Genomic DNA, 56729 nt, shown 5'->3' with positions numbered 1-56729 from the left:
GGGTGATCTGTAAGCCCGGATCGTTTCGGAGGCCACCTCGATCCTTCGAGGCTCCGCCCGACGGGCTACGCTCCTCAGGATGAGGTGGAGCAAGTATCGTTGTTGGCGCAAAGGGTTAGCCCTCATGGTGAGGTGCGGAAGCCCATAAGGGCTGGAGCCTCGAACCACTAGGGCGGGTGGCTGGATCGCTACATTTCCATCGTTAGCTAATCCGCAGCCTTGGTGACGACCTCGATACGGTGTCCATCCGGATCGATAACAAAGGCTGCGAAATAGTTCGGCCCGTAATGAAGCCGAAGACCAGGCGGCCCGTTGTCCTTGCCGCCATGAGCGAGCGCCGCTTTGTGAAATGAGACGACGGCATCACGGCTTGGCGCGCCAAAGGCGAGGTGAAAGCCCGAGCCAGGAGCGCAAGCCTCCTTGCCCCGCAATTTGATGGCGAACTTATCGCCATCGCCGGGCGGCCCATATCCGATCGCCTGGTCGGGATCGCCGGGGTTCAAGTCTTCCCAAACCCTGACATAGCCGAGCGGCGCGAAGGCGGCGTCGTAGAACGCGGCGGCCTTCTCGATATCCGAGACGCCGAATGAAATATGATGCAGCAATTGTTCCTCGCATGACTCTGAATTTATCGATCAGTCTCTTCTCCAAATGCCGCAAGTCAACTCGAGCTGCATGCTTAGGCGTTTTACAGGGATACACTAGGCAACAACCGCTGCTTCAGTTGGAACGATCCTAGTCGCCGTATTAGCCCCTCATCCGGCCTCCTGAGCTTGTCGAAGGGCGGCCACCTTCTCCCCGCTTGCGGGGAGAAGGGGATAGAGACACCTGCAGCCTCCCTTCCATCATCGAGCTCAGCGACAGCCCGAGGTCGTCCCCTCGCCCCGCTTGCGGGGAGAGGGTGAGGGTGAGGGGCAGAGCCGCAATTGGGGCCTTACTTATCCGGCTCACAAACCCTGAGACGATGGCCATCCGGATCGAGCACGACGAAGGTTGGGCCGAAATCCATTGTCGTCAATTCCTGCGCGATTGGCAGGCCACGGGATTTCCAGTCCTTATAATGCTCCGCGACCGCACCATCGCCCTCGACCATGAAGGCGAGTTCGCCGCGGTTGCCGATAGCTGACGGTTGCGGTTCGACATTGCTGCGGCGCCAGAGGCCGAGGGTGAAGCCATTGTCGAGCGGGAAGGCAGCGAAATTCGGCGCGGCAACGGCCGGCTCGCGGCCGAGCAGGTCGCGATAGAAAGGCACGCTTTCGGCCGGATCCTTGACGTAGAAAATGATGAGATTCGGGCTGGTCATTTGGATATTCCTCTTGGTTTAGGGGATATAAGGGCATGAAGGATGCGGTCCGGCAGACAGGGCAGAGCCTGCCGGGGATGGCTTTGTCAGCGGATGGTCGGATGAAGATGCGTCTTTAACGCATCCGGTTTTCCTCACGGTACGGGGCATGACCGTCCAGAAAGCCCAGATCGCGCTTCATTGAATCCGGCACGCCCTCGATATCGAGTCGATCTCGGCCATGGGCGAAATAGCCAAGCGCAACCCGCAGAAGGCGGACCGGCCATGCCGGCATAGAAAGATCTTTGCCTTTGCGCGCCTCGATGATGCCGCGATGCGTTTGTTTCGTGACGATGAAAGCGTTGCTTGCCATGATCGGTCCTCCTTCCTGCTTGGGATGGTGCCCATCATAGTCCTGCCTACTGACAGTTTCTGGCAGTAGTGTTATCGGTGAAAATCAATCGTGAACCATGCCCTCCCGGGCATGCCATTCCCTGGCAAGGGTAATACGACGTCGTGGATAGCGCGCTTCCAGCACCGCGAAATCGACGATGCGGTCGGCGCGGAAATGGCGAAAATCCTGGCGCAGCTCGCACCAGGCCATGATGATGCGCGCATTGTCGAAATAACCGAGCGCGAAGGGCCAGATACGGCGGGTCGAAATGGCGCCGTTCACGTCGCCATAGGTCAATTGCACCATGCGCTCCGTGCGGATCGCCTTGCGCATGAGGGAAAGATCGGCCTTGTCCTCGGTGATACGCCGCGTCGCCACGACCACTGCCGCCTGGTCGACCGCCTCGCGCATTTCGGCCGGCAGCACGGCGGCGATCTTGGCAAGAGCGTCAGCTCCGGCTGCTGCCAATCGCGAATCGGTTGCGCGGGCGACCCATCTCGATCCCAGCACCAGCGCTTCAATCTCATCCTGCGAAAACATCATCGGCGGCAGCATGAAGCCTGGCTTCAGGACATAGCCGATGCCCGGTTCGCCTTCGATCATGGCGCCTTGCGTCTGGAGGCTGGCGATATCACGATAGAGCGTGCGCAGGCTGACGCCGGTCTCCTCGGCAAGCGTCGCGCCGCTGACAGGCCGTCGGTAGCGCCTGAGCGTCTGCAGCAGGGTTAGCAGCCGTTCCGAGCGCGCCATGACAAGCGCCTATCGCTTCCACTCCACCCAGTCGCGCATCAGGCGATGGGCGATGGCGCCCTTGGGTGGAGAGGTGTTGCCGGAGGCCGAGACACGATCGAGCATGGCGAGCGTCTCTTCCGGCGTGAACCAGCGGCAATCGTCAAGCTCGTTCGCATCGATATGGATCTCCCTCGACTTTGCCTCGGCATAGCAGCCGATCATCAGGGAATGTGGCATCGGCCAGGGCTGCGAGGCATGGTAGCGAACGCGGCCGATGTGGATGCCGGACTCCTCGTGCGTCTCGCGGCGCACGGCATTTTCGATGGTTTCGCCCGGTTCGACGAAACCGGCCAGACAGGAATACATGCCGGGCGCGAAATGATGGCTGCGGCCGAGCAAGCAGAGATTTTTCTCCTCGTCGATCGTCAGCATGATGACGACCGGATCGGTGCGCGGGAAGATCATGTGTTCGCAGGCCGTGCAGACGCGCTTATAGCCGCCGATGCGGAGCTCCATGACCGAGCCGCACCGGCCGCAGAAGCGGTTGTCGCCGTTCCAGCGGATAAGGCTCATGCCTTGCGCCGCTTCGCCAAGGATTTCGCCTTCGAGCAGGTGATCGCGCCAGAGCGCGCGCATGTCGGCGGGCTTGTAATGGCTGGCGAGTTCGTCGGCATTGATGCGCACCGGAACGGCCAGCCGCGGCTCGCCGGTCCTGCGGTAGCCAAGCAACACCGCCGCTTCCCAGTCCGGATCAAGCTCCTGCAGCTCGTAGCGGGCAAACAGCGGATCGAGCACCTGCCCATCATGCTTCAAAACAAGCCGATCCTGGGCAAATGCCAGGATATGCGTGCCTTCCTTGGCGAGCGCGTGCTTGATCGATTCCTCGTCGCGGTGCTCGGCATCCCGATTAAGCTGATTTTCCGCAAAGGCGGTAAGGCTGCTGGCTTCCGGGTGGGGGGCATCCGTAGAGAATATGGAATGGTTCATTGTGAAAGCGTGTCCCGCAACTTGGCTATGAAGCTGTTCATGTCTGCGTCCGCATAGGGTTCCGCCTTGCCATAGCCCCAGATCGGGCCGGGCCAGTTCGCATCCCCTTCGAACCGCGCAATGACATGAACATGAAGCTGACGGACGATATTTCCAAGGGCCCCGATGTTGATTTTTGTCGCTCCCGTTACCGTCTTCAAGGCAGCACCGACCTTGTTGGTCTCGAAGGTTAGCAGAACCTGATCGAGCGGCGTCAGCTCGAATATTTCCGATATGCCGGGCCGCCGGGGGATTAACACAAGCCATGGCCAGCGGCGATCCTTCATCAGCCGCACGTCGCAAAGGCCGGTAACAGCGACGGAAACGCTGTCATTCGCCAGACGATCGTCGAGCGCAAAATCCTGCAATGGGTCTTCCTCCGATGTTTTATCAAATGTTTAGCAGTTTTTTTTGAGCTTGGCTTGCTTTTGATGCCGATATTGCCGATATGTGCATCCGGGAGGTTGGTGGTGGACGAGCCACTCGCCAACCGGGTCAGGTCCGGAAGGAAGCAGCCCTAACGAGCCCGGCACGGGTCATCGTGCCAGCCTCCCACCCTTTCCGAAAGCAAGGCCCGGCTTTCAGCGGGCAATAAGCAGGGCAATGAGCGACACCGAGCGACAAGCAAAAGATGCCGCTTCGACCGGCACCGGTTACCGGGTGTTGGCCCGCAAATACCGGCCCAAGGATTTTACCGACCTGATGGTCGGGCAAGAGCCGATGGTTCGGACGCTGACCAATGCGTTCGAGACCGGCCGTATTGCCCAGGCCTATATGCTGACCGGCGTGCGCGGTGTCGGCAAGACAACGACGGCCCGCATCCTTGCGCGCGCCCTCAACTACAAGACCGCCGAAATCGACCGTCCGACCATCGACCTGCGTGAGCCCGGCCTGCATTGCCAGGCGATCATGGAAGGCCGGCATGTCGATGTCATCGAGATGGACGCTGCCTCGCATACCGGCATCGACGACATCAGAGAGATCATCGAGCAGGTGCGCTATCGCCCGGTTTCGGCGCGCTACAAGGTCTATATCATCGACGAAGTGCACATGCTGTCGACGGCCGCCTTCAACGGGTTGCTGAAGACGCTGGAAGAGCCGCCCGAGCATGTGAAATTCATCTTCGCCACCACCGAAATCCGCAAGGTGCCGATCACGGTGCTCTCGCGCTGCCAGCGCTTCGACCTGCGCCGCATCAGCGCTTCCGATCTCGTCGGCTTGTTCACCACCATCGCCGCCAAGGAAGGCATCGAGGCTGAGCCGGAAGCGCTCGCCATGATCGCCCGGGCCGCCGAAGGCTCGGCCCGCGATGGGTTGTCACTGCTCGATCAGGCCATCGCCCATGGCAGCGGTGTGGTTGCGGCGGATGCCGTCCGCTCGATGCTGGGGCTTGCCGATCGTGCGCGCATCGTCGATCTCTTCCACCATATCATCAAGGGCGATGTCGCCGCCGCACTGGCGGAATTCAACAGCCAGTATGAAGCCGGCGCCAATCCTGTCGTCGTGCTGACCGACCTTGCCGATTTCACCCATCTCGTCACCCGCCTGAAATATGTGCCCGATGCTGCCGACGATCCGTCGCTGAGCGAGGTCGAGCGCACGAAGGCAGTCGAATTCGCGCAAGGTGTCGCGGTTACGACGCTGTCGCGTTTCTGGCAGATGCTGCTGAAGGGCATTCCGGAGACTGAAACTGCTGCCCGCACGGCCGGCGCCGCTGAAATGGTGCTGATCCGCCTGGCCCATGCCGCCCATCTGCCGGCGCCGGAAGACGCAGCGCGGCGACTTGCCGAATTTTCGGATGGCAATAGCGGCGGAACGCGTCCTTCGCCCATTTCGTCGGCTGGCAACGGCATGGGAACACCGGTCTCCTATCAGGGCAATGTCATGGCGCGTGCGGTCGAAACCGCACCATCGCGGCCCGCCCCGTCGCCGGCAGCACCGGTCGCCATGCTGCGCTCGGTTCCGAATACGCAGCCGCAAGCGAGCCCTGTTATCGGCCGAATCGAGCCGAAACCCGCCGAAGCGCCGAAGCCGCTCGTCCCCGTCAATTCGATGGCCGATATCGCGGAACTTGCCGGCCAGAAGCGCGATCCGAAAGTGAAGGCGCTGGTGCGCAGCTTCGTTCGCCCGGTGCGGCTGGAGCCAGGCCGGCTCGACGTCAGCTTGGCGCCGGGTGCGCCGACAACGCTGCTGAACGAGCTTGCCGTCAAGCTGAAGGAATGGACCGGCATCCATTGGATCGTCAGCCTCAGCCGCGAGGAAGGCGAGCCGACGCTTGTGGAGGCCGAGGCGAACGCGCAGCAGCAGCGGGTCGCCGATGCCCGCCAGGACCCTGATGTCGCCGCAATCCTATCGCAATTTCCGGGCGCAAAGATCATCGACGTTCGCGTGCGGGCGCCCGATCCGGAAGAAGAGGAACAAGTGGCCGCTCCGGCGACTGCCGAATCCGTCGACGGCGATATCCTGCCGGGCGATGATATCGAATTCTAAGGGTATGATATCAAATCGAAGAGCCGTACTATAAAACGGAAAGCGGTTTTCGACCTGGATTGTAACCCAAAATAACAAGACAAAGACGAGAAAAAAGGACCAGCAACGATGCGCGACATCATGGGCATGATGGGCAAAGTGAAGGAAATGCAGGCCAAGATGGAAAAGATGCAGGCGGAAATCGCCGACATCCGGGCCGAAGGCAAAGCCGGCGGCGGCCTCGTTACCGTCACTGTGAACGGCAAGAGCCAGATGCTGTCCCTCAAGATCGATCCGTCGCTCTTCAAGGAAGACGATGTCGAAATCCTCGAGGACCTGATCGTCGCTGCCAATAAGGACGCCCAGGAAAAGGCCGAAGCACTGGCCGCCGAAAAGACCCGCGAACTGACCGCCGGCCTGCCGATCCCGCCCGGTTTCAAGCTGCCTTTCTGAGAAGCGCTCCGTTCAACGCACCATCGTCTTGCGGATGAGCTCGCGGCCGATCGGTTTCGCCGGCTCGTTCCGCAGCACCAGCGACGTGGTCACCGCGCCGTAGCGAGCGATGGAATCGACGATGGTTTCAAGGTCTGATGGTGTCGGCACCAGCACCTTGAGTAGGAAACAATCCTCGCCGGTCAGCCGCAGGACCTCGATAATCTGCGGCATCTCCGAAAATTGTTTCAGGCAGGGGCGTATATGCTCATGGGTCGTCCGCAGCCGGACGATCGCCATCATGCCGAGGCCGACGGCAGCGGGATCGACGACGGCGCGGTAGCCGGCAATGATGCCGCGCTCCTCAAGGCGCTTGAGACGTTCGGACGCGGCGGGCTGCGAAAGCCCGACCCGGCGGCCGAGTTCCGATACGGAAATCCGCCCATCACCTTGCAAAATCTCGATCATCGACAGATCGGTCGGGTCCAGGTCCTTCTCGAAGCTTTCCATCTCGCACCTTGAATTCATCGGCTGGCGCAAGTTTTATCCGATGGTTTGTGATGTCAACCGGCGATGCAGCGTGTCAATTTCCCTCCGTCAACACAGTGCGAGAGGAAAGACATGAGGGATATCATCGTCCTGCCCGGCCTTGGCGGTTCGGGGGAAGGTCACTGGCAAACCCTGTGGGAGCGGCAGAATCCCGAGATGCGCCGCTTTCAGCCGGCGAGTTGGGACAGGCCGGAATTGACGGATTGGCTCGCCGCGCTCGACCGGGAGATCAGCCGTTCCAGGACGCTGCCTATCCTTGTCGTCCACAGCCTCGCCTGCCAGTTGGTCGCGCACTGGGCGGCCTCCGCATCGGCAAAAATCCTCGGTGCTTTCCTCGTCTCCGCGCCAGATCCCACGGGCGACGTCTATCTGACGGAGGCCCCGAGCTTCGCCAATCCGCCGCGCCAACGATTGCCGTTTCCCTCGCTTCTCATCGCAAGCACCAACGATCCCTTCGGCTCGTTCGACTATGCGACGGAAAGTGCTGCTGTCTGGGGCAGCGAATTGATCGATGCCGGCGCGCTCGGCCACATCAATGCGAATTCCGGTATCGGCGATTGGCCGGAAGGGCAGGCGCTATTCGAACGGTTTTACACCGGGCTTGCTTAGGGATTGTCATCGAGAAGCGCTCTGAGCTTGTAATGAATAGGCGCGGAGAGATAACGCACCCGATCCTCCGGGGACAAACGTCTGCCGAAGGTCGCCATCAATTCCGGCATGGTGACCTTGGCGCCGGCATAGGGACTATAGGTCACCGGCATTCCGGCGGCAGCCGTGCCGTTTTTGATGACGCGGCAATAGATGCCGGGACGGCCGGCTTGCATATAGCGCTTGGCGAATTTCGGATCGCCCATCTTCGCCGCGAAGGTCGCACAGGGGATGCGGGCGGAGGTCACCTCCAGAACTAGATCGTCTGCTATGAATCTGTCACCCACCGCGACCTCGCGGTTATCGAGCCCCTCGATGACGATATTTTCGCCGAACGTACCGTATTCCAGCCGGCGCCCCAATTCGTTCGACCACCAATCCAGCGTCAGCGAACCCTCGACATAGACGGCCTGATCGGGTCCGCCGTGATGTTCGCCATTGCAGATAGCGTCGCCGATGATACCCTCGGCGTCGATCATGACCGCACCGCCGACCGCATGCTTATAGATGCCGGTCCTGTAGCTCTTGCCGGGAAGTTTTTCGGCGGCGCCGATGCAGACGGCCAGAATTTTCATAGGGCGATCATCCCTTCCGCGATTCCGTTCCGTCAGCATATGAGCTAAAAGCCTCCCATGGCAAAGCGAGTCACCGGCCCCGAAATCGAAAAACTCATCCAGCTCCTGGCAAAAGTGCCGGGCCTCGGCCCACGCTCGGCGCGACGCGCGGCATTGCACCTGATCAAGAAGAAGGATCAGTTGCTTGGCCCTCTTTCCCATGCCATGGGCGACGCCTACGACAAGGTGAAGATCTGCTCGCACTGCGGCAATGTCGATACCGTCGATCCCTGCACCGTCTGCACCGACGACCGGCGCGATCAGTCCGTCATCATCGTTGTCGAGGATGTCGCCGACCTCTGGGCGCTGGAACGCGCCGGCGCGATGAACGCCGCCTATCACGTACTTGGCGGCGTGCTGTCGCCGCTCGACGGCATCGGCCCTGATGATCTCAACATCCGCGGCCTGATCGAACGGGTCGGCGAGGGCGGTGTCCGCGAGATCATCATCGCCGTCAATGCGACGGTCGAAGGGCAAACCACAGCACACTATATAACCGACCAACTCGCCGGCCTGGAGGTAAAAATCACTCGCCTCGCCCATGGCGTACCAGTCGGTGGCGAACTCGACTATCTCGACGAAGGCACCCTGACGGCGGCGCTGCGGGCGCGAACGGCGATTTGAAGGAGGAAAACGGATTGGCGCAAGGACATTGCCTTTCGCTCGCGCTCAAGGCGCTCGTCGCCAGTGCTCCTCGCAACCCCCCTCTGCCCTTTCAGGCATCTCCCCCACAAGGGGGGAGATCGATAGCCTGTGGCACCGCTCTACCTCAAATCGCGATTGTCTCCGAAGAGACTAAAGCATATCGGGTTCGCGAAAGGCGCGGCAAACTCCCAACGATCTCCCCCCTTGTGGGGGAGATGTCCCGAAAGGGACAGAGGGGGGTATCAGTGGTGCGGCAGATTCTTTGCTTCCTTTCGCTCCTTTGCATCCTCCTCCCTCTCCCCGCCCTCGCCGCCTCAAAAGCCGATGTCGAAGCGCAGTTCCAAAGCTGGGTGCAACAGAACCTCTGGCCGGAAGCGCAGAAGGACGGCATTTCTGAAAAGACCTTCAAGGCCGCTTTTTCCGGCATAACGCTGAATTGGGATCTGCCGGATCTCGTGCCGCCGGGTTTTCCAAAGCCGAAGGAACAGCCGCAGACGCAGGCGGAATTCTCCTCGCCCGCCCCCTATTTCAACGAGGCGCGGCTGCAGAAGCTGGCGGCGACCGGGCGTAGCTTCGCTTCACAATATGGTCCGACGCTGAAAAGGATCGAGAAGGTCTACGGCGTGCCTGGGCCGATCGTGCTGGCGATCTGGGGTCGCGAGACCGGCTTCGGAGCGGCGAAACTGCCGAATTCGGCGATCCAGGTGCTGGCGACCAAGGCCTTCATGTCGACGCGCAAGGAGATGTTCCGCACCGAACTCATCGCAGCGCTCAGCATTCTTGAGCATGGCGACGTCACGCCCGATCAGTTCATGGGCTCCTGGGCCGGCGCGCTCGGCCAGCCGCAGTTCATGCCGACCAGCTATCTGAAATATGCTGTTGATTTCGACGGCGACGGCCATCGCAATATCTGGACGTCGGTGCCGGATACGCTCGCTTCCATAGCCAACTATTTAGTTCAGAAGGGCTGGCAGCGCGGCCGCGGTTGGGGCTACGAAGTGACGATCCCGGAAAATGTTTCCTGCGCGCAGGAGGGGCCGGATCTCGCCAAGCCGATTTCGCATTGGACCTCGCTCGGTATCGCCAGGATTTCCGGCAAGACTTTTCCGTCCGATGAGCTACGCGCGAATGGCATGATGCTCGTGCCGGCCGGCCGCGACGGGCCGGAATTCATCGTCACGCCGAATTTCTACGTCATCAAGGAATACAATAATTCCGATCTCTACGGCCTCTACATCGGCAATCTCGCCGACCGCATCGCCTATGGCTCCGGCGCCTTCCAGGGCCAATGGGGCGATGTCGGCAAGATGCTGCGCTCCGACGTCGCCGGCATGCAGGTGACCTTGGAGCACAAGGGATACGATGTCGGCGGCACCGACGGATTGCCGGGCTACAAGACCCGCCGATCGATCGGCCAATGGCAGGAAAAGAGCGGCCGCAAGCCCACCTGCTATCCCGACAGCTCGATGCTCGGCGTGCTGAAATAAGCGGAATTTGGCGGCTTTCGGCCCGAAGCAGACTAGCGTCTTGGCGTGAGCACCTTCAAGGATGCGTTGTTGCCGCTGCAGACTTCTCGCCAAGTCTCTTCATGAAGCGATCCATCTCAATGATGGCGCGTCGGTGCGTTCCCTCTCCGATGACACCGGCATCGTCGCGGCAGGTTACCTTGAACAGGAGCGACCTTCCCTCGATCTCGATCAACTCTATTTCGGCCGTGACGGTCATCCCGACAGGTGTTGCGGCGACGTGACTGACATCGACATGAGTGCCAACTGTGCGTTGCCCCGAGCTGAGGAAAGGCCGCAGGGCCTGCACGCATGTTTGCTCGATGAAGGCGATCATCATTGCCGTCGCCAGCACTGGCGGCATGTCACGGAAGCCAGGCCAAGATTCGTCGATCTCAGGCACAGTGTGAATTGGAGCAACGGAAAGGCGTTCCGTATGACGCAGTCCGACAGAGAGCAGAGGTAATGTGTTGGACTGGCTCATAGTTTCCCCAATCGCATGTTGATCGGCCAGGAAATCGGCAGCTTGCTTGTGGGGCTGCCCCAGATCGCCGAGATATCGCGGAAGAAGTTTTCTAGGATGTCGCCCCGCCCAGCCTCATTTACGCGCCGGACGGCGGACCAAGTCGACAGATAACCCAGCAATTCTCCGAGTTCCCAGACACGATCTATGGTCATTTCGGGATACGATATCTCCTCGAACGGAAACTCGATGTCGGAATATCCAGAGTCCACAAGCCTGCGCTCCGGCGGCCAGTAGGGGCCGATTTCATCGTGGTAGAAGCTATTGAACCGATCCTGAAGGTCAGAAGGCGCGAGCCGCATGACGTCGTAGCTGATCAACGCGATGACCGCGCCGTCATCTGCTACACGCCGTGCCTCCTCGTAGAATCGCGGGCGGTCGAACCAATGGGCCGCCTGTGCCGCGGTTATCAAACTCGCGCTTCCGTTAGGCAGCGGAAGTTGTTCCGCAGGTGCGCAGAGATACGCCACGTTGGCGTGCCGGTGCGCGTTGGCGATCTGGTCTTCGCTGGGATCGATGCCGATCACCCTCTTGAATTGGTCCGCGAGCTGTCGCGTCAGTTGCCCGTTTCCGCATCCGACATCGACAGCGCAACCCCGCCCGCCGACGGTCTGCGCCAGGAACGTCGAAAGTCCCGCGGGATATTCGGGTCTGAACAACGCGTAGGCGCTGCCCCCCTTGTCGAACCAGTTTTTGGCGGTTGTGATCTCGGCGTTCCCAGTCATGAATCTCTCCCGCACTTTTCGGCGTCCGCCAATCGATCCGCAAAGCCCTGTCTTTCCAAGGCAGTCGCGAGGTTTCCCAGAACTTTCAGGACCGGAAACCCGATCTCCGCCTCAAGCTCGCGGATGGCACGGAACGTCGTTTCCCAATGAGGTTCCAGCCTCTTCAGAAGTTCGGAGCCGCGCTTGGTCAGCTTGAGGCCGCTCTTCCGCCCGTCATCCAATGCATGCCGAACGACCAATCCGTCCTTCAGCATCAGGCTAACGGTTTGGCTAATCGCCCCTTGGGTGAGGCTGCTGGCGCTCGTAATGTCGGTCACGGTAACGGCTCCGGCGCTGAGGGCGCGCAACACGGGTGTGTAGCGGGGGCGATAGTCGATATCGAGTGCCCGATACCGCTCGGCCGCGCCTTGGTCGACAAGTTCGCTGACATAACGGAGGAGTTCGCCCAAACCGGGCCTGTCTTTGTTATTCATGATAAGCAAATTACATTAGCGCTAATGTAATTTCAAGTGAGCATCGTCTTCGCGCCCGTCGTCGGCAAAAAAATAGCGATGACCGCTATCGGCGCAAAGTTGCCGTCCATGACGCCCGGAAAACTTAACGGCACCTGCTACAGAATTCCGGAAATAATCCGCAAAGCCGGCTTTGCGTGCGAAGACCTTGCAATTTGACGGGAACGGGCTTATATCGGCATCAAATTCTTGATCGTGTGATGAAGAGTGGGCCGCAAGGACCCGCTCTTTTTTATTAGCTCGATCTCCAAATGCATGCACAATGCAGGAGTGAACGCTTGTCGGAAGAGACAAACGCAGACAATGCCAATGAACCGCGGCTGATCGTCGAAACCGGCCTCGACCAGCGGATTGCCGCCATCATCGAGCCTGTGCTTGTGGGCATGGGCTTCCGTCTGGTGCGCGCGCGCCTTCTCAATCAGAACGGCCTGACATTGCAGATCATGACCGAGCGCAACGACGGCACAATGACCGTCGAGGATTGCGAAGAGGTCTCGACGGCGATTTCGCCGGTGCTGGATGTGGAAGATCCGATCGATAAAGCGTATCATCTGGAAGTGTCTTCGCCCGGCATTGATCGCCCGATGGTGCGCAAGTCGGATTTCAGCCGCTGGATCGGTCATCTCATCAAGTGCGAGACCTCGATCCTGGTGGATAACCGCAAGCGGTTCCGTGGCAAGATCGCCGATGTCAGCGCCGATGGTTTTACGATCGAGCGCGACCAGGTTGCCTACGGCGAAGAGCCGAAGGTGACCATTCCGTTCAGCACGCTGGCCGATGCCAAGCTGATCCTGACGGACGACCTCATCCGCGATGCACTGCGCGCCGACAAGCTGGCGAAAGCCGAGGCTGCGAACCAGAACGAAGCGGACGAAGAAGAATAACCGATCAACGAACCGCCGTACGGGACGGGAACCCCCACGGCAGGAAGACGGAGACTAAAGACAATGGCAGTCAGTGCGAACCGGCTAGAACTTCTGCAGATCGCAGATGCAGTGGCGCGCGAAAAGGTCATCGACCGCGAGATCGTGCTTGCCGCTATGGCGGACGCGATCCAGAAGGCCGCGCGCTCGCGTTACGGCACGGAGTCGAACATCCGCGCCGACATCAATCCGAAGACCGGCGAAATCCGTCTGCAGCGCCTGCTCGAAGTCGTCGAAAAGGCCGAGGACTATTCCACGCAGATCCCGCTGGAACTGGCTCGCGACCGCAACCCCGACGCCGCCCTCGGCGATTTCATTGCCGATCCGCTGCCGCCGATGGATTTCGGCCGTATTGCCGCCCAGTCGGCCAAGCAGGTCATCGTGCAGAAGGTGCGCGAAGCCGAGCGTGACCGCCAGTTCGACGAGTTCAAGGATCGCGTCGGCGAAATCGTCAACGGCACGGTCAAGCGCGTCGAATACGGCAATGTCATCGTCGACCTCGGCCGCGGCGAAGGCATCATCCGCCGCGACGAGATGATCCCGCGTGAAAACTTCCGCTACGGCGACCGCGTTCGCGCTTACGTCTACGACGTGCGCCGCGAACAGCGCGGCCCGCAGATCTTCCTGTCGCGCACGCATCCGCAGTTCATGGTCAAGCTCTTCACCATGGAAGTGCCGGAAATCTACGATGGCATCATCCAGGTGAAGTCGGTTGCCCGCGATCCGGGCTCGCGCGCCAAGATCGCCGTCATTTCGAACGACTCGTCGATCGATCCGGTCGGCGCCTGCGTCGGTATGCGCGGTTCGCGCGTTCAGGCCGTCGTCGGCGAGCTGCAGGGCGAAAAGATCGACATCATTCCGTGGTCCAACGAACCGGCGAACTTCGTCGTCAACGCGCTGCAGCCGGCGGAAGTCGCCAAGGTCGTTCTCGATGAGGATGCAGAGCGCATCGAAGTCGTGGTTCCGGACGAGCAGCTCTCGCTGGCCATCGGCCGCCGCGGCCAGAACGTCCGTCTCGCCTCGCAGTTGACCGGCTGGGACATCGACATCATGACGGAGGCCGAGGAATCGGAACGCCGTCAGAAGGAATTCAACGAGCGTACCAACCTGTTCATGGATGCGCTCGACGTCGACGAAATGGTCGGCCAGGTTCTGGCCTCCGAAGGCTTTGCCGCCGTCGAAGAACTGGCCTATGTCGATCTTGACGAAATTTCGTCTATCGACGGTTTCGACGAAGAGACCGCCCAGGAAATCCAGGATCGCGCCCGCGAATATCTGGAGCGCCTGGAAGCCGAAATGGACGAGAAGCGCAAGACGCTCGGCGTTTCCGACGAGCTGCGCCAGATCAACGGCATGACCGCACAGATGATGGTCGCCCTCGGCGAGGACGGCATCAAGACGATCGAGGACTTTGCGGGCTGCGCCGCCGACGATCTCGTCGGCTGGACCGAACGCAAGAACGGCGAAACGAAGAAGTTCGAAGGCCTGTTCTCGAAGCTCGAAGTGTCGCGCGTCGAGGCCGAGCAGATGGTCGTGCAGGCCCGCCTGCTGGCCGGCTGGATCACCGAAGCCGATCTCGCCTCCGAGGCGGAAGAGGCAACGGAGGATGAGGCCGAGCAGGAAGCATGATGAGCACCGGGGGACCGGACGCATCGCCTGAAGACGACGATCTCAGCGGTGGCGACCTGAACGGCCGTATGTGCATCGTAACACGCGAAAGCGGATCACCGGATGAGCTGATCCGCTTCGTAGCCGCTCCGGACGGGACCGTGGTTCCCGATCTGAAGCGGCAACTGCCGGGACGCGGCTGCTGGGTCAAACTCGACCGGACGCTGGTGGACAAGGCAGTGGCGAAGAAACTGTTTTCTCGCGCCCTGAAGGCGGAGGTGACGGCACCGAGCGATCTCGGCGCCACCGTCGACCGCCTTCTTGCAGCGCAACTCGCCGGGATGATGAACATGGCGCGCAAGGCGGGCCAGTTCGTCAGCGGCTCGTCGAAGGTCGATGGCGCCGTTCGCAACGGCTCGGCACTTGCCGTGTTCCATGCGATGGATGCTGCCGCCGACGGCGTTCGCAAGATCGACCAGGCACGCAAGGCCTGGCATCTTGGTATGGAGACTGAAAAGGAAATACCGTCATTCCGTGTCTTCACGGAGGCGGAAATGGAAGAACTGATGGGCCAGAACGCTTTTATCCATGCCGCAGCGCTTGCAGGGCAGGCAGGAGAGGGTGTAGTGAAGCGCGCAAACCTGCTCGAACGGTACCGCAACGGCGGTCAGTCCCGGGCAACGGGCGGCGCTGGCCGGCGAAAACAATGACGCGGTCACCGGTCGATACCGGACGCCTCATTAAGGTACATGCATTGAACGACAGGGTCTGACGGACGATTCCGTACCCTGTCCGAAGGAACGGGAACGGAATGACCGATAGTAAAGACGACAAGACGCTGAGTGTTTCGGGTAAGAAGACCCTCACCCTGAAGCCCTCAGGCGTGAACCAGGGCACTGTGCGCCAGGACATAGGCCGCGGTCGCACCAAGGCGGTCGTGGTCGAAACTCGTAAGCGCCGCCCGCTACGCCCCGAAGACGAAAAGCCGATGATCACCCCGACGACAACGACGGCTGCCGCGACGGCATCCGTAACGCGCGTCGCGGAACCGACACCGCAGCCGCCGCGCCCGCCGCAGCCGGCTCCGCGCATTCATCAGCCGGGTGGCCAGCAGCAGCGGCCGCAGCAATCCAACCAGAACAACCAGCAGCGTCTGCAGCAAGACCGCTCGTCGCGACCGGTGGTTCTCAACCATCTGTCGGCCGGCGAAATGGATGCGCGACGCCGCGCACTTGCCGAAGCCCAGGCACGCGATGCCGCCGATGCGGTCCGCCGCGCCGAGGAAGAGGCTCGCCGCCAGCAGGAAGAAGAAGCACGCCGCATCGCTGAACAGGCCGAAGCTGCCCACCGCGCCGCCGAAGAGGCTGCCCGCGCCGCAGAAGCCAAGGTCGAGGCGCCCGCACCGGTCGAAGCCAAGGTGGAAGCACCGAAGCCCACGGTTCAGCCGGCCGCAGCGCCCGTCGTTGCCCGTCGCCCGGATGCGGCTCCCCAGGCTGCACGCCCCGGCGCTCCCGCCGCGGAAGCGCCCGCCAACCGCCGCCGGCTCAACCAAGAAGACGACGATCGCGGCCCGCCGCGTGGTGGCCCTGCTCGCGGCAAGGTCGTCCGCCCCGAACCGGCAAAGCCGGTCACCACGCGTCCGAAGACGGACGAGGAACGCCGCCGCGGCAAGCTGACAGTGACGACGGCCGACGTCGACGAAGACGGCAGCGCCCGCGGCCGTTCGCTTTCGGCCATGCGCCGCCGTCAGGAAAAGTTCCGCCGCAGCCAGATGCAGGAAACGCGCGAGAAGATTTCGCGCGAAGTCGTGCTGCCCGAAACCATCACCATTCAGGAACTGTCCCAGCGCATGTCCGAACGCGCCGTCGACGTCATCAAGTTCCTGATGAAGGAAGGCCAGATGATGAAGCCGGGCGACGTCATCGACGCCGATCTGGCCGAGCTCATCGCCGGCGAATTCGGCCATACCGTCAAGCGCGTTTCGGAATCGGATATCGAACAAGGCATCTTCAACGTTGTCGACGAAGACGGCGAAATGATTTCCCGTCCGCCCGTCGTCACCATCATGGGTCACGTCGACCACGGCAAGACCTCGTTGCTCGACGCCATCCGCCACGCCAACGTGGTGGCCGGCGAAGCCGGTGGCATCACCCAGCATATCGGCGCCTATCAGGTCGAGCAGAACGGTCAGAAGATCACCTTCATCGACACTCCCGGTCACGCCGCCTTCACGGCAATGCGTGCCCGCGGCGCTCAAGCGACCGACATCGCCATCCTGGTGGTTGCGGCTGACGACAGCGTGATGCCGCAGACGATCGAATCGATCAACCACGCCAAGGCGGCCGGTGTTCCGATCATCGTTGCGATCAACAAGATCGACAAGCATGAAGCCAATCCGCAGAAGGTCCGCACGGAACTGCTGCAGTACGAGGTCTTCGTCGAATCCATGGGCGGTGAAGTGCTCGACGTGGAAGTTTCCGCGAAGAACCGCACCAACCTCGACAAGCTGCTCGAAGCCATCCTGTTGCAGTCGGAAATCCTTGATCTCAAGGCCAATCCGAACCGCACGGCAGAAGGCACCGTCATCGAAGCCCAGCTCGATCGTGGCCGTGGCTCCGTTGCCACCGTCCTCGTTCAGAAGGGCACGTTGCGTCCGGGTCAGATCGTCGTTGCCGGCGACCAGTGGGGCCGTGTGCGCGCACTGATCAACGACAAGGGCGAGCATGTGAAGGAAGCGACGCCGGCGACGCCGGTCGAGGTTCTCGGTCTGTCGGGCACGCCGGCGGCGGGCGACAAGTTCGCTGTCGTCGAAAGCGAAAGCCGCGCTCGCGAGATTTCCGAATATCGTCAGCGTCTGGCCCGCGACAAGGCCGCTGCCCGTCAGTCCGGCCAGCGCGGTTCGCTTGAACAGATGATGACCCAGCTACAGAGCGTCGGCGTGAAGGAATTCCCGCTGGTGATCAAGGGCGACGTGCAGGGCTCGATCGAAGCCATTGCCGGCGCGCTCGACAAGCTCGGCACCGACGAAGTTCGTGCCCGCATCGTCCATTCGGGCGCAGGCGGCATCACCGAGTCCGACGTGTCGCTGGCCGAAGCCTCCAATGCGGCCATCATCGGCTTCAACGTCCGCGCCAACGCTCAGGCACGTCAGTTCGCCGAGCGCGAAGGCATCGAAATCCGCTACTACAACATCATCTACGATCTCGTCGATGACGTGAAGGCGGCGATGTCGGGCCTGCTGTCTCCGGAACGTCGCGAGACCTTCCTCGGCAACGCCGAAATCCTCGAGGTGTTCAACATCACGAAGGTCGGCAAGGTCGCGGGTTGCCGCGTCACCGAAGGCAAGGTCGAGCGCGGCGTCGGTGTTCGTCTGGTACGCGACAACGTCGTCATCCACGAAGGCAAGCTCAAGACGCTCAAGCGCTTCAAGGACGAAGTCTCCGAAGTCAATGTCGGCCAGGAATGCGGTATGGCCTTCGAGAACTACGAAGACATTCGCGCCGGCGACACGATCGAGTGCTTCCGCGTCGAGCACATCACCCGTACGCTGTAAGGCAGGATAGATTGAAATATTGGGACGGGCGCCGGAACATCCAGTCCGGCGCCCGAACCTTTTGGGACCAAGACAAATGGCAACAAGACCAACTTCTTCCGCGCCCTCGCAGCGCATGCTTCGCGTCGGCGAGCAGGTGCGCGCCGCGATCACTCAGGTTCTGCAGCGCGGCGAAGTGCGCGACGACCTGATCGAGCGCACCGTGATCTCCATTTCCGAAGTGCGCATGTCGCCGGATCTGAAGATCGCCACCGCCTATGTGACACCGCTCGGCGTCGCCGATCATCAGATCGTCATCGAAACGCTCAATCGCCATGCGAAATTCATCCGTGGCCGTCTCGGGCCGCAGCTTCGGCAGATGAAATACATGCCTGAAGTCCGTTTCCGCGACGATACCAGCTTCGACAACTACCAGAAGATCGACGCGCTGCTGCGCTCGCCGGAGGTCCAACGCGACCTCGAAGACGGCAATACCGACACCGACGAAGATCGATAACAGAGACAGAGAATGTCCAAACCACGCAAGCCCAAAGGCCGTCCGATCTCGGGCTGGCTGATCCTCGACAAGCCGGTAGACTTCGGCTCGACAGAGGCCGTTTCCAAGATCAAATGGCTGTTCAAGGCGCAAAAGGCGGGCCATGCCGGCACGCTCGATCCGCTTGCCTCCGGCATGCTGCCGATCGCCCTTGGCGACGCCACCAAGACCGTTCCCTATGTCATGGACGGCCGGAAGATCTATGAATTCACCGTCACCTGGGGCGAAGAACGCACCACGGACGACCTCGAAGGCGAAGCAACCGAGACTTCGGACAAACGTCCGAGCGAAGAGGATATTCGCGCGCTGCTGCCGAAATATACGGGCGTCATCCAGCAGATCCCGCCGCAGTTTTCCGCGATCAAGATCGCTGGCGAGCGCGCCTATGATCTGGCCCGCGATGGCGAAACGGTTGAAATTCCGTCGCGCGAGGTGGAAATTTTCCGCCTGACGCTGCTCGCCTGCCCCGATGCCAATACGGCGCATTTCGAAGTGGAGTGCGGCAAGGGCACCTATGTCCGGGCGCTTGCCCGCGATTTCGGCCGCGATCTCGGTTGCTACGGCCATATTTCCGGCCTGCGCCGCAGCTTCGTGGCACCCTTCGCCGAGGAGGCGATGGTGCCGCTCGCCGATCTCGTCGCACTTGAGGCTATCGAGGATGCGGACGAACGGCTCGCCGCCCTCGACGCTCTGTTGATCGATACGGCGGAAGCACTGTCAGCACTGCCGCATCTCGTCATCAACGACGACCAGGCGCATCGCCTGAAGATGGGCAATCCCATTCTCGTGCGTGGGCGCGATGCGCCGGTCGCCGAGAGCGAGGCCTATGCCACGGCGCGCGGCAAGCTGATCGCCATCGGCGAAATCGGCCAGGGCGAATTTCGGCCGAAGCGCGTCTTCGGCTGAGTTTCGGCCAGCCGGAAAATACAGCTATTGCGGGTAATGGCGATGCGATATGCTCCCGACGGGCCATGACGGCCCTCAAGGGAGAGAACATGCGCAGAATTACCATCGGAATACTGGCAGTCCTTTCGTTGTTCCTCACAGTAGTGAGCGCGCATTCCGGCGAGCGCTGGGCCGGGCTGCCGGCTTTTCCGCCGATGCCGCAGCCGAAGACGAGCGGCATGGCCGATGTCAACGACATCAAGATGTATTATGCCGAATATGGTGCAGGCGACCCGATCCTCTTCATCCATGGCGGACTCGGAAATGCCGACGTCTGGGGCCGTCAGGTTGCCGATTTCGCGAGAGATCATCTGGTCGTCGTTGCCGACAGCCGCGGGCATGGCCGCTCAACGCGCAGCCAGCAGCCCTTCGGCTACGATCTGATGACCTCGGACTACGCCGCGCTGCTGGACTATTTGAAGATTGGCAAGGTGACGCTGGTCGGATGGTCGGATGGCGGCATCATCGGCATCGACATGGCGATGAAATACCCCGACAAACTGACGCGTGTGATCGCCCAGGCGGCAAATGTGACGACCGACGGCCTGAAACCTGACGTCCTGAACAACAAAACCTTCAACGACTACATCAATGTCGCCGGCGACTATTACAGGAAGCTGTCGCCAACACCGAATGAATACAAGGCTTTCGTCGATCAGATCTCGCAGATGTGGGAGACGCAACCGGCATGGACGGCAGCCGACCTTGGAAAGATAACGGTGCCTGTCACGCTTGCCATCGGCGACCATGACGAGGCGATCAAGCTCGACCACACACAGATGATGGCGAAGGACATTCCCGGCGCAAAGCTCGTTATCCTGAAGGACGCTAGCCATTTCGCCATGCTGCAAGATCCCGAGGGTTACGATGCGATGATCCGCGATGCGATGGCGGGGCGCTGAAAACCGCCCAGGGGAGAACCCTCTTTCCATTGGCGCTCATTTGGTTTATAGGCAGCGCCAGCATCGGGCCTGCCCGATTGCATTCGCGGCCAATGCTGGACGACATCCCGGCGTTTGGCGACATTATTTCCTCTCATAGAAAGGACCATCCGATGTCGATTACTGCTGAGCGCAAGGCTGCGCTGATCAAGGAATACGCTACTGCCGAAGGCGACACCGGTTCTCCGGAAGTCCAGGTTGCGATCCTGACCGAGCGCATCAACAACCTCACCGACCACTTCAAGGACCACAAGAAGGACAATCACTCCCGCCGTGGCCTCCTGACGATGGTTTCCAGCCGGCGCTCGCTTCTTGACTACCTCAAGAAGAAGGACGAAGGCCGTTATACCAAGCTGATCTCCAGCCTCGGTATCCGTCGCTAGTAATTTTCCGGCGGGCGTTCGCGTGAACGTCCGCCGGATGCTTATGAAGGGTTTGAAACCCATCAGACTTGTTTCCGTCGCGTTTTCCGTTTGCGCGATGTGAGACAGCCGGCAGGCCGGATGGGCCGGTTCTGCCAACACCAACCGTTGACCTGTCATGGGGCAGGATTGCCGGATGCTTTCAGCCGAAGCTTCATGCTTCGGCCGACCTTTGAAAGCCTCTCGTTGTCTTGCCCGTGATGCGTCACATTTCGTGCGGTTGAAGATGCGCCTTGCCGATACGGACGACGGCGCCTTTTCCCGCACTACGCAAGGACAAGATATGTTCGATATCCATACCGTCGAAATCGAGTGGGCCGGCCGCCCGCTGAAGCTCGAGACCGGCAAGATCGCCCGCCAGGCCGATGGCGCCGTCATCGCGACCTACGGCGAAACCGTTGTTCTCGCCACCGTCGTTTCCGCCAAGTCGCCGAAGCCGGGCCAGGATTTCTTCCCGCTCACCGTCAACTACCAGGAAAAGACCTATGCAGCCGGCAAGATCCCCGGCGGCTATTTCAAGCGCGAAGGACGCCCGAGCGAAAACGAAACCCTCGTTTCCCGCCTGATCGACCGTCCGATCCGCCCGCTTTTCCCGGAAGGCTACAAGAACGACACGCAGGTTGTCGTCACCGTCATCCAGCATGACCTCGAAAACAATCCGGATATCCTGTCGATGGTCGCCACCTCGGCAGCGCTGACGCTCTCCGGCGTTCCGTTCATGGGCCCGATCGGTGGCGCCCGCGTCGGCTACATCAACGGCGAATACGTGCTCAACCCGCATCTCGACGAGATGGAGGAATCGAGCCTCGACCTCGTCGTCGCCGGCACGCAAGAAGCCGTTCTGATGGTCGAGTCCGAAGCCAAGGAACTGCCGGAAGACGTCATGCTCGGCGCTGTCATGTTCGGTCATCGCGGCTTCCAGCCGGTAATCGACGCGATCATCAAGCTCGCCGAAGTTGCCGCCAAGGAACCGCGCGATTTCTCGCCGGAAGATTATTCCGCACTCGAAACCGAGATGCTCGGCCTCGCTGAAGCCGAACTGCGTACCGCGTACAAGATCACCCAAAAGGCCGATCGCTACGCTGCCGTCGACGCCGTCAAGGCGAAGGTCAAGGCCCACTTCCTTCCCGAGGAAGGCGAAGCCAAGTACACGGCCGAAGAAGTCGGCGCCATCTTCAAGCACCTGCAGGCGAAGATCGTTCGCTGGAACATCCTCGACACCTCGAGCCGCATCGACGGCCGCGACCTGTCGACCGTTCGCCCGATCGTTTCGGAAGTCGGCCTTCTGCCGCGCACGCATGGTTCGGCGCTGTTTACCCGCGGTGAAACGCAGGCAATCGTCGTCGCCACGCTCGGCACCGGCGAAGACGAACAGTATGTCGACAGCCTGACGGGCATGTACAAGGAGCGCTTCCTGCTCCATTACAACTTCCCTCCCTACTCCGTTGGCGAAACCGGCCGCATGGGTTCCCCGGGTCGTCGCGAAATCGGTCACGGCAAGCTCGCATGGCGCGCTATCCGCCCGATGCTGCCGACGGCGGAACAGTTCCCCTACACGCTGCGCGTCGTTTCCGAGATCACCGAGTCGAATGGCTCGTCCTCAATGGCAACGGTTTGCGGCACCTCGCTCGCTCTGATGGACGCCGGCGTTCCGCTGGCCAAGCCGGTTGCCGGCATCGCCATGGGTCTGATCCTGGAAGGCGATCGCTTCGCCGTTCTCTCCGACATTCTCGGTGACGAAGACCACCTCGGCGACATGGACTTCAAGGTCGCCGGCACCGCCGACGGCATCACCTCGCTGCAGATGGACATCAAGATCGCCGGCATCACCGAAGAGATCATGAAGGTTGCGCTCGGCCAGGCACAGGGCGGTCGTGCCCACATCCTCGGCGAAATGTCCAAGGCAATCACCGAAAGCCGCGGCCAGCTCGGCGAATTCGCACCGCGCATCGAAGTCATGAACATCCCGGTCGACAAGATCCGAGAAGTCATCGGCTCCGGCGGCAAGGTCATCCGCGAAATCGTCGAAAAGACCGGCGCCAAGATCAACATCGAAGACGACGGCACCGTCAAGATCGCCTCGTCCTCCGGCAAGGAAATCGAAGCGGCCCGCAAGTGGATCCACTCGATCGTTGCCGAGCCGGAAGTCGGTCAGATCTACGAAGGCACGGTCGTTAAGACCGCTGATTTCGGCGCTTTCGTCAACTTCTTCGGCGCCCGCGACGGCCTCGTCCACATCTCGCAGCTCGCCTCCGAGCGCGTTGCCAAGACGACCGACGTCGTCAAGGAAGGCGACAAGGTCTGGGTCAAGCTCCTCGGCTTCGACGAGCGCGGCAAGGTTCGCCTGTCCATGAAGGTTGTCGATCAGGCAACCGGCCAGGAAATCGCTGCCGAAAAGAAGAAGGACGACGCGGCCGAATAAGCTGCGCCTTCACGCACGTTTCGGGGCGCGGGATCTTTTCCGCGCCCTTTTTATATTATCGGTGCCGACCATTTTTGTAGAAACTAAGTGCCCGGCCCCTCACCCTAACCCTCTCCCCGTTCCAACCCGGGAAAGGGCTAGGGTGAGAGGCAGGCGCGAAGTAGAAAATGCCGCGCATATCCGACAGACGAAACCCATTTCCATGACGAGATCACGCCCATGAGCCGCGATGCCCTGAAGACCCTGTTCCATCCTTTTGCTTCCGGCACTGTTGCCGCGCCTGGCGAGGGCAAGCAGATCCTGTTTCTTGGCGCCGAGGCGGGCTTTGCGCTGCCAGGCGATTTTGCCGCCGAGCTTTCCGCCGTCCAGGGTTTCCGTCCCTTCTATCGCCAACTGCAGGCGCAGCGTGTCAATGTGACGCCGGAAATCGAAGATAGGGATTATGACGGCGCGCTGGTGCTCAGCACCAAGCACAAGGGCGAAAACGAAGCCCATATTGCCGAGGCGCTGAAGCGCGTGAAGGCGGGCGGGCTGATCGTCGTCGCCGGCGGCAAGGAAGACGGCATTCAGCCGCTACGCAAGCGCATCGAAGGTTTTGGCCTGGATGTCGAGCACATGCCGAAATACCACGGCGTGGCCTTCTGGTTTACGCGTCCGGCCGACACAAGCGCTCCGGCAGCGCAACTGGCGAAGCCTGCTACGCGCATCGACGGCCGGTTCACCACTGCTGCCGGCATGTTCTCGCATGATCGCATCGACGCTGGCTCGGAACTGCTGGCATCGCGCCTGCCGACCGATTTTTCCGGCGACGCCGCCGATTTCGGCGCCGGCTGGGGCTATCTTTCCGTGGAACTGGCGACCAAATCGCCGCGGATCGCGCGCCTTGACCTCTACGAGGCCCACTACAACGCATTGGAGGCCGCCCGCGCCAATCTCCTTGAAAATTGCCCGAAGGTCGCCCAGCGCTTCTTCTGGCACGATCTGGCAAGCGAGCCGGTCAAGGACAAATACGATCTGGTGATCATGAACCCGCCATTTCACGAGGGCCATGCCGCCGAGCCTTCGCTCGGCCAGGCAATGATCAAGGCGGCATCCTCGGCACTGCGCGGCGGCGGCCGCCTGATGCTGGTCGCCAATCGCGGCCTCCCCTATGAACCGGTGCTGGCGGAAAATTTCCGCGAGCATGGCGAGACCTGCCGCAACGCGCGCTTCAGGGCGCTGTGGGCAAAGAAATAAGCGCTGAAGGCGGCCGATTGGCCGCCTTTTTAATGCGTGGGATTTAGCTGGTTCGGTTCGAGCGAGGCATCAGGTGATCCCGCAGGATCAGGAAGTTTCTTTCGACGAGAAACCACAGCGTTGCCGCCACGATGAAGCAGGTGGCGAGATAGATGACGAAGCCGGAAAGCCCCTGAAGATTGTCCTTACCGAACACCATCTGGTCGAGATGGTAGACGCCCTTGTGGGTCAGATAGAGGCTGTAGGAGAGCGTCGCGATACCTGATATCGCTGGAAGATGCCAGCGCCCGATCCTGGGCTGCAGGTCCAGCAGCGCACCGAGAATGAACGCCACGCCCGCCGAGAAAAGCGGAAAGCCGACCACCGCCCCTGGAAGAGGCTGAAACACAAGCGGCAAATTGGTTTCCGCAAAAGGCCCGCGGACCGAGAAGACCACGAGCGCCGCTGTCACGAACATGCCGCCGATGCCGAGCGCGAGATATGGCGGCATGTATCTTTCCCATAACAATGGCTTGAACAGCCGGATCGCGGCGAGAACGACGCCGAAGGTCAACCCGTCCAGTCGATTGTAAGTCGGATAATAAACGTCCCTCAGATAGACTGCGAGCGCTGCCCTGTAGGCGTGCATTTCCGCAGCAGGGCTGACTTGGTTCTGCCAGAGGGCAAATCTCAGGCCCATGCCGGCCATGACGATTGTCGCAACCAGAAAGGCGATGAAGACCACTGTAGCGCGCCGCTTCAGCAAGACGACGAGAACCGGCAGGACGAGATAGAAATGTTCCTCGACGCTTAGCGACCAAGCTTCGGTGAATGTGGCGCCGAAGCGCGGATCGAGCCCGAAATTGGCCGTGAAGGTCAGGAACCGCCAGGCCGATTGCATCGTCGGCGCGTCACGCAGGGAGGGAATGAACGTATAGAAGGCAAGCACCAGCAGAAAGGCCGGCAATATGCGGAATGCCCGGCGCAGGTAAAAGGCCTTGAAGTCGACGGCGTTGCTGCGCGCGGCTTCCGCCATCAGTTGGGTTCCGATGAGATAGCCGCTCAGCACAAAGAATATGTCGACACCGATCCAGCCATAGGGCCTGATTCCGGCCAGCGGCAATGGAGTCGCCTCCGCCGGAAGATGCACGAGCATGACGAGCAGGATGGCGAGCGCGCGCAATACATCCGGGCCTAATGCCCTTGTGGTGGCAGCAGCGTCGAGCGACGCCGTCTCATCCAATGGATCGAACGGCTTGGGATTGGCAACAGTTATGGTGTTCACGGCTGGGGTTCCCGTAAATGGTCAATGAATGCCGATGGACATGCAGGAAATACTGTTGAATGCCTGCCTTGTATCGGAATTCCGGCCGGTCGTAACGGGCCATCCCCGGCAAGATAGAATTAACCTAAAATTTTCGTAAAATCTTATCGAATGAAGATTAACGCGCCCGATTCGGCGCCTTGGAGGCCCATTCGCGGCTCAGCACGGCATAGACATATTCGTCGCCCCAGATGCCGTTGAAGCGATCGTTTTCGATCAGATGCGCCTCGCGCCGCAGACCAAGCCGTTCGACGACGCCGATGGATCCGATGTTCTTCGCATCCAACCGCGCGAAAATCCGGTGAAAGGCGAACCTGTCGAAACCGAGGGTGTCATCAGCATTCACAATGTTTGCGGCAGCACAGCCGCTCAGTCCAGTCGCGCTGCCGGCAGCTCCACCTCACCCAGACGGCGCGGGATCAGGTGGACATGTGCGTGAAAGATTTTCTGACCGGCTGCACGGCCAATATTCGAGCCGAAATTGAATCCGCTGACGGATGCGTCCTCTGTGCCGATTGCCTCTCGGCACTGCATGGCAAGTTCGTGGATGGCTTCACGCTCTTGCGCATCGGTCGCAAAAATATCGGTCACATGGCGCTTGGGAATGATCAGTGTGTGCAGCGGCCTAACCGGGAATTTGTCTCTGATCGCGAAGTTAGCCGAATTTTCGGTGAGGATGGTCAGTTCCGACGTGCGGCAGAAGATACAAATCTGATGCGACACGCGGGCCTCCAAAAAACTAGGGCCGCTCGCAGCGGCCCCAATATATTGCAGATTTGCACAGTCGAGGCGACGGCCTCGGTATCCGGATGTCGGAAATTTACTCGGCGTCCGCGCTCGACAGCGTTTCCAGCGTCGGCATCGAGGTGATGTTGTAGCCGGCATCGACAAAATGAATTTCACCGGTGACGCCAGCCGATAGATCGGACAAGAGATAGAGCGACGACGAGCCGACATTGTCTATGGTGACCGACTTGCGCAGCGGCGCGTTGCGCTGGTTCCACGAGAGAATGGCGCGGGCGTCGGAAATGCCGGCGCCGGCGAGCGTTCGGATCGGGCCGGCGGAGATGGCGTTGACGCGGATGCCGCGCGGGCCGTAATCGGCGGCGAGATAACGCACGGAGGCTTCCAGGGCCGCCTTGGCGACGCCCATGACGTTGTAGTTCGGGATGACGCGCGTCGAGCCGTTATAGGTCAGCGTCAGCATGCTGCCGCCTTCGACCATCAGCTCGGCGGCGCGCTTGGCGATCTCGGTGAAGGAGAAGCAGGAGATCACCATGGTGCGAGTGAAATTATCGCGCGTGGTGTTGGCGTAGAGACCCTTTAGCTCGGCCTTATCGGAAAAGCCGATGGCATGGACGATGAAGTCCAGCCTGCCCCAGCGTTCCTTGATCTGGTCGAAGACGGAATCGACTGAAGCGATATCTTCGACATCGCAAGGCAGAAGGAAATCGGAGCCAACTTCGGCAGCAAGCGGCTTGACGCGCTTGCCGAGCGCCTCGCCCTGGAATGTGAAAGCCAGTTCCGCGCCTTCGGCAGCAAGCGCCTTTGAAATACCCCAGGCAATCGAATGATTGTTTGCGACGCCCATGATGAGGCCGCGCTTACCCTGCATGATTCCCGTCATTGCCTTATCCGTTATAGCGCTGGAATACGAGCGTCGCGTTGGTGCCGCCGAAGCCGAAGGAATTGGAAAGAGCCGTGTCGATCTTGGCATTGTCGATGCGCTTGCGCACGATCGGCACACCTTCGAATTCCGGGTCGAGTTCGGTGATATGAGCGCTTTCGCCGATGAAGCGCTCCTGCATCATCAGGATCGAGTAGATCGATTCCTGCACGCCGGCTGCGCCGAGCGAATGGCCCGTCAGCGACTTGGTCGACTGGATCGGCGGGATCTTGGCTCCGAATACCTCGCGAATGGCGCCGATTTCCTTGCTGTCGCCGACAGGCGTCGAGGTGCCGTGGGTGTTGATGTAGTCGATATCGCCCTTCACGGTCGCGAGTGCCTGACGCATGCAGCGCATAGCGCCCTCGCCCGACGGCGCGACCATGTCGTAGCCGTCCGAAGTGGCGCCGTAGCCGACGATTTCGGCGTAGATCTTGGCGCCGCGCGCCTTGGCATGTTCCAGCTCTTCCAGCACCAGCACGCCGGCGCCGCCGGCGATGACGAAGCCATCGCGCTTGGCGTCATAGGCGCGCGAAGCGGTTTCCGGGTGATTTTCGTTGAAGTCGGAGGACATGGCGCCCATGGCGTCGAAGAGGTTCGACATCGTCCAGTCGAGATCTTCGTGGCCGCCGGCGAACATGACGTCCTGCTTGCCCCACTGGATCATCTCGGCGGCATTGCCGATGCAGTGCGCCGAGGTCGAGCAGGCCGAGGAAATAGAATAGTTGACGCCGTGAATCTTGAACCAGGTGGCAAGCGTCGCCGATGCCGTCGACGACATCGACTTCGGCACGGCGAAGGGGCCGATGCGCTTCGGGCTGTTGTTCTTGCGGGTGATATCGGCGGCTTCGATCAGCGTACGGGTCGACGGACCACCCGAGCCCATGATGATGCCGGTGCGCTCATTGCTGATGTCGCTCTCTTCGAGGCCGCTATCGGCAATCGCCTGCTTCATGGCGACGTGGTTCCACGCGCCGCCCTGCGACAGGAAGCGCATGGCGCGGCGGTCGACCAGATCCGTCGTGTCGATCTTCGGCGAGCCCCAGACCTGGCACTTGAAACCGTGTTCGGCGAAATCGGAGGAGAAAGAAATGCCCGACTTGGCTTCGCGCAGCGAGGCGGTGACTTCCTGCGCATCGTTTCCAATCGAAGAGACAATACCCAGACCCGTAACTACTACCCGTCTCATGTCGATGACCTTTTCTAAAAGCTCTGTCTTTGTGGGGCGGCGGTGCCGCAGCTCAGGCAGTCTTGTCCTTGGACAGGCCTACGCGCAGGTCTGTCGCCTGATAGATGACCTCGCCATCGGCCTTCAGCCAGCCGTCGGCGGTGCCGAGGACGAGGCGGCCGCGCATGACGCGCTTGAAGTCGATGCCGTATTCGAGAAGCTTGGTATCCGGACGAACCATGCCCTTGAACTTCACTTCGCCCGTGGACAGCGCCATGCCACGGCCGGGCTCGCCGAGCCAGCCGAGGAAGAAGCCGGTCAACTGCCACATGCCATCAAGGCCGAGGCAGCCCGGCATGATCGGATTGCCGGCAAAATGGCAGGGGAAGTACCAGTCGTCGGGACGCACGTCGTATTCGGCGCGAATGTAGCCCTTGTCGAAGGCGCCACCGGTTTCGGAAATATCTGTAATGCGATGGACCATCAGCATCGGCGGCAAGGGAAGCTGCGCATTGCCCGGGCCGAACAGTTCGCCGCGGCCGCAGGACAGGATTTCCTCATAGTTGAAGCTGGATTGTCTCGTCGTCATAAAGTTCCGTTTCCCCCGCGCAAATGCCGATTGATGTGAAGCTTTAGTGTAAGATCGACAGAAAATGAAGCGCAAGCATGACGCTCGCATTCCATCGCCCTATCGGACACACTTCACTGTTATGTGGTGGTCGCATACAGGAAGGCCAGGGTTGCTACCAGAGGCAAATGCGCCAAGAACCTTCTTTTTACGGCTTTTGGCCGCCTTCCCACCCCATCGAAACTATTGAAAGCAATCCAGGCAAAAGTTATATGGCTTAGTAAAGATTTATAGAGATCAGGAATCCGGAGTTCCCTGAATGGCGGAAGAGGCCGAAATCGCGATCGAAACCAGGCTGCGCAGCGCAGGCCTGAGACCGACCCGACAACGTGTCGCACTAGGCGACCTTCTCTTCGCCAAGGGCGACCGCCACTTAACCGTCGAGGAACTGCACGAAGAGGCGGTCACCGCCGGCGTGCCGGTTTCGCTCGCCACCGTCTACAACACGTTGCATCAGTTCACCGAGGCCGGCCTGATCCGCGTGCTCGCCGTCGAAAGCACCAAGACCTATTTCGACACCAACGTGTCCGACCACCACCACTTCTTCATCGAAGGCCAGAACGAAGTGCTGGATATTCCGATCAGCAATCTGACGATCGGCAATCTGCCGGAACCGCCGAGGGGCATGGAAATCGCCCATGTCGACGTGGTCATTCGCCTGCGCCGCAAGCAGTGATAGGCAGTCGGCAGTAGAGCTGTCATCCAGCCGTTTGCTACTGCCTACTGGCTAATTCCTACTGCCTCCCATTTCACATCACATCGTCGGGATGCCGGCCGGGCTTATGATGGTAAGTCGGGAAGGTCCAGCCGAACCAGAGTGCGCCGCCGCGTACGATAAAGGCTGCGGTGACGCCAAGTGCCGCTGAGGCATAGAGCGGCATGGTGGTGGCGTTGGCAGCGGTGAAGACGCCAGCGCCGACGAGCGCGGCGGTCACATAGATTTCCGGCCGCAGCAGCACCGAGGGCTCGTTTGCTAGGAGATCGCGCAGGATGCCGCCAAAGGTTGCCGTCAGCGCGCCGGTGACGATGGCAACCGTTGGAGAGCCCGTCGCCGCCATGCCCTTGGCCGCGCCCATGACGCAATAGGCCGACAGACCGATCGCATCCAGCCAGATCAGCAGCCGGTAGCGCGATTCGAACAGATGCGCGGTGAAGAAGACGAGCACGCCGGCTATGGCGCAGATGATGATATAGGTGGGGTTCAGCACCCAGAAGACCGGCACGCGGCCGAGGATGATATCCCTGAGCGTACCGCCGCCGATCCCGGTGACCGCCGCGAGAAACAGGAAACCAATCAGATCGAGCTGCTTGCGCGAGGCCGACAGCGCGCCGGTCGCGGCAAAGAGGGCGACGCCGGCATAGTCGAGAAACGAAAGAAGCGACATTCGAGGCTCCAGGAGAGTGCCGGCGCGATTTTCGACGAAGTGAATCACGGCGGCAAGGGCCGCGCAAGCAGGCAGGTGCAAAGATGGCGCAGCGGTCGCCACAACCCTGCGGCCGATCCTGCGCCTTCAAGAGGAAATGCCGGTGAAATCCCTGCTGATCGTGATCCTGAATCTCATCGCGCTCGTGATCATGCCCGTCGTGGCGCAAGCGCAGCAATCGCTGGTGCAAGATCCGGTGGCCTTCGAGAAGGAACACTTCACCAAGCGTTGCGAGGGCCAGGCGAGCTTCGGCGACGGTTTCGCCACCGAACGGGACATCAACAACGACACGCTGACCGACATCGTCGTCAACGAGGGCGAGCTTACCTGCAAGGGAGAAAAGGGCCCCGACTGCACCGACGAGGGCTGCCCGTACAACTTCTACATCCATGTCGCCGAGGGCGGCTATATTCTCGTCGCCACCGCACGGATCTATGGCTACGATTTCATCCAGCGCTTCGGCAACATGGTGCTGGTCATGAAAATGCACCCGCACTTCTGCGACCGCACCGAGGGTGACCCTTGTGAAATCACCGTCCGCGTCCGCGGCGTGAAATTCGTCACCGTCGCGAAAAAATAGGTGTTATGGCCGAAAGGGCCAGCCATGTAGTTACGGGCTGGGCCACGTAGTTAGGGGCCGGGATACAGCGCCGAGGTACGGCCGGCGGCGTAATAGCCGACGAGACCGATCCATTCGCGGACGCCCGTCGCCAGCAACTGCGCATTCAGCGACGGCTGGGTGAAATCGAAGCCCAGCGTTTCCTTGCCCGTGCTGCGGTAATCGACCGGCCAGGGGACAACATCGATGCCTTGCTTGCGGAAAATGCCCATGGAGCGCGGCATGTGGAAGCCTGATGTGATCAACAGGCAACCGGAAAGACCGTTCTGCGCCAGGAGCTGCTTGGTGTTGACCGCATTCTCAAAGGTGGTGCGCGAGGTCGTGTCCTCGACAAGCCGATCCTTCGAGAGGCCGAGCGCAACAAAGAAGCGCTCAGAAATGACCGCATCCCCCTCGTAATTGCCACTGATCGAACCATCGCCGCCGGAGACGACGATACGTGCCTGCGGAAACTTCTGCGCCAGCCGCAACGTCTCGATGAGACGATCGCCAGCCGAATCGAGCTCATACCCACCCCGCGCCGTCGTCACCTCATTCTGCGTGGCACCGCCGAGAACGATCATACATTTGAGATCGGCAGGATCAGCCGCCGGATGCGGAAACCGCTCCTCCAGCCCCTGCACGATATAGGCGCCGGCGGTCGTATAAAGCGCGACGAACAGGATCAGGACCGACAGCAGCGACGAGACGATCGCAAGAAAGCGCCTGCGAACAAGGCTGCCGATCAGGCCCAATACACCGAAGAAAAAAGCCAGCGACAGCGGCTGACCAAAAATCCAGACCAGTTTCGAAAAAACGAACAAGATGCATCCTCGGGCGTGTCGAGCTGGAGCTCTCAAGAGCAACAGCAGAAAACGATTCGTTTTTTCCTAGCAGATTTTTGTGCGCTGCAATGTGGCGATTTTGGTTGGGTGGGCGGGGAGAAGGGGTGCGGGATGCAGGGTAAGTGCTGTCAGGGAAACCGCGGATCAATCAGCCTTAGGGTCTAATCGGGATACGAAGAACTGTTCTTATGTTGAAACCGTTAAATTGCTCCCTCGATGCCACGAGAAGTCGAATCGCTAGCTGAGTGCCGCCGCCAGAACAAGTGCGGCACGGCAATAAAATTGACATACAGCCCCGCTGAGAGCCTTTCTACTAGACTCGGTAAATAGTGAATCTATAGTCAAATGCCCCTCTATGAGGAATTACTGGGGAATTAGAGGCATCCCACGCAGGCTCACCTTGCCTCTAAGCCACGATGCTAGTATTAGATTGGCATCACTTGTCCGCAGCATTCAGGCGGCATTCTTGGTAGCAACCAGGGAGGTTTAGCTTCGTCGCATGAAGCGCCGAAGGACTGGTGAGAGCGGGTCCTCCTTGCTCTTAAAGAGAAAGGAGAGGGATATGAGAATATCATGTCCCGCATTCCGCCCAGTGTCAGTTGCTGACTACTGGCGGTTCCGTCTGGGCCAGTGGGAACATGTTTGTTCGCACTGCCGCCGCTGGCCGCGTTGCCGCGCGACTACGGTTTAACCCAGACTTCCCCTAGACTTGTGCCTGGATTGGGGCCCCCATTGCGGTGGGGGCCTTTTAGGCTCCTGTCATCAACAGGATGTTGATTTTGTATGTCGAATCACGCCACTTGACAAGTGTTTCTCACCTTCGTTCGCGACGCAAATTCGAAAAATATTCAATGTGATTCCAAAAAATTGTATATTTTCAATGCCTTAAAAAAGGCACGCACCCCTACTCGATTATGCCTCGACAGTCAATAACACGCCCCTGTGAATAATGAGGATACTTGAATATGAGGCGTCGGATAGTAGACATCGAGATGACGTGACGCATCAGAATCCGCCTAGTTTTTGGCAGCGATCTGAGCGCCAATCGATACAGGTACTGGCAAGGGTAGTTTCGTTAAAGGCGAGACCGACTTCCGCCTCATCGGCAAACGAATCCGATCAAATAAGTCTCTTCTTCGCAAACGCCCTGCCAGAATGAGATTTCAAATATGTTTCAAATTCCAGTGCTCTGTATTTGTCTGGAAAAGCGGAATACCAGAGCAAAATCCAGGGCGCGAATTTTGCTGTATGACTTGATTTGCCGGCATTGTGATCCGCAAGTCGCCGCTTAAGATCCGACGTAGATCCAGTATATTGCTGTTCGGGAAAATCGACGCTCTGGAGAATGTAAACATACCACATCAGGCTTGCCGTCACGCTCCGCGAATCATGTCGAGCATACTGGCTTAACGGTTTCCCGTGGCTGTCTTACGCAAAGCTTGTAATTGAGATTTAAGCCCGTCGTCGCCCTGCGGGCTTTGCCGGGCACTGCTTCGGCCTAACGGTTTCCTGCGGCTGCGCCACGCGAAGCCCGTAAGGGCGAAGCGTGGTGGAGCTAAGCGGGATCGAACCGCTGACCTCTTGCATGCCATGCAAGCGCTCTCCCAGCTGAGCTATAGCCCCATCAAGGTGGTGCCGTTTGACCGGCCCTGGGTCCCTTCCGAGCGCTTCGCCCGTCGGGGTGGCGGCTTATTACTTCTGGTTTTTGCAGATAGCAAGCCGAAATTTTCGGCCCGGAAAACTTTTCTTGTTCACCGGGCCGATTGTTCGCAAATCAAACGTCGTCGTCGTCGCCGGTGACGCCGATGATGTCGCTCATGTCGTCGTCATCTTCGTCTTCGTCGGCTTCGAGGAAGGTGTCGTCGTCATCGTCGCCGATTTCGACATCGTCATCGCCCATGTCCGGAATATCGTCGCCGGTAGCAGCCTCATCGGCATCTTCGAGCGATACGAGTTCGACTTCCGTGTTTTCGGTATCGACTTCAGCCACTTCGTCTTCTTCCGGAACTTCCTTGGAAGCGGAGGTTTCCTCGAAGAAGGACAAGGGCCAGGACTTGCCGGTGTAGGGCGAGACGATCGGGTCCCGGTTCAGGTCATAGAACTTCTTGCCGGTATCTGGATCGGTACGTTTTGTTCCAAGTTCCGCTTTCGCCACTGTCAAAGCCTCATGAATGGCCGAATAAAGATTCGGCAATGCCGGGGAAGCCGGCGTTTTAAGGGAAATTATCAGCCGGTCCCCTTAATCGTTGCGGCTCTCTCTGTCAAAGCCAAACTTTATATACGCCGGGACTGGTTTTCCCGGCATTCCAGGATGACCGGGCAGCGGGTCTATGGTAACGAGCCAGCGTGAACCGCAGGTCAGTTGGCGCAACAGGAGCTAAGCCAGCGATAATGCGGCGTAAATAACGGCATCGCAAAGGAATTGCCCATGCCGCACGACATTCATCCGCGGCCCGCGACGGCGCGCCACTCGACCAATCTTTCCGGCACCATCCGCGTTCCCGGCGACAAATCCATTTCGCATCGCGCCCTCATGTTCGGCGGCCTGGCTGCCGGCGAAACCCACATTACCGGCCTGCTCGAAGGCGAGGATGTGCTCAATACCGGCAAGGCCATGCAGGCCATGGGCGCCAGGATCGAGAAGATCGGGGCCGAATGGATCATCAAGGGCGTCGGCAACGGCGCGCTGCTGGCCCCGGAAGCACCGCTCGATTTCGGCAATGCCGGCACCGGCAGCCGCCTGACCATGGGCCTCGTCGGCGTCTATGATTTCGAATCCACATTCATCGGCGACGCCTCGCTTTCCAAGCGGCCGATGGGCCGCATCCTCGATCCGCTGCGGCAGATGGGCGTGCAGGTCAAATCCAGCGAAGGCGACCGCCTACCGGTGACGCTGCATGGGCCGGAGACGGCCAGTCCGATCACCCATCGCGTGCCGATGGCTTCGGCGCAGGTCAAATCCGCCGTGCTGCTCGCCGGCCTCAATGCGCCTGGAATCACCACCGTCATCGAGCCGGTCATGACCCGCGACCATACCGAAAAGATGCTGGCCGGCTTTGGCGCCGATCTTTCGGTCGAGATCGATCGGGACGGCGTGCGCACCATCCGCCTTCAGGGCCAGGGCAGGCTTTCCGGCCAGATTATCGACGTTCCCGGCGACCCCTCCTCGACGGCCTTTCCGCTGGTCGCGGCGCTGATCGTTCCCGGCTCTGATATCACCATCCGCAACGTGCTGATGAACCCCACCCGCACCGGCCTGATCCTGACGCTGCAGGAGATGGGTGGCGATATTGAGGTTCTCGACAGGCGTCTTGCCGGCGGCGAGGATGTCGCTGATCTCCGCGTCCGCTCCTCGGCGCTCAAAGGCGTCACAGTGCCGGCCGAGCGGGCGCCGTCGATGATCGACGAATATCCGGTCCTCGCCGTCGCCGCCGCCTTCGCCGAGGGCGCGACGGTCATGCTTGGGTTGGAGGAACTGCGGGTCAAGGAATCCGACCGGCTTTCGGCGGTTGCGGAAGGGTTGACGCTCAACGGCGTCGATTGCGCCGAAGGCAAGGATTCGCTGACGGTGCATGGTCGGCCGAACGGGAAAGGTCTCGGCAACGCTCGCGGCAGCCAGGTCAAGACCCATCTCGACCACCGCATTGCCATGAGCTTCCTGGTGATGGGGCTTGCCTCGGAACATCCGGTCAGCATCGACGACTCCACCATGATCGCCACCAGCTTTCCGGAGTTTTTTGACCTCATGACAAGATTGGGTGCGACGATCGAGGTCGAGGGCTGATAAAATCTTGGCCGGCCTGCGGGTGAAAGCGCCCGCAGGCGTGACGCAACCCAAGTCGGGAGCAGTCGGTGGCCATTCGGGGCCGCCGGTCCTATGACGCGCCCGACAACGACAGACGGTTCCGGACCATGTACCAGCCGCCTCATCATCGCGAAGACGATCTCGGCACGCAGCACGCGCTGATCCGCGCGCATCCGCTGGGATTGCTGATCACCGCCGGCAATGGCGGGCTGATCGCCAATCTTGTGCCGTTCCATCTCAAGACCGGCCTTTCACCCAAGGGCACGTTGCAGGCGCATATCGCCAGGGCGAACGGCCAATGGCGGGAAATCCAGGCGGGAGCGCCGGTCCTCGTCGTCTTTCAGGGCGCCGAAAGCTACATCACGCCATCTTGGTATGCGACCAAGCAGGAGACCGGCAAGGTCGTGCCGACCTGGAACTATGCGGTCGTGCAGGTTCGCGGCAATGCGCGCGTCATCGACGATCCCGCCTGGCTGCGGGCGCAGATTGGCATGCTGACCGGCGAGAACGAGAGCGGCCGTCCGCAGCCCTGGACGGTCGACGATGCGCCGCCGGATTTCATCGCTGCGCAGTTGAAGGGTATTATCGGCATCGAGATCGACATCGAGACGATTGACGGCAAGTGGAAGGTCAGCCAGAACCGTCCCGCCGCCGATCGGCAGGGCGTCGCCCAAGGCCTCGACGGAATCGACAGCGGTTCAGCCGCCGAAATGGCCGAGCTGGTGCGGCGATACGACAGACAAAAGCAAGACTGAAGGCAGGGATATAAAGAGAATGATCATCGCCATCGACGGACCCGCTGCGGCAGGCAAGGGAACCTTGTCGCGCCGGATCGCCGAGGAATATGGTTTTCACCATCTCGATACCGGCCTGACCTATCGGGCGACCGCCAAAGCCCTCCTTGACGCCGGCCTGCCGCTCGACGACGAAACGGTTGCCGAGACGATAGCGCGAAAAGTCGATCTTTCCGGGCTCGACCGCGCGGTCCTGTCGAAGCACGAGATCGGCGAGGCGGCATCGAAGATCGCCGTCATGCCGGCGGTACGCCGGGCGCTGGTCGACGCGCAGCGGGCCTTTTCGCTGAGGGAGCCGGGCACGGTTCTGGATGGGCGCGACATCGGCACTGTCGTCTGCCCCGATGCTCCGGTAAAAATCTATGTCACGGCATCGGCGGAAGTCAGGGCGAAACGACGCTACGACGAAATCGTCAATGCCGGCGGCAGCGCCGATTATGCAGCAATTTTCGAGGACGTGAAACGGCGCGACGAGCGGGACATGGGCCGCTCCGACAGCCCTTTGCGACCAGCGGAAGACGCGTACTTGCTTGATACCTCAGAAATGAGTATAGAAGCGGCGTTTCAGACGGCAAAATCGTTTATCGATGCCGGTCTGAGCCGAAATGCCTGAAAATGCGAGCGACTTCGCGTGCTTTGCGCACGAAGTCGCTGATTTAGAAGCCTGACATTCCGTCCAAGCGCCGGATAGCCTTCCCCAAGGGGAGGCGGACGGATGCAGGCCTGTTCAACACGAACCACCGGCGCATCAGTGTCCTCAATCCTGATTGAGACACGCCAGGAGATTTTATGTCTGTAACTTCCCCCTCTCGCGAAGATTTCGCAGCCCTTCTCGAAGAATCCTTTGCCAAGAACGATCTGGCTGAAGGCTATGTCACCAAGGGCATCATCACCGGCATCGAAAAGGATGTCGCCGTTGTGGACGTCGGCCTCAAGGTCGAAGGCCGCATCGCGCTGAAGGAATTCGGTGCACGCGCCAAGGACGGCACGCTCAAGGTTGGCGATGAAGTCGAAGTCTATGTCGAGCGCATCGAAAACGCGCTTGGCGAAGCTGTTCTGTCGCGCGAAAAGGCTCGCCGCGAAGAAAGCTGGATCAAGCTCGAAGCCAAGTTCGAAGCTGGCGAGCGCGTCGAAGGCGTCATCTTCAATCAGGTCAAGGGTGGCTTCACCGTCGATCTGGATGGCGCTATCGCCTTCCTGCCGCGTTCGCAGGTCGACATCCGTCCGATCCGCGACGTTACCCCGCTGATGCACAACCCGCAGCCCTTCGAAATCCTCAAGATGGACAAGCGCCGCGGCAACATCGTCGTTTCGCGTCGTACGGTTCTGGAAGAGTCCCGTGCCGAGCAGCGTTCTGAAATCGTTCAGAACCTCGAAGAAGGCCAGGTTGTTGACGGCGTCGTCAAGAACATCACCGATTACGGTGCGTTCGTTGACCTCGGCGGCATCGACGGCCTGCTGCACGTCACCGACATGGCATGGCGCCGTGTGAACCATCCGTCGGAAATCCTGTCCATCGGCCAGCAGGTCAAGGTACAGATCATCCGCATCAACCAGGAAACCCACCGCATCTCGCTCGGCATGAAGCAGCTCGAGAGCGATCCGTGGGATGGCATCCAGGCCAAGTATCCGGAAGGCAAGAAGATCTCCGGTACCGTTACGAACATCACCGACTACGGTGCGTTCGTCGAGCTGGAGCCGGGCATCGAAGGCCTCATCCACATTTCGGAAATGTCCTGGACCAAGAAGAACGTTCACCCCGGCAAGATCCTGTCCACGAGCCAGGAAGTCGAAGTCGTCGTTCTCGAAGTCGATCCGACCAAGCGTCGTATCTCTCTCGGCCTGAAGCAGACGCTGGAAAATCCGTGGGCAGCATTCGCCCGCAACCATCCGGCTGGCACTGAAGTCGAAGGCGAAGTCAAGAACAAGACCGAATTCGGCCTGTTCATCGGCCTCGACGGCGATGTGGACGGCATGGTTCACCTCTCCGACCTCGACTGGAACCGTCCGGGCGAGCAGGTCATCGAAGAGTACAACAAGGGTGATGTCGTCAAGGCCGTCGTTCTCGACGTCGATGTCGACAAGGAACGCATCTCGCTCGGCATCAAGCAGCTCGGCAAGGATGCAGTCGGCGAAGCCGCTGCTTCCGGCGAACTGCGCAAGAATGCCGTCGTTTCGGCTGAAGTCATCGCCATCAACGATGGCGGCATCGAAGTGAAGCTCGTCAACCACGACGACATCACCTCCTTCATCCGCCGCGCCGACCTGTCGCGTGACCGCGACGAGCAGCGTCCGGAGCGTTTCTCGGTCGGTCAGACCGTCGACGCCCGCGTCACCAACTTCTCCAAGAAGGACCGCAAGATCATGTTGTCCATCAAGGCTCTGGAAATCGCAGAAGAGAAGGAAGCAGTTGCTCAGTTCGGTTCGTCCGACTCGGGTGCTTCGCTCGGCGACATCCTGGGTGCGGCTCTGAAGAACCGCAACGCCGAATAATCTTCGGCTGAAGCCTTAGAGATAAAAAACCCGCCGGAGCGATCCGGCGGGTTTTTGTTTGAGTCTACACAGGATTCAAAGACTAGAACTATCTTTGTGCGTTCAGACGAACACACGGCGCTCTGACGCGGCCCGGTTATTCCCATTCCACCATGCGCTGATAGAAATCGAAGGCGTGATCGTGCAGGGAGTCCTGCGGCGCGGGTGCAGGCAGTGCGAGCGGTTCTGGCGCGATGACGCTGGTTTCCGAGAGAGTGGCTTCTGCATCGGCCTCTTCGGATGTTGAAGCCGTCGGCTGATGCGTTTCCTCAGGCTGAGAATCGTCTTCACTCTCGTCCTGCGCCGTTTCTCCGCCCTGCCCCTGTTCGTGCTCCTCGTCATCGGCGGGGTCGACACGATCGACTCTTTCCAGTTCCTTCTCTTCAATCGAGACATCCACTGGCAAATATTGTGCGATGGCAAACGGAATGCCTTGCGGCAGCGGGACCGACGTTCCCATCTGCGACGCAGCATCGGGCATATTCATAGCGGGTGCACCCGGCATATCGCCCAGGGATTTGCTCTGAAGCGCAGCCGGCGCGCTCGGTACCTCATCCGTAGAAGTCGCGTTCTGGCTTGCCATGGTGGCGGCCAGATTCCGGGTGTCCTCATTGGCGGTCGTCTGCGGCGGCAGCGGCACGTCCTTTTGGTCGTCGGCATTGGCGGCAAGCGCCTGCGCGATAATCTTTTCTGCCGCGGACTCATCGTCGTGGATAATCTGCAGAAGCTCGGGGCCGGTGACTTCCAAGGCACGGCCGATGACGACCTGCAGTCCTTCCTTGATATCGGCCCGGATCTGCTGGATGTCCCGCGGCACAGGCGGTGGCGTGATCGGCGATCTGATCAGAGCGATTTCCGTGGGGAGCTTCTCCTCGGCCGATGTCGCTGACGACATGTTGCCCGCTACGGGGATGACGTTTTGCGGATGGACGGTCTCGCCGTTGCCGGCATCAATGAGAAGCGCACTTGCAGCCAGCGGAAGCGGGGCGGATTGCTGATTTGGGATGGCTTGCGGGGTCGAGGCGGTTTCGAGGCTTGGCAAGAGCTCCGGTTCCAAAATCGCCGCAGCAACGAGAACTGCCTGAGCCGGTGCAATCGCCACCGGCGTTTCCTCGGCCACCTGCGCGGCAATTGCAGCGAGGACAGCGGCCGCGGGTGCTGGCGCCGCAACGCTCTCCGGCGAAGCCGGCAGGACTGCCGGGGTAGCCGCCGGAACGACGTCTGTAGTCTTCAGGATCGCTTGTGCCGGGACTTGGGCCGGGACTTGGGCCTGCGACTCGATCGTCTCCGTTTCGCCGGCATTCTGGCCATAGGAATTGACAACGGCCTTGATGACCGCGTCGGGCTCCGGTGTCAGCGCCGCATCCAGGCTGATGGCGATTTGCACGGCTTCCGGCCCATCCGGATTGGTCAGCACCTCGGCAATGAGAGGCAACGGGATCGGCGTTTCCGCCTGCGCGTCCAAGAGTTGCTGGGCGACCGCAAGCTGTTGCGGCGGCAGGCTGAGGATCGTATCGGCCAGCCGCTGTGCCAAAGCGGCGTTGCTCTCATCTGGCTCGCGCGAAATGTTCAACGCCGTGCTGGCGTCATCGATGACGGAGAGCAAACTGTCGAACATCCGTTCGCGCGCCGCCACCAGCAGCATGTTCAACTTGCCTTCGACACTGGCGTTCACCGTATTCGGCAGCACGGCAAGCGGCGTCGCGGTCGTCTGGGCACCGGACGTTTCGGCGGTGGCAACCGCCGGCTTTTCAAGGGTTATACCCAAAGCAGACACGGCACTCACGGAAGACAACATGGGATGCTCCTTTGTCTGAAAAGACGGAAGCAGAAGGCAGGTTCAGTCGGAGTCCGCTCATGCGGCCATCAGCAATTCGCAAGCCGGTTGACCGACCGGTCGACGCAGAAAAACGTCGGTCGAATGCATGAAATCAGGGGTAGAATAGCAGGCCGTCTCTTAACAGATTACTAACTACCGAGCCGATGCCACCTCCGCGGCACCGGTTTTTCTTTTCAATTCGCTTTTGACACGGGCGATCAGCTATGCGCGAAAATATCGGTCTCTTCCCAGCCGAGGAGGTCCAGCTTTGCCCGGGTCGGCAGGAAGGTGAAGCAGGCATCGGCATGCTCGATGCGGCCATCGCGCACAAGGCGCTCCCTCAGCTTGCCGCGCAGCGCGTGCAGGTAAAGCACATCGGAGGCGGCATATTCGAGCTGTGCCGGCGAGAGCGTCTCGGCCGCCCAGTCGGAAGACTGCTGCGCCTTGGAAATGTCGACCTCGAGCATCTCCTTGAGATTGTCCTTGAGGCCATGACGGTCCGTATAGGTGCGGCAGAGGCGCGAAGCGATCTTGGTGCAGAAAACCGGCGTCGTGGTGACACCGAACGTGTGGAACAGCACGGCGATATCGAAGCGGCCGTAGTGAAAAATCTTCTCGCGCGAGGGATCGGCCAGCATGGCGACGAGGTTCGGCGCCTCTTTCTGGCCGGCGGCGATGCGGATCACATCGGCAGTGCCGTCACCCGGCGAAAGCTGCACGACGCAGAGCCGGTCGCGGCGTGGAATGAGGCCGAGCGTTTCGGTATCGATCGCTATGGAGCCGGTGTAGCGGGCGGCATCGGCAGCAGAAATATCGCCTTCGTGATAACGGATGGTCGCGGCCATGAAGCTCTCCCGGCTCTATCGTCTGAATTCGTTTTTCGTCCTGTTCTATAGAACAGACAAGGAGATAACGATACTGCGCGGGGCTTAAAATGCGAGGCCTCGTCCGGCCTCAAGTCGAGGTGATGTGGATATGGCCTTGCCACAGACGCGCCGCTGTCAACTTTCCGGAACGGAAGGCGCCGGTGTCGATATTGAGCCGAAGCCCATGCGCTTCGGCTTGTCTGACCGGCGTATGGCCATGAATGATCAGCTTCGGCAGCGGTTGCGCGCTGTCGTAAAAGCGCGAGCGGATGTAAACAAGGTCGTCATCGTCCTGCGCTTCGATCGGTCGTTCCGGATCGATACCGGCATGGACGAACAGGACCTGCGGCGTATCCAGCAGAATCGGCAGCCGGCGGAGAAAGTTGAGATGATCGTCGGGTAGCCAGGTGCGGATGAAGGTGTCGAGTTTTTTCTGCCGGGGATATTGCTGCCGTAGAGCCTGGATATCCACGCCATAGGATTTCAGCGTCGCCTCACCGCCGAGCGCGACCCACTCGTCCAGGGATATTTCACCATCGGCATAGGCGAGCATGGCGAGCTCATGATTGCCGGTGAGGCAGATCCGGTCGAAACCATTCGGCAGCGGCGCCATCAGCCGGCTGACGACCTGTGCCGAGGCCGGGCCACGATCGATGAAATCGCCAAGCATGATGATCAGCTTGCGGCCGGGCAGTGCGGCGGCATCGGCGAAAATCTTGCGTTCGAGCACGCTCAGGAGGTCGTAGCGGCCATGCACGTCGCCGATCACATAGGTCGGCACGTCCAAGCTATCGAGGTGCTCACGACGCCGGCGCGGGCTGAAGCCGCGAGTGACTTTCTCGCGTATGGTATTTGCCGCCATGAAACTTCCCTCATCGAAATGTCACCATCCCGAGCGCTCTAACCCCTCGTAGAGCGGTTCAGCGTTTCACGGAATCGCTTTCCCGCTCTATCCCTTTGTTTTGACGCATTCCGGACGGAAAACCGCTGCGCACTTTTCCTGGAAGTGCTCTAAGCAAAAATAACCGAAAAGCGACAATTCTTTGCCGAATACAGGGATAAACGCGTCTGCCAGGTGTCTATGTCGGCGGAAGTCATCAACAAAGGATTACCTTGCGGCAAAGCGTCCCGAACATAGCCATTTCGCATTGTAAAATTTGACATAGGATGTCCACAATTCTATCGCGCTCGGTAACCCAGGAGGACGACTTTTCATGACCAAGACCATTACCAGGTTCAGCCTCGCCGCCATTCTCGCACTCGGCCTTTCCGGTCAGGCTTTTGCGCACGCACATCTGAATTCGGCAACCCCGGCCGACAAGAGTACCATCAAGGCCTCGCCCAGCGAACTGGACCTCACTTTCAGCGAAGGCTTGAACCTGAAGTTCTCCGGCATCAAGGTAACCGGCCCCGACAAGGCAGTCGTCAAGCTCGGCGATCCCATGCTGATGCAGAACGACACCGTGCTGATGGTTCCCGTCTCCGGAACGCTTGGCGCCGGCACCTATACCGTCGAATGGCATGCTCTTTCCGCTGACGGCCATAAGACCAATGGCAGCTACACCTTCACAGTAAAACCTTGATCGATCCCAACATAGCGCTTGAGGCGTGCCGGTTCCTTCACGGCGCATCCCTGATGCTTCTGTGGGGCGCCTCGGCCTTTCTCTGCTTTCTGGTGCCGAAAGTGCTGGCGGAGAAGGTATGGCGCATGTTCGGCACCGCCCCCTTCCTTGCGGCGCTGATTGCCGGGCTGACGACGCTTGCCTCGCTGCCGCTTGCAAGCGCCATCATCGGCAATGGCTGGAGTGATGCCTTCAATGCCGGCACGATCCGCGACGTGCTGTTCGAAACGACGGTCGGGCAGGCGTGGCTCGCCCAAGCCGCCGCTGCCCTCATCCTCGTTCTTGCTTTCCTGCCGCCGGAGCGTTGGCGTCGCCCGGGCGTGGCGCTCGGCTCCGGTCTCGGCCTTGCCGCCCTCATGCTCACCGGTCACGCCTCGATGCATGAAGGCTGGCTCAAGCTCGCCCATCGCGCCAATGACATTCTTCACGTCCTGGCCGGCGGCGGCTGGCTGGGCGCCCTGGTGCCGCTGGTCCCGATCCTCCGGCTTTTGAACGCGCCCGAAGACCGGGCGGAAGCACTGTTGGCGCTTCGGCGCTTCTCCACCGTCGGGCATGGCGCCGTGGCGCTGGTCATCGCCTCCGGCCTCGTCAATACGATGCTGGTCCTTCAGCGCCTGCCGACGAACTGGTCATCTCCGTATCAAGCGCTGCTTGCCATAAAGATCGTGCTGGTCGCCGGCATGAGCCTGTTGGCGATCGTCAATCGCTACATCCTCGTGCCGCGGATGCAACGCGATCGGGCCCGGGCTTTGAGCGCCATCCGTCGCGGCAGTATTGCCGAGATCGTCCTCGGTATCGCAGTCATTGCGCTAGTCGCCGTTTTCGGCATGCTCGAACCCGTCTGACCGTCAGGCCGACAGCGACCTCACAACCGCACGAACGGCCTCGGCATCCTCCGTTTTCGGCCGGTATTCGAGACCGACCCTGCCGCTATAGCCATGGGCAAACAGCCAATTCAGACGGCCGAGCAAATCGATCTCGCCGGTGCCGGGATCGTTACGGCCAGGGTGATCCGCGACGTGGACATGCACGATGCGATCGGCGCGTTTGCCGACCACATCTTCCGTCCGCTCGCCCATGACAGCCGAATGGTAGATATCGTAGACGATACCAATTTCCGGCCGGCCCACCTCGACGACGATATCCAGGCCTTCCACCGTCGAGGACAAATAGTAGCCGACATGGTCGATCTTCGTGTTCAAAGGCTCCAGACCGAGCCGAACGCCTGAGCCGCTCAAGATATCGGCGCCGGCGCTCAAGGCGGAGATCATGACTTCCCGCTGTTCGGCGCGTGAAAACTCCGGCAAATCGTCACCCGCCTGCGCAACCAAAACCGAAGCGCCCAGGCGCTGCGCCACATTGACGGACACCTGCAAGCCCTCCAGCCAAGCCTCCTTGTTCGCCGGATTTGTCAGCGCGATCATCGGCTCGGCGACGATGCCCGAAACGGCGATCCCGGTCTCGGCGACCGCGGATGCGATTGCATCCAGGTCCTTGTTCGTCCAGCGCCAGAACTCGACCGCGCTTAGTCCGGCCTGATGCGCCAGCCGGATACGGTCGGTAAAATTGTCACCTTCGCGGGCAAACAGCCATTCGATGCATGCCGAAAATTGCCGCATGAAAATCGTCCTCCAAAGAATATGCCCAGTGACGTGGGCCCTATCGCCGGCGACGGCAAGAGGCCGGCCGCTAGAATTGCGAGGCGGACCGGCGCAGCGCGGGCTGGGCGCCCTCGACGCTCATTGCCGTCACCATGCGCATATCCCGGCGGAAATCCGAAGGCGACATGCCGGCAATATGGCGGAAGGATTTGTTGAAGGCGCTGATCGAGCCGAAGCCGCTGTCCATCGCCACCTGCAGCACGTTGGCGCCGTCGCGCATCAGCATGGCCTGGGCGCGCGACAAGCGCAGCAGGTTGACATATTTGCTGAGCGTCATGCCGGTGCATTTCTTGAAGAGGTTCATCGCATATTTCGGATGCAGATCCGCTGCCTTGGCGATATCAACCGTATCGATGTCGTGCAGGAAATTGCTGGCAATGAAATCGCACATGCGCGCCAGGCTGCGCGACGATTGCGGGTGGACCTGTTCGCTCGACTGATGCTCCCGCTTTTCCGGCAGCATGCGATAGGGCTCGAAAGCAATGCGCTCCAGGCGCAGCAGGAGTTCGGCAACCGCATGTTCGGCCTTGGCCGGATCCCCGGAGCGGACATAACGATACCAGCGGGCGAAATTCTCGTTGTCGGCGGCATCCGTCGCGGAGGTGACCAGGGTCTCGCCTCGTATCAGACGGCCGGAAATATCGAGCGGCAGGCGCATGCGGAAGAAATGCACCAGCGGCAGATGCGCGCCGGCATAGATCGAATCTTCCGACGAATCATCCATCTGATGCGGCTGCCCTCCCCAGAACACGCAGATATCGCCGGCACGAAGCTGAATTTCATGGTCGTTCATACGGTAGTGAACCGTGCCGCGTATAAGGTAGTTCACCTCGACCTGCGCATGCCAATGCGGCATCACCATCAGGGGCGGATGGGTATGAAACATCTGCAGGGTCGTCGGCAGCCCTTCGATGCTGCTCGCGCCCGGCTGATAAACTGCTCGATGACCCACCTTACTTTCCGCCAAGTCGATGTTCCTTTTTTAGGAGACAGAAGCGCACCGGTAGCTAGTTTAAGCGTGTTCGCTAGAGGACGGCAATTGAAAAGGGAGGATTTTCAATGCGTTTAAAACTCGCGGGAGCGGCGGCACTTGCTGCCTTGCTGGCTTCCGGTTCTGCTTATGCGGAACAAACCACCATCACAGTCTGGAGCTGGAACATCGCCGCGTCGGCGCTGAAATCCACGGTCGAAGGATTCAATAAAAAATATCCCGACATCAAGGTCGAGGTTCAGGACATCGGCAACCCGCAGGTCTTCGATAAGATGCTGGCCGCTTGCGCCGCCGGCGGTGACGGTCTGCCCGACATCATGTCGATCGAAAATCACAAGGCATCGATCTTCTGGAACCGCTTTCCGGACTGCCTGACCGATCTGACGAAGCTCGGCTACACGGATGCGCTCAAGAAGCAGTTCCCGGACTTCAAGCGTGCCGAGCTTGAGGTCGGCGATGCCGCCTATGCAATGCCCTGGGATTCCGGCCCGGTCGCCATGTTCTACCGCCGCGATCTCTATGAAAAGGCGGGCGTCGATCCGGCAACGATCAAGACCTGGGACGATTTCATTGCCGCCGGCAAGAAGATCTCCGCCGCCAATCCGGGCGTGATCATGGCGCAGGCCGATCTAAACGGCGACACTGAATGGTTCCGCATGCTCGCCAACGAACAGGGCTGCGGCTATTTCTCGTATGACAGCCAGAGCATCACCGTAAACCAGCCAGCCTGCGTGAAGGCCCTGGACAAGGTGAAGGAGTTCAAGGACGCGGGCCTGCTGAGCGCGGCGAACTGGAACGAGAAAATTCAGTCGAACACCGCCAGCAAGGTGGCATCGCAGCTCTATGGCGGCTGGTATGAAGGCACCATTCGCTCCACCTCGCCGGATCTCGCCGGCAAATGGGGCGTCTATCCGATGCCGAGCATGACGGCCGATGGCCCGCATGCGGCCAATCTCGGCGGCTCTTCGCTCGCGATCGCCAGCGGCTCCAAGAACAAGGAGGCAGCCTGGAAATACCTTGAATATACGCTTGGCACCAATGAGGGCCAGGTTACCATGCTGAAGTCCTTCGGGCTGGTACCGTCGCTGCTGACGGCGGTTCAAGATCCCTTCGTCAACCAGCCGCAGCCTTATTGGGGCGGTCAGAAGGTATGGGCCGATATCCTCGCCACCCTGCCGAAGATCCGCCCGAGCCCCGGCACCCAGTATTTCAGCGACGCCGATGAGGTCATAAAGGCCGTGCAGACGAAATACCTCGCTGGTGGTTACCCGAACGGCAAGGCCGCGCTCGACGATGCGGCACAGCAGATCGCCTCGGCGACAGGTCTGCCGCTCGCGAAGTGAGTGACACTGCCGGGCGCGCATCCCAAGCCGCGCTCGGCATCCCCGCCGCCCTGAGGGCGGCGGGGATGCGACGTCACGCGTCATTTCACTGCGCATAAAGGAGAAGGCTTTCATGCGGTTGCGAAACCGGAGCGCCTATGCGTTCCTTGCACCCTATCTTCTGGTGTTCGCCGCCTTCTGGGTCTGGCCGATCATCTATTCGTTCCTGATCTCGTTCCAGAACACCCGGGTTAATCCGTGGGTCTTTAACCTGTCGCTCAATTGGGGGCGCCTGTTCGGCGACCCGGCCTTCTACAACGCGCTTCAAAACACGCTGATCATCCTGATCGTCCAGGTACCCGTGATGATCACGCTCGCCACGGTCATGGCGGTACTATTGAATTCACCGCTGCTGAGAGCGCGCGGCATTTTTCGCTTTGCTTTCTTCGCACCGGTCGTCGTTGGAGAGGTGGCCTATGCCGCTGTCTTCCGCCTGATGTTCAACGTCGATTTCGGCATCATCAACAAGCTAATCGGCATGATCGGCCTCGCACCGGTGTCGTGGTTCGCCGAATCGCATGCCGCAATGGTGCTCATCATCATCGCCGTCACCTGGCGCTGGGCGGGCTACAACGCCATCATCATCCTTTCCGGGCTGCAATCGATCCCCGAGGATGTTTACGAGGCCGCGACGCTTGACCGCGTCAACCGCTTCCAGCAGTTCATCCATATCACCCTGCCGCTGTTGAAGCCGATCATTCTGTTCTGCGTGGTCCTGTCCGTCATCGGCACCATGCAGCTTTTCACCGAACCATATCTGATCACCAACAGGGGTGGTCCCGGCGGCGGGACGGAGACGCTCGGCCTGTTGCTCTATCGCCAGGCCTTCCAGTCGACCAACTTCGGCTATGCCTCCGCAATCGCCTACACGATGGCGGCGCTCGCCGTGGTCATCTCTCTTCTCAATCTCTGGGTGGGGCGCGAACCGAAATGAAATCGAAGTCCAAATCCAATCTGATCCGCTCGATCGCGCTGCACGGCCTGCTCGCACCGCTTGCCCTTATCTGGCTGTTTCCGCTCTGGATGATGTTCATCTTCTCGACCATGCCCGACTACGGCATCTTCAGCCCCGATATCGTCATGGTCCCATCGACGAGCTTTTTCGACAATGTCCGGAATCTGCAGGCCGACACTAACTTCCTCGGTGCAATGACGATCTCCATCGGCGTCGCAGTCATTTATACCTTCCTGTCGGTGCTCCTGACCTCGATGGCCGGATGGGCTCTGGCGCGCTACCAGTTCGCCGGCCGTTCGGGCGTTATCGCCATCATCCTCGGCACGATCACGCTGCCCTACTCCGTCGTCGTCATTCCGCAATTCATCATGGTGGCGCGCGATTTCGGGTTGGGCAACACATGGGTCGCATTGATCGTGCCACCGCTCTTCAATTCGCTCGGTGTGCTGTTCATGCGCCAGGCCTTCTCGATGATGCCGGGCGAGCTCTTTGACGCCGCACGAGTCGAGGGCGTCAAGGAATGGCAGATCTTCCTCCGCATCGCTTTGCCGCTGGCAAGACCGACCATGGCGGCGCTCGCCATCATCCTGTTCCTGGCCTCCTGGAACAACTACCTCTGGCCGCTGCTCATCAATTCCCGACCGGGGATGATGACCGCGCCGGTGGCGCTCGGAACGTTGATCGGCCTTACCAGGGTATCCTGGGGCGGCATCATGGCGGGTGCCGTCATGCTGACGGCGCCGATTCTCATCGTCTTCGTTCTCCTGCAGCGCCACTTCATCGCCGGCATCGCCGCCGGCGCAATCAAATAATTCCGGGAGACCCGTATGGCTGAACTGTCCCTTACCAATGTCGTCAAACGCTACGGTACCCTTGAAATCATCCACGGCGCCAATCTCGACGTGAAGGACGGCGAGTTCGTCGTCTTCGTCGGGCCGTCCGGATGTGGCAAGTCCACGCTGCTGCGCATGATCGCCGGTCTCGAAGACATCACCGGCGGCGAACTCAAGATCGGCGGCCGCGTCGTCAACGATATGGAGCCGGCTGATCGCGGCATTGCCATGGTCTTCCAGTCCTACGCGCTCTATCCGCATCTGACGGTCGAGCAGAACCTCAATTTCGGCCTGCGCATGAACGGCAACCCGAAGGCCGATACCGACCGCCGCGTCAAGCAGGCGGCCGAGATCCTGCAGATCACTGAACTGATGCAGCGCCGGCCGAAGCAGCTTTCCGGCGGCCAGCGCCAGCGCGTCGCTATCGGCCGCGCCATCGTGCGCGAACCGCAGATCTTCCTGTTCGACGAGCCGCTGTCCAACCTCGATGCCGAGCTGCGCGTACAGATGCGCGTCGAAATCTCGCGCCTCCACAAGAAGCTCGGCACGACGATGATCTATGTGACGCACGATCAGACCGAGGCGATGACGCTGGCCGACAAGATCGTCGTGCTGCGCAGCGGCAATATCGAGCAGATCGGCGCGCCGCTCGACCTTTACGACGATCCCGCCAACCAGTTCGTCGCCGGCTTTGTCGGATCGCCAAAGATGAATTTCCTGCCGGCCGAGATCGTTGCCAAGCAAGACGGCGGCGTGACGGTGGCCCTGAAGAATCAGCGCGACGTCCGTCTGTCATTGCCGATCGCTACGGCTCAGGTCGAAACCGGCCAGGCGGTGACGCTCGGCGTGCGGCCGGAACATTTTCTCGAGGCTGGTCGTGGCGATATCGATGTAACCGTCGATGTCGACGTCGCCGAGCATCTCGGCAATACCAGCTACATCTACGCCAACATCGCCGGCGGAGAGCAGATCGTCATCGAGCGGGAGGAATCCCGCAACACCAACAATCGCGACACGCTGAACGTAGCACTCTCCGCAGCCAAGACATTCCTGTTCGACGGCGCCGGCAACCGATTGCGATAGGCGCTCTTTTCCACCGCTCCCCGTTCCATCGCTCCCAAGTCCCGTCACTCCCAAGACAGCATGCAGATTTAGGAAAGGACCAGTTCATGACTACCGAGACATCCATCCGCTGGGGCATCATCGGCCCCGGCAGGATCGCACAGACTTTTGCCGAAGGCGTCGCTCACTCCCGCAGCGGCAAGCTGGTGGCCATCGCCAGCCGCAATCCCGACAAGCCGGGTCTTGGCGATAACTTCCCCGGCGCGCGCATCGTGAACGGCTATGAGGCGCTGCTGGCCGACAAGGAAATCGACGCCATCTATATCGCCACGCCCCATACCGGCCATGCCGAATGGGCCATCAAGGCGATCCGTGCCGGCAAGCATGTCCTCGTCGAAAAGCCGATCGCGCTGTCCGCCTATGATGCCGAGGCGATCTACTACGAAGCCAAGAAGGCTGGCGTCTTCGCCGGTGAAGCCTTCATGTACCGCGTGCATCCACAGACGGCGAAGCTGATCGAACTGGTGAAAAGCAGCGTGATCGGCGAGATCCGCATCATCCGCTCCTCATTCGGCTTCAACATGGGCACGGTCAAGCCGGAACACCGATTGTTCGCCAACGACACGGCTGGCGGCGGCATCCTGGATGTCGGCGGCTATCCGGTATCCATGGCGCGGCTGATTGCCGGTGCCGTTGAAGGCAAGCCGTTCCTCGACCCGGAAAAAGTCTCCGGTGTCGCCCATCTCGGCCAGACCGGCGTCGACGAATGGGCCTCAGCAGTGCTGAAATTCCCGAACAATATCATCGCCGAAGTATCCTGCTCGATCATGGCAAATCAGGACAATACGCTGCGCATCATCGGCTCGGACGGGCGTCTGGAAGTCAAGGATTTCTGGTTCGCCTCCGGCCACAAGGGCGGCGTCGGCAAGATCGAGCTCATCAAGGGCGCGGAAACGCAGGTTATCGAGGTCAAGGAAGACCGTTGGCTCTACTCCTTCGAGGTCGACGCCGCGGGCGATGCCATTCGCGCCGGCCAGGCGGAATTCGCCTATCCGGGCATCAATTGGGCCGATTCGATCGGAAACCTGCGCGCTCTCGATCAGTGGCGCGCCACTGTCGGCCTCGAATATGAGGTCGAGAAGGCGACGCGGCGGACGACGAATATCGTCGGAGCACCCGTCACCATGGGCAACAGCATTCCGAAGCGCACCATTCCCGGCATTGCCAAGCCGGCCTCTCTTGTCACGCTCGGCTTCGAATTCTTCCCGAATTTCGCGGCAGCATCGCTGACGCTCGACGCCTTCTATGAAGCCGGCGGCAATGCCTTCGACACGGCTTACGTCTATGGCGCCGGCAAGACGGAGAGCATATTCGGCGACTGGCACACCAGCCGCAAGGTTCCGCGCGAGGAGGTCGTGCTGATCGGCAAGGGCGTGCATTCGCCGCTTTGCTATCCGGACATGATCGCCAAGCAGCTCGACCAATCGCTGAACCGGCTGAAGACCGATTATGTCGATATCTATTTCATGCATCGCGACAACACGGCCGTTCCGGTCGGTGAATTCGTCGATGCCATGGATGCCGAGGTCAAAGCCGGCCGCATTCGCGGCATCTTCGGCGGCTCGAACTGGACCCGCGCCCGTTTCGACGAAGCGATCGCCTATGCCGAAAAGAACGGCAAGGCGGCGCCAGCAGCTCTCTCCAACAATTTCTCGCTGGCGGAGATGCTCGATCCGATCTGGGCCGGCTGCATTGCTGCCTCCGACGAGGAATGGAAGGCTTGGCTGAATGCCAAGCAGATCCCGAACTTTGCGTGGTCCAGCCAGGGCCGCGGCTTCTTTACTGACCGCGCCGGCCGCGACAAGCGCAGCGACGAGGAGTTGGTTCGCGTCTGGTATTCCGAGCGCAACTTCGGCCGCCGCGACCGGGCGATCGAACTGGCGCAGAAGCTCGGCCGCAACCCGATCCACATCGCGCTCGCCTATGTCGTCGCCCAGCCTTTCCCGGTCATTCCGCTGATCGGCCCGCGCACGATCGCCGAGCTGGAAGACAGCCTCTCGGCACTCGACATCAAGCTGACGCCGGAACAGGTGAAGTGGCTTGAAGGCTGATGCACGCCGATGGCCGGCTCAGGAATACGGGCCGGCCACTCTCACATGACTGAGGCCGAAAACGAAACAGCCCGCTTGGTTCGACAAGCGGGCTGTTTTTATTGCTACCGGATGAATCTTTGTCGCAGCGGATGCGGGCAACCATTACGCCGCGAAATTGAAGGTTTTGGTTTCGGAGCCCTCAAATTCCAGAAGATAGGTCTTCCGCTCGAGGCCACCGGCAAATCCTCTCAAGTCACCGGCCGATCCGACGACGCGATGGCACGGCGTAACGATGGAGACCGGATTCCGGCCATTGGCGGCGCCGACCGCGCGTATGGCCTTGGGAGCACCGATCTGCACGGCAATTTCGGCATAGGAGCGTGTCTCGCCGAAGGGAATGGTGAGCAGTGCCTGCCACACCTTCTTTTGAAATTCCGTGCCGGAGAAGTCGAGCGGCAGCTCAAAAACCTGTCGTTCGCCGGCAAAATATTCCCGCAACTGCCGTTCCGTTTCTATGAGAACAGGATGATTGACATCCTCCGCAACGATATTCAGCCGAACGCGATTTGGCCGGTCATTGTCCCAGAGAATTGCCGCCAAGCCCTCATGACTGGCAACGAGTTTCAACTCGCCGACAGGTGAGTTCACGATCTTGTAGACATAATCCTTCTGCGCACCCCGCGCTGTCCTGGCCATGTCGATATCCTTTCATTGGGATCTAACCGACGAGACTGTCGTAGCCGCCTCTGTTCGTCCGATCGCGGCGAATCCGCTGCTTCGCTGACAATGATGCATATGAGCGGAAATACCGGACGTAGCCCACCCGAAAAGCATTTCGATTGAGAGAAGGCACAATATTTTCACGCCGGCACGAGGTTTGGACAGGAGCCAGTGCGACCTCAGGCCCATGGTTGACCGCAAGCATCTTGGACATCCGGCCAATGTTGGAGATCTGATGAGACTGCGATTGCTAGCGTAACGGCATCCTAAAAACGCAGAAAGCCCCGTGTGGGGCTTTGTGTGTGATCTTTGGCGGCTTTGTTGTGTGGAAGGAAGCTGGATTGGTTGCGGGGGCAGGATTTGAACCTGCGGCCTTCAGGTTATGAGCCTGACGAGCTACCGGGCTGCTCCACCCCGCGCCATCCGAGCAAACCGCTTGCGGTTTGTCCGCCCTCGAGCGAACTGCTTTGCAGTTCGTCTCGACGCAGCAAGCCTTACGGCTTGCGTCATCCGAGCAAATCCGGAGGATTTGTCCGTGTTAGGTGGGCACCTTTTGGAGCACACCTGTTTTCGAGACAACTGTATTTGGGTCTCGAAGTCGTATTTCCAGAAGCGACAAAGGCCGCTTGTTAGCGGCCTATTGTAACACGGCTAGGCCGTTTGTTGATCAGAGAAGATTGTAATCGGACAAACCCTATTGGGTTTGCTCGGAAGTTGCGATTGGCAGACCTGGCAGCGACCTACTCTCCCGCGTCTTAAGACGAAGTACCATGGGCGCAGGGGCGTTTCACGGCCGTGTTCGGAAAGGGAACGGGTGCAGCCACCCCGCCATAACCACCAGGTCGGCAAAGCGCAACTTTGAATGAGAAGCTGGATTTTTTAAACACGTCGTTGGATGCGTTTTCGGACAAAGTCCGCAAGCGCAGAGCGCGTCGCCGGCAGTCCGGCGCGCCGTCCGCAGCATAGGGTCGAAGACCCGTACATGCGTGAGGACAAAACTCATTGCAGATGAACGTTTACGTTCGTCTGATGAGCATGAGCAATGGGAACGATCAAGCCAATCGAGCTATTAGTACCGGTAAGCTTCATGCGTTGCCGCACTTCCACACCCGGCCTATCAACGTGGTCGTCTACCACGGCTCTGATAGGGAACACTCGTTTTCAGGTTGGTTTCCCGCTTAGATGCCTTCAGCGGTTATCCATTCCATATATAGCTACCCTGCTATGCCCTTGGCAGGACAACAGGTCCACCAGAGATATGTCCATCCCGGTCCTCTCGTACTAGGGACAGATCCTGTCAATATTCCTACACCCACGGCAGATAGGGACCGAACTGTCTCACGACGTTCTGAACCCAGCTCACGTACCGCTTTAATTGGCGAACAGCCAAACCCTTGGGACCTGCTCCAGCCCCAGGATGCGATGAGCCGACATCGAGGTGCCAAACAACCCCGTCGATATGGACTCTTGGGGGTCATCAGCCTGTTATCCCCGGCGTACCTTTTATCCGTTGAGCGATGGCCCTTCCACGCGGGACCACCGGATCACTATGACCGACTTTCGTCTCTGCTCGACTTGTCAGTCTCGCAGTCAGGCGGGCTTATGCCATTGCACTCGACGACCGATTTCCGACCGGTCTGAGCCCACCATCGCGCGCCTCCGTTACTCTTTCGGAGGCGACCGCCCCAGTCAAACTACCCACCATACACTGTCCCGGATCCGGATGACGGACCGCGGTTAGACATCCATGACGATAAGGGTGGTATTTCAAGGATGGCTCCACAAGAACTGGCGTCCCTGCTTCAAAGCCTACCACCTATCCTACACATGCCGACACGAATGCCAGTGTAAAGCTATAGTAAAGGTGCACGGGGTCTTTCCGTCTGACCGCAGGAACCCCGCATCTTCACGGGGAATTCAATTTCACTGAGTCTATGTTGGAGACAGCGGGGAAGTCGTTACGCCATTCGTGCAGGTCGGAACTTACCCGACAAGGAATTTCGCTACCTTAGGACCGTTATAGTTACGGCCGCCGTTTACTGGGGCTTCGATTCAGAGCTTGCACCCCTCCTCTTAACCTTCCAGCACCGGGCAGGCGTCAGACCCTATACGTCGTCTTGCGACTTCGCAGAGCCCTGTGTTTTTGGTAAACAGTCGCTACCCCCTGGTCTGTGCCACCCTCACATGCTTGCGCACATAAGGGTCACGCTTCTTCCGAAGTTACGCGTGCAATTTGCCGAGTTCCTTCAACATAGTTCTCTCAAGCGCCTTGGTATACTCTACCTGACCACCTGTGTCGGTTTCGGGTACGGTCTATACGGTGGAGCTATTTCCTGGAACCGCGTCCCTGCAAGATCAATCCAATAAGACCTTACAAGTTGAGCAATCCGTCACTACCACCAGGCCCACGAATATTAACGTGGTTCCCATCGACTACGCGTGTCCGCCTCGTCTTAGGGGCCGGCTAACCCTGCTCAGATTAACTTTAAGCAGGAACCCTTGGTCTTTCGGCGAGAGGGTCTCTCACCCTCTTTATCGTTACTCATGTCAACATTCGCACTTCCGATACCTCCAGGATGCCTCACGGCTGTCCCTTCACTGGCTTACGGAACGCTCCGCTACCACTCCTCAAAGAGGAATCCTCAGCTTCGGTGCATGGCTTTAGCCCCGTTACATTTTCGGCGCAAAGACCCTTGACTAGACCAGTGAGCTGTTACGCTTTCTTTAAATGATGGCTGCTTCTAAGCCAACATCCTGGTTGTTTTGGGATCCTCACATCCTTTCCCACTTAGCCATGACTTGGGGACCTTAGCTGGAGGTTAGGGTTGTTGCCCTTTTCACGACGGACGTTAGCACCCGCCGTGTGTCTGCCGAGTAGTACTTCCCGGTATTCGGAGTTTGGTTAGGATCAGTAAGACGGTGAGTCCCCATAGCCCATCCAGTGCTCTACCCCCGGGAGTATTCGCTCGACGCTCTACCTAAATAGATTTCGCGGAGAACCAGCTATTTCCGAGTTTGATTGGCCTTTCACCCCTAGCCACAAGTCATCCCAATCTATTGCAACAGATGCGGGTTCGGTCCTCCAGTTGGTGTTACCCAACCTTCAACCTGCTCATGGCTAGATCACTCGGTTTCGGGTCTAATGCAACAAACTATATCGCCCTATTCAGACTCGCTTTCGCTTCGCCTACACCTACCGGCTTAAGCTTGCTTGTTACACTAAGTCGTTGACCCATTATACAAAAGGTACGCCGTCACCCTTGCGGGCTCCGACTGTTTGTAGGTATCCAGTTTCAGGTACTATTTCACTCCCCTTGTCGG

Annotated in this window: 55 protein-coding genes, 2 tRNA genes, 2 rRNA genes, 1 other RNA gene and 1 pseudogene (2 of these 61 only partly in view); 30 read left to right on the top strand and 31 right to left on the bottom strand. The window is 60.1% G+C overall.

Features of this window, described 5'->3' with window-relative positions; genetic code table 11:
* Positions 1–13 carry the 3' end of a prephenate dehydratase gene (locus C9E91_RS00740; protein ID WP_107106475.1) on the top strand. It extends 842 nt beyond the left edge of the window, so the window shows 13 of its 855 coding nt (coding positions 843–855); the start codon falls outside the window, past its left edge; its stop codon occupies positions 11–13.
* Between the two features lie 193 nt (positions 14–206).
* Here the strand turns inward: C9E91_RS00740 and C9E91_RS00735 are convergent, their stop codons facing one another.
* From C9E91_RS00735 to C9E91_RS00710, 6 genes are all read right to left on the bottom strand, one after another.
* Positions 207–605 carry a VOC family protein gene (locus C9E91_RS00735; RefSeq protein WP_107106474.1) on the bottom strand — a complete coding sequence of 133 codons (399 nt, stop codon included), beginning with the start codon at positions 603–605 and terminating at the stop codon, positions 207–209.
* 329 nt (positions 606–934) lie between these two features.
* The gene (locus tag C9E91_RS00730) at positions 935–1303 is read right to left on the bottom strand and encodes a VOC family protein (protein ID WP_107106473.1); all 369 of its coding nucleotides are present in this window, start codon (positions 1301–1303) and stop codon (positions 935–937) included.
* Positions 1304–1418: 115 nt separating this feature from the next.
* Entirely contained in the window at positions 1419–1655 is a 237-nt protein-coding gene (locus C9E91_RS00725) for a hypothetical protein (protein ID WP_107106472.1), read from the bottom strand.
* A gap of 84 nt (positions 1656–1739) precedes the next feature.
* Positions 1740–2426 (bottom strand): helix-turn-helix transcriptional regulator, encoded by a 687-nt coding sequence (locus C9E91_RS00720; protein WP_107106471.1) that lies wholly within the window; start codon positions 2424–2426, stop codon positions 1740–1742.
* Between the two features lie 9 nt (positions 2427–2435).
* The gene (gene nudC, locus C9E91_RS00715; RefSeq protein ID WP_107106470.1) at positions 2436–3395 is read right to left on the bottom strand and encodes an NAD(+) diphosphatase; all 960 of its coding nucleotides are present in this window, start codon (positions 3393–3395) and stop codon (positions 2436–2438) included.
* The gene (locus tag C9E91_RS00710) at positions 3392–3802 is read right to left on the bottom strand and encodes an HIT family protein (protein WP_107106469.1); all 411 of its coding nucleotides are present in this window, start codon (positions 3800–3802) and stop codon (positions 3392–3394) included. Before C9E91_RS00710 ends, nudC begins: the two co-directional genes overlap by 4 nt.
* Positions 3803–3893: 91 nt before the next feature.
* On the opposite strand from C9E91_RS00710, the gene ffs reads away from it, so the two are divergent.
* From ffs to C9E91_RS00695, 3 genes are all read left to right on the top strand, one after another.
* Positions 3894–3990, top strand: an RNA gene (ffs, locus tag C9E91_RS00705) — signal recognition particle sRNA small type.
* 47 nt (positions 3991–4037) lie between these two features.
* Positions 4038–5924, top strand: coding sequence for a DNA polymerase III subunit gamma/tau (locus C9E91_RS00700; protein WP_107106468.1), 1887 nt, complete (start codon positions 4038–4040; stop codon positions 5922–5924).
* 108 nt (positions 5925–6032) lie between these two features.
* Positions 6033–6356: a YbaB/EbfC family nucleoid-associated protein gene (locus C9E91_RS00695; protein WP_028754649.1), complete on the top strand. Its 324-nt coding sequence runs from the start codon at positions 6033–6035 to the stop codon at positions 6354–6356.
* A 12-nt stretch (positions 6357–6368) separates the two neighbouring features.
* Here C9E91_RS00695 and C9E91_RS00690 read toward each other — a convergent pair whose 3' ends face one another.
* Positions 6369–6845, bottom strand: a complete 477-nt coding sequence (locus C9E91_RS00690; RefSeq protein WP_107106467.1) for an Lrp/AsnC family transcriptional regulator — start codon at positions 6843–6845, stop codon at positions 6369–6371.
* Between the two features lie 111 nt (positions 6846–6956).
* Here C9E91_RS00690 and C9E91_RS00685 point away from each other — a divergent pair, with 111 nt between their 5' ends.
* On the top strand, positions 6957–7493 hold the full coding sequence (locus C9E91_RS00685) for an RBBP9/YdeN family alpha/beta hydrolase (protein WP_107106466.1): 537 nt from the start codon (positions 6957–6959) through the stop codon (positions 7491–7493).
* Here C9E91_RS00685 and C9E91_RS00680 read toward each other — a convergent pair.
* Positions 7490–8107, bottom strand: coding sequence for an MOSC domain-containing protein (locus C9E91_RS00680; protein WP_245407394.1), 618 nt, complete (start codon positions 8105–8107; stop codon positions 7490–7492). The genes C9E91_RS00685 and C9E91_RS00680 overlap by 4 nt on opposite strands.
* Before the next feature lie 57 nt (positions 8108–8164).
* On the opposite strand from C9E91_RS00680, the gene recR reads away from it, so the two are divergent.
* Positions 8165–8770 (top strand): recombination mediator RecR, encoded by a 606-nt coding sequence (recR, locus tag C9E91_RS00675; protein ID WP_107106464.1) that lies wholly within the window; start codon positions 8165–8167, stop codon positions 8768–8770.
* Between the two features lie 236 nt (positions 8771–9006).
* Complete coding sequence (locus C9E91_RS00670) at positions 9007–10278, top strand: lytic murein transglycosylase (RefSeq protein WP_107106463.1); 1272 nt, start codon at positions 9007–9009, stop codon at positions 10276–10278.
* A gap of 55 nt (positions 10279–10333) precedes the next feature.
* On the opposite strand, the gene C9E91_RS00665 is transcribed toward C9E91_RS00670, so the two are convergent.
* The 3 genes from C9E91_RS00665 to C9E91_RS00655 are packed head-to-tail and all read right to left on the bottom strand — an operon-like array spanning position 10334 to position 11993.
* Positions 10334–10780: a thioesterase family protein gene (locus C9E91_RS00665; RefSeq protein ID WP_107106462.1), complete on the bottom strand. Its 447-nt coding sequence runs from the start codon at positions 10778–10780 to the stop codon at positions 10334–10336.
* Positions 10777–11544, bottom strand: coding sequence for a class I SAM-dependent methyltransferase (locus C9E91_RS00660; protein WP_107106461.1), 768 nt, complete (start codon positions 11542–11544; stop codon positions 10777–10779). Before C9E91_RS00660 ends, C9E91_RS00665 begins: the two co-directional genes overlap by 4 nt.
* A complete protein-coding gene (locus C9E91_RS00655; RefSeq protein ID WP_245407393.1) occupies positions 11541–11993 on the bottom strand; it encodes a MarR family winged helix-turn-helix transcriptional regulator in 453 nt (150 codons plus the stop codon). Before C9E91_RS00655 ends, C9E91_RS00660 begins: the two co-directional genes overlap by 4 nt.
* Before the next feature lie 341 nt (positions 11994–12334).
* On the opposite strand from C9E91_RS00655, the gene rimP reads away from it, so the two are divergent.
* The 10 genes from rimP (at position 12335) to C9E91_RS00605 (ending at position 24641) form a co-directional block, all read left to right on the top strand.
* Positions 12335–12940, top strand: a complete 606-nt coding sequence (rimP, locus tag C9E91_RS00650; protein WP_107106459.1) for a ribosome maturation factor RimP — start codon at positions 12335–12337, stop codon at positions 12938–12940.
* 63 nt (positions 12941–13003) lie between these two features.
* Positions 13004–14608 carry a transcription termination factor NusA gene (gene nusA, locus C9E91_RS00645; RefSeq protein ID WP_107106458.1) on the top strand — a complete coding sequence of 535 codons (1605 nt, stop codon included), beginning with the start codon at positions 13004–13006 and terminating at the stop codon, positions 14606–14608.
* A complete protein-coding gene (locus tag C9E91_RS00640; protein ID WP_107106457.1) occupies positions 14605–15297 on the top strand; it encodes an RNA-binding protein in 693 nt (230 codons plus the stop codon). The genes nusA and C9E91_RS00640 overlap by 4 nt, the downstream gene beginning before the upstream one ends.
* A 101-nt stretch (positions 15298–15398) precedes the next feature.
* Positions 15399–18140 (top strand): translation initiation factor IF-2, encoded by a 2742-nt coding sequence (infB, locus tag C9E91_RS00635; RefSeq protein ID WP_107106456.1) that lies wholly within the window; start codon positions 15399–15401, stop codon positions 18138–18140.
* A gap of 76 nt (positions 18141–18216) precedes the next feature.
* A complete protein-coding gene (gene rbfA, locus C9E91_RS00630) occupies positions 18217–18636 on the top strand; it encodes a 30S ribosome-binding factor RbfA (protein WP_107106455.1) in 420 nt (139 codons plus the stop codon).
* Between the two features lie 12 nt (positions 18637–18648).
* Positions 18649–19581 (top strand): tRNA pseudouridine(55) synthase TruB, encoded by a 933-nt coding sequence (gene truB / locus C9E91_RS00625; protein WP_107106454.1) that lies wholly within the window; start codon positions 18649–18651, stop codon positions 19579–19581.
* Between the two features lie 89 nt (positions 19582–19670).
* Positions 19671–20522, top strand: coding sequence for an alpha/beta fold hydrolase (locus C9E91_RS00620; protein WP_107106453.1), 852 nt, complete (start codon positions 19671–19673; stop codon positions 20520–20522).
* 152 nt (positions 20523–20674) lie between these two features.
* Positions 20675–20944 carry a 30S ribosomal protein S15 gene (gene rpsO, locus C9E91_RS00615; RefSeq protein ID WP_028754662.1) on the top strand — a complete coding sequence of 90 codons (270 nt, stop codon included), beginning with the start codon at positions 20675–20677 and terminating at the stop codon, positions 20942–20944.
* A gap of 322 nt (positions 20945–21266) precedes the next feature.
* A complete protein-coding gene (gene pnp / locus C9E91_RS00610; RefSeq protein WP_107106614.1) occupies positions 21267–23405 on the top strand; it encodes a polyribonucleotide nucleotidyltransferase in 2139 nt (712 codons plus the stop codon).
* A gap of 219 nt (positions 23406–23624) precedes the next feature.
* A complete protein-coding gene (locus tag C9E91_RS00605; protein WP_107106452.1) occupies positions 23625–24641 on the top strand; it encodes a class I SAM-dependent methyltransferase in 1017 nt (338 codons plus the stop codon).
* Between the two features lie 43 nt (positions 24642–24684).
* Here the strand turns inward: C9E91_RS00605 and C9E91_RS00600 are convergent, their stop codons facing one another.
* From C9E91_RS00600 to fabA, 6 genes and pseudogenes are all read right to left on the bottom strand, one after another.
* A complete protein-coding gene (locus C9E91_RS00600; RefSeq protein ID WP_107106451.1) occupies positions 24685–25905 on the bottom strand; it encodes an acyltransferase family protein in 1221 nt (406 codons plus the stop codon).
* 157 nt (positions 25906–26062) lie between these two features.
* Positions 26063–26284 (bottom strand): annotated as a pseudogene (locus C9E91_RS00595) (GNAT family N-acetyltransferase); the annotation flags it as partial.
* A 29-nt stretch (positions 26285–26313) separates the two neighbouring features.
* Positions 26314–26667 (bottom strand): HIT family protein, encoded by a 354-nt coding sequence (locus C9E91_RS00590; RefSeq protein ID WP_107106450.1) that lies wholly within the window; start codon positions 26665–26667, stop codon positions 26314–26316.
* 97 nt (positions 26668–26764) lie between these two features.
* Positions 26765–27571 carry an enoyl-ACP reductase FabI gene (gene fabI / locus C9E91_RS00585; protein ID WP_107106449.1) on the bottom strand — a complete coding sequence of 269 codons (807 nt, stop codon included), beginning with the start codon at positions 27569–27571 and terminating at the stop codon, positions 26765–26767.
* Between the two features lie 4 nt (positions 27572–27575).
* Positions 27576–28799 carry a beta-ketoacyl-ACP synthase I gene (gene fabB / locus C9E91_RS00580; RefSeq protein WP_107106448.1) on the bottom strand — a complete coding sequence of 408 codons (1224 nt, stop codon included), beginning with the start codon at positions 28797–28799 and terminating at the stop codon, positions 27576–27578.
* Between the two features lie 52 nt (positions 28800–28851).
* Positions 28852–29367, bottom strand: a complete 516-nt coding sequence (gene fabA, locus C9E91_RS00575; protein WP_107106447.1) for a 3-hydroxyacyl-[acyl-carrier-protein] dehydratase FabA — start codon at positions 29365–29367, stop codon at positions 28852–28854.
* Positions 29368–29665: 298 nt separating this feature from the next.
* Here fabA and irrA point away from each other — a divergent pair, with 298 nt between their 5' ends.
* The gene (irrA, locus tag C9E91_RS00570) at positions 29666–30082 is read left to right on the top strand and encodes an iron response transcriptional regulator IrrA (protein ID WP_107106446.1); all 417 of its coding nucleotides are present in this window, start codon (positions 29666–29668) and stop codon (positions 30080–30082) included.
* A gap of 73 nt (positions 30083–30155) precedes the next feature.
* Here the strand turns inward: irrA and C9E91_RS00565 are convergent, their stop codons facing one another.
* Positions 30156–30791, bottom strand: a complete 636-nt coding sequence (locus C9E91_RS00565; protein WP_107106445.1) for a trimeric intracellular cation channel family protein — start codon at positions 30789–30791, stop codon at positions 30156–30158.
* 142 nt (positions 30792–30933) lie between these two features.
* On the opposite strand from C9E91_RS00565, the gene C9E91_RS00560 reads away from it, so the two are divergent.
* Positions 30934–31410 (top strand): hypothetical protein, encoded by a 477-nt coding sequence (locus C9E91_RS00560; RefSeq protein WP_107106444.1) that lies wholly within the window; start codon positions 30934–30936, stop codon positions 31408–31410.
* A gap of 50 nt (positions 31411–31460) precedes the next feature.
* Here C9E91_RS00560 and C9E91_RS00555 read toward each other — a convergent pair whose 3' ends face one another.
* The 4 genes from C9E91_RS00555 to C9E91_RS00540 all read right to left on the bottom strand — a co-directional run bounded on the left by C9E91_RS00555 (position 31461) and on the right by C9E91_RS00540 (position 34428).
* Positions 31461–32252, bottom strand: coding sequence for a YdcF family protein (locus C9E91_RS00555; protein WP_107106443.1), 792 nt, complete (start codon positions 32250–32252; stop codon positions 31461–31463).
* Between the two features lie 1140 nt (positions 32253–33392).
* Positions 33393–33635: a GIY-YIG nuclease family protein gene (locus tag C9E91_RS00550; protein WP_107106442.1), complete on the bottom strand. Its 243-nt coding sequence runs from the start codon at positions 33633–33635 to the stop codon at positions 33393–33395.
* A gap of 185 nt (positions 33636–33820) precedes the next feature.
* A tRNA-Ala gene (locus tag C9E91_RS00545) sits at positions 33821–33896 on the bottom strand.
* 151 nt (positions 33897–34047) lie between these two features.
* A complete protein-coding gene (locus tag C9E91_RS00540; RefSeq protein ID WP_107106613.1) occupies positions 34048–34428 on the bottom strand; it encodes a TIGR02300 family protein in 381 nt (126 codons plus the stop codon).
* Between the two features lie 273 nt (positions 34429–34701).
* On the opposite strand from C9E91_RS00540, the gene aroA reads away from it, so the two are divergent.
* The 4 genes from aroA (at position 34702) to rpsA (ending at position 39365) form a co-directional block, all read left to right on the top strand.
* Positions 34702–36057 carry a 3-phosphoshikimate 1-carboxyvinyltransferase gene (gene aroA / locus C9E91_RS00535; protein WP_107106441.1) on the top strand — a complete coding sequence of 452 codons (1356 nt, stop codon included), beginning with the start codon at positions 34702–34704 and terminating at the stop codon, positions 36055–36057.
* A gap of 128 nt (positions 36058–36185) precedes the next feature.
* The gene (locus C9E91_RS00530) at positions 36186–36833 is read left to right on the top strand and encodes an FMN-binding negative transcriptional regulator (RefSeq protein ID WP_107106612.1); all 648 of its coding nucleotides are present in this window, start codon (positions 36186–36188) and stop codon (positions 36831–36833) included.
* A 19-nt stretch (positions 36834–36852) separates the two neighbouring features.
* Positions 36853–37485, top strand: a complete 633-nt coding sequence (gene cmk, locus C9E91_RS00525; protein ID WP_107106440.1) for a (d)CMP kinase — start codon at positions 36853–36855, stop codon at positions 37483–37485.
* Between the two features lie 176 nt (positions 37486–37661).
* Positions 37662–39365: a 30S ribosomal protein S1 gene (gene rpsA / locus C9E91_RS00520; RefSeq protein ID WP_028754676.1), complete on the top strand. Its 1704-nt coding sequence runs from the start codon at positions 37662–37664 to the stop codon at positions 39363–39365.
* 136 nt (positions 39366–39501) lie between these two features.
* On the opposite strand, the gene C9E91_RS00515 is transcribed toward rpsA, so the two are convergent.
* The 3 genes from C9E91_RS00515 to C9E91_RS00505 all read right to left on the bottom strand — a co-directional run bounded on the left by C9E91_RS00515 (position 39502) and on the right by C9E91_RS00505 (position 42951).
* Positions 39502–41202, bottom strand: coding sequence for a hypothetical protein (locus C9E91_RS00515; RefSeq protein ID WP_107106439.1), 1701 nt, complete (start codon positions 41200–41202; stop codon positions 39502–39504).
* 239 nt (positions 41203–41441) lie between these two features.
* Positions 41442–42068, bottom strand: a complete 627-nt coding sequence (locus tag C9E91_RS00510) for a ribonuclease D (RefSeq protein WP_107106438.1) — start codon at positions 42066–42068, stop codon at positions 41442–41444.
* 109 nt (positions 42069–42177) lie between these two features.
* Complete coding sequence (locus C9E91_RS00505; RefSeq protein ID WP_107106437.1) at positions 42178–42951, bottom strand: metallophosphoesterase; 774 nt, start codon at positions 42949–42951, stop codon at positions 42178–42180.
* 352 nt (positions 42952–43303) lie between these two features.
* Here C9E91_RS00505 and copC point away from each other — a divergent pair, with 352 nt between their 5' ends.
* Positions 43304–43672, top strand: coding sequence for a copper homeostasis periplasmic binding protein CopC (gene copC / locus C9E91_RS00500; RefSeq protein ID WP_107106436.1), 369 nt, complete (start codon positions 43304–43306; stop codon positions 43670–43672).
* A complete protein-coding gene (gene copD / locus C9E91_RS00495; RefSeq protein ID WP_107106435.1) occupies positions 43669–44556 on the top strand; it encodes a copper homeostasis membrane protein CopD in 888 nt (295 codons plus the stop codon). The genes copC and copD overlap by 4 nt, the downstream gene beginning before the upstream one ends.
* A 3-nt stretch (positions 44557–44559) precedes the next feature.
* On the opposite strand, the gene C9E91_RS00490 is transcribed toward copD, so the two are convergent.
* A complete protein-coding gene (locus tag C9E91_RS00490; RefSeq protein ID WP_107106434.1) occupies positions 44560–45330 on the bottom strand; it encodes a TIM barrel protein in 771 nt (256 codons plus the stop codon).
* 70 nt (positions 45331–45400) lie between these two features.
* A complete protein-coding gene (locus tag C9E91_RS00485) occupies positions 45401–46345 on the bottom strand; it encodes a helix-turn-helix domain-containing protein (RefSeq protein ID WP_107106433.1) in 945 nt (314 codons plus the stop codon).
* Between the two features lie 86 nt (positions 46346–46431).
* Between C9E91_RS00485 and C9E91_RS00480 the strand changes: the two genes are divergently transcribed.
* From C9E91_RS00480 to C9E91_RS00460, 5 genes are all read left to right on the top strand, one after another.
* On the top strand, positions 46432–47706 hold the full coding sequence (locus C9E91_RS00480) for an ABC transporter substrate-binding protein (protein ID WP_107106432.1): 1275 nt from the start codon (positions 46432–46434) through the stop codon (positions 47704–47706).
* Positions 47707–47818: 112 nt separating this feature from the next.
* A complete protein-coding gene (locus C9E91_RS00475; RefSeq protein WP_107106431.1) occupies positions 47819–48679 on the top strand; it encodes a carbohydrate ABC transporter permease in 861 nt (286 codons plus the stop codon).
* Positions 48676–49512: a carbohydrate ABC transporter permease gene (locus C9E91_RS00470; protein WP_107106430.1), complete on the top strand. Its 837-nt coding sequence runs from the start codon at positions 48676–48678 to the stop codon at positions 49510–49512. Before C9E91_RS00475 ends, C9E91_RS00470 begins: the two co-directional genes overlap by 4 nt.
* Positions 49513–49527: 15 nt before the next feature.
* The gene (locus C9E91_RS00465; protein WP_107106429.1) at positions 49528–50616 is read left to right on the top strand and encodes an ABC transporter ATP-binding protein; all 1089 of its coding nucleotides are present in this window, start codon (positions 49528–49530) and stop codon (positions 50614–50616) included.
* 86 nt (positions 50617–50702) lie between these two features.
* Positions 50703–52706, top strand: a complete 2004-nt coding sequence (locus C9E91_RS00460; protein ID WP_107106428.1) for an aldo/keto reductase — start codon at positions 50703–50705, stop codon at positions 52704–52706.
* 144 nt (positions 52707–52850) lie between these two features.
* Here C9E91_RS00460 and C9E91_RS00455 read toward each other — a convergent pair whose 3' ends face one another.
* The 4 genes from C9E91_RS00455 to C9E91_RS00440 form a co-directional block, all read right to left on the bottom strand.
* Positions 52851–53384 carry a methylated-DNA--[protein]-cysteine S-methyltransferase gene (locus C9E91_RS00455; RefSeq protein WP_107106427.1) on the bottom strand — a complete coding sequence of 178 codons (534 nt, stop codon included), beginning with the start codon at positions 53382–53384 and terminating at the stop codon, positions 52851–52853.
* Positions 53385–53750: 366 nt separating this feature from the next.
* A tRNA-Met gene (locus C9E91_RS00450) sits at positions 53751–53827 on the bottom strand.
* A 308-nt stretch (positions 53828–54135) separates the two neighbouring features.
* Positions 54136–54250: ribosomal RNA gene (rrf, locus tag C9E91_RS00445) — 5S ribosomal RNA — on the bottom strand.
* 206 nt (positions 54251–54456) lie between these two features.
* Positions 54457–56729, bottom strand: a 23S ribosomal RNA gene (locus C9E91_RS00440); it runs 641 nt beyond the window's last position.

The organism is Rhizobium sp. SEMIA4064, from assembly GCF_003025035.1.
Taxonomy (GTDB): Bacteria; Pseudomonadota; Alphaproteobacteria; order Rhizobiales; family Rhizobiaceae; genus Rhizobium; species Rhizobium paranaense.
This window is presented reverse-complemented; position numbering and strand designations above follow the sequence as displayed.

Bases quoted from the DNA above. Each gene is read 5' to 3' on its own strand.
- C9E91_RS00730 (WP_107106473.1), bottom strand. From the start codon at position 1,303: ATGACCAGCCCGAATCTCATCATTTTCTACGTCAAGGATCCGGCCGAA.
- C9E91_RS00725 (WP_107106472.1), bottom strand. From the start codon at position 1,655: ATGGCAAGCAACGCTTTCATCGTCACGAAACAAACGCATCGCGGCATC.
- C9E91_RS00720 (WP_107106471.1), bottom strand. From the start codon at position 2,426: ATGGCGCGCTCGGAACGGCTGCTAACCCTGCTGCAGACGCTCAGGCGC.
- nudC (WP_107106470.1), bottom strand. From the start codon at position 3,395: ATGAACCATTCCATATTCTCTACGGATGCCCCCCACCCGGAAGCCAGC.
- C9E91_RS00700 (WP_107106468.1), top strand. From the start codon at position 4,038: ATGAGCGACACCGAGCGACAAGCAAAAGATGCCGCTTCGACCGGCACC.
- C9E91_RS00695 (WP_028754649.1), top strand. From the start codon at position 6,033: ATGCGCGACATCATGGGCATGATGGGCAAAGTGAAGGAAATGCAGGCC.
- C9E91_RS00690 (WP_107106467.1), bottom strand. From the start codon at position 6,845: ATGGAAAGCTTCGAGAAGGACCTGGACCCGACCGATCTGTCGATGATC.
- C9E91_RS00685 (WP_107106466.1), top strand. From the start codon at position 6,957: ATGAGGGATATCATCGTCCTGCCCGGCCTTGGCGGTTCGGGGGAAGGT.
- C9E91_RS00680 (WP_245407394.1), bottom strand. From the start codon at position 8,107: ATGAAAATTCTGGCCGTCTGCATCGGCGCCGCCGAAAAACTTCCCGGC.
- recR (WP_107106464.1), top strand. From the start codon at position 8,165: ATGGCAAAGCGAGTCACCGGCCCCGAAATCGAAAAACTCATCCAGCTC.
- C9E91_RS00670 (WP_107106463.1), top strand. From the start codon at position 9,007: ATGTCCCGAAAGGGACAGAGGGGGGTATCAGTGGTGCGGCAGATTCTT.
- C9E91_RS00665 (WP_107106462.1), bottom strand. From the start codon at position 10,780: ATGAGCCAGTCCAACACATTACCTCTGCTCTCTGTCGGACTGCGTCAT.
- C9E91_RS00660 (WP_107106461.1), bottom strand. From the start codon at position 11,544: ATGACTGGGAACGCCGAGATCACAACCGCCAAAAACTGGTTCGACAAG.
- nusA (WP_107106458.1), top strand. From the start codon at position 13,004: ATGGCAGTCAGTGCGAACCGGCTAGAACTTCTGCAGATCGCAGATGCA.
- C9E91_RS00640 (WP_107106457.1), top strand. From the start codon at position 14,605: ATGATGAGCACCGGGGGACCGGACGCATCGCCTGAAGACGACGATCTC.
- infB (WP_107106456.1), top strand. From the start codon at position 15,399: ATGACCGATAGTAAAGACGACAAGACGCTGAGTGTTTCGGGTAAGAAG.
- rbfA (WP_107106455.1), top strand. From the start codon at position 18,217: ATGGCAACAAGACCAACTTCTTCCGCGCCCTCGCAGCGCATGCTTCGC.
- truB (WP_107106454.1), top strand. From the start codon at position 18,649: ATGTCCAAACCACGCAAGCCCAAAGGCCGTCCGATCTCGGGCTGGCTG.
- C9E91_RS00620 (WP_107106453.1), top strand. From the start codon at position 19,671: ATGCGCAGAATTACCATCGGAATACTGGCAGTCCTTTCGTTGTTCCTC.
- rpsO (WP_028754662.1), top strand. From the start codon at position 20,675: ATGTCGATTACTGCTGAGCGCAAGGCTGCGCTGATCAAGGAATACGCT.
- pnp (WP_107106614.1), top strand. From the start codon at position 21,267: ATGTTCGATATCCATACCGTCGAAATCGAGTGGGCCGGCCGCCCGCTG.
- C9E91_RS00605 (WP_107106452.1), top strand. From the start codon at position 23,625: ATGAGCCGCGATGCCCTGAAGACCCTGTTCCATCCTTTTGCTTCCGGC.
- fabI (WP_107106449.1), bottom strand. From the start codon at position 27,571: ATGACGGGAATCATGCAGGGTAAGCGCGGCCTCATCATGGGCGTCGCA.
- fabB (WP_107106448.1), bottom strand. From the start codon at position 28,799: ATGAGACGGGTAGTAGTTACGGGTCTGGGTATTGTCTCTTCGATTGGA.
- fabA (WP_107106447.1), bottom strand. From the start codon at position 29,367: ATGACGACGAGACAATCCAGCTTCAACTATGAGGAAATCCTGTCCTGC.
- irrA (WP_107106446.1), top strand. From the start codon at position 29,666: ATGGCGGAAGAGGCCGAAATCGCGATCGAAACCAGGCTGCGCAGCGCA.
- C9E91_RS00565 (WP_107106445.1), bottom strand. From the start codon at position 30,791: ATGTCGCTTCTTTCGTTTCTCGACTATGCCGGCGTCGCCCTCTTTGCC.
- C9E91_RS00550 (WP_107106442.1), bottom strand. From the start codon at position 33,635: ATGTGGTATGTTTACATTCTCCAGAGCGTCGATTTTCCCGAACAGCAA.
- aroA (WP_107106441.1), top strand. From the start codon at position 34,702: ATGCCGCACGACATTCATCCGCGGCCCGCGACGGCGCGCCACTCGACC.
- C9E91_RS00530 (WP_107106612.1), top strand. From the start codon at position 36,186: ATGTACCAGCCGCCTCATCATCGCGAAGACGATCTCGGCACGCAGCAC.
- cmk (WP_107106440.1), top strand. From the start codon at position 36,853: ATGATCATCGCCATCGACGGACCCGCTGCGGCAGGCAAGGGAACCTTG.
- rpsA (WP_028754676.1), top strand. From the start codon at position 37,662: ATGTCTGTAACTTCCCCCTCTCGCGAAGATTTCGCAGCCCTTCTCGAA.
- C9E91_RS00515 (WP_107106439.1), bottom strand. From the start codon at position 41,202: ATGTTGTCTTCCGTGAGTGCCGTGTCTGCTTTGGGTATAACCCTTGAA.
- C9E91_RS00510 (WP_107106438.1), bottom strand. From the start codon at position 42,068: ATGGCCGCGACCATCCGTTATCACGAAGGCGATATTTCTGCTGCCGAT.
- C9E91_RS00505 (WP_107106437.1), bottom strand. From the start codon at position 42,951: ATGGCGGCAAATACCATACGCGAGAAAGTCACTCGCGGCTTCAGCCCG.
- copC (WP_107106436.1), top strand. From the start codon at position 43,304: ATGACCAAGACCATTACCAGGTTCAGCCTCGCCGCCATTCTCGCACTC.
- C9E91_RS00490 (WP_107106434.1), bottom strand. From the start codon at position 45,330: ATGCGGCAATTTTCGGCATGCATCGAATGGCTGTTTGCCCGCGAAGGT.
- C9E91_RS00480 (WP_107106432.1), top strand. From the start codon at position 46,432: ATGCGTTTAAAACTCGCGGGAGCGGCGGCACTTGCTGCCTTGCTGGCT.
- C9E91_RS00475 (WP_107106431.1), top strand. From the start codon at position 47,819: ATGCGGTTGCGAAACCGGAGCGCCTATGCGTTCCTTGCACCCTATCTT.
- C9E91_RS00470 (WP_107106430.1), top strand. From the start codon at position 48,676: ATGAAATCGAAGTCCAAATCCAATCTGATCCGCTCGATCGCGCTGCAC.
- C9E91_RS00465 (WP_107106429.1), top strand. From the start codon at position 49,528: ATGGCTGAACTGTCCCTTACCAATGTCGTCAAACGCTACGGTACCCTT.
- C9E91_RS00460 (WP_107106428.1), top strand. From the start codon at position 50,703: ATGACTACCGAGACATCCATCCGCTGGGGCATCATCGGCCCCGGCAGG.
- C9E91_RS00455 (WP_107106427.1), bottom strand. From the start codon at position 53,384: ATGGCCAGGACAGCGCGGGGTGCGCAGAAGGATTATGTCTACAAGATC.